This is a genomic window from Curtobacterium citreum (genome assembly GCF_006715175.1).
Lineage (GTDB): Bacteria > Actinomycetota > Actinomycetes > Actinomycetales > Microbacteriaceae > Curtobacterium > Curtobacterium citreum.
This window is the reverse complement of sequence record NZ_VFMQ01000001.1, coordinates 168679-224855: the sequence shown is the minus strand read 5'-3', so window position 1 is coordinate 224855 and position 56177 is coordinate 168679. Positions and strand designations below refer to the sequence as shown.

The following is a 56177-nucleotide window of genomic DNA, read 5'->3' as shown; positions in this document are numbered from 1 at the left end:
ACGCGGTCACGCGCAACACGGTGCGCCGACGGCTCAAGGCGATCGCGCACGACCTGCTCGCCGGGACCCCGACGGACTGCGACGTGGTGATCAGGGCCTTGCCAGCCGCAGCGCAGGCGGCATGGCCTACCCTGCTCGGAGACGTTTCGCGCTCGTTCGCGCGCGGACTCGAGAAGGCAGCATGAACCGCACCCTGTGGACCCGCTTGGCCTGGGCCGTCGCGTTGCTCCCGCGCAACGCGTGCGTCGTCGTGCTCCGTGTCTACCGCGCGGTGATCTCCCCGCTGTACGGGAACGTCTGCCGCTACCACCCGTCGTGCTCGCGCTACGCGCTCGAGGCCATCCAGCAGTACGGCGTCGTCCGCGGTTCTGCGATGGGCGCCTGGCGGATCGCCCGCTGCAACCCCTGGGCTGCCGGCGGCATCGACGACGTGCGCGAGCGCCGTCGTCCTTACCTCGTCAACCGGTTCGGGTTCGTGCTCGCGCCGACCCCGCAGCAGTCGCAGTCCCCCCGAGCCGGCGTGCTCCCGGACCTGCTCCCCCAGCGCACTCGAAAGGCGTGACCGTCCTCATGGACTTCATCGGAACGATCCTCTGGCCCCTCAAGTGGGTGGTGTCGGCGATCCTCGTGGCCTTCCACTGGATCTTCGAGAACCTCGGGATGGACCCGTCCGCGGGCCTCACGTGGGTGCTGTCGATCATCTTCCTGACCTTCGTGGTCCGTGCCGCGCTGATCCCGATCTTCGTGCGGCAGATCAAGTCGCAGCGCCGCATGCTCGAGGTCGCGCCGCAGCTCAAGAAGATCCAGGACAAGTACAAGGGCAAGAAGGACCAGTTCTCGCGCGAGGCCATGAGCCGCGAGACCATGGCGCTCTACAAGGAGACCGGGACGAACCCGCTGAGCTCCTGCCTGCCGCTGCTCATCCAGATGCCGATCTTCTTCTCGCTGTACTCGGTGCTGCACGAGGCGCAGATCAACAAGACGGGCATCGGCCTGCTCACGAACACCCTGGCGCAGGACTTCGGCAACGCCGCCCTGTTCGGCGCTCCTCTGCACGAGACCTTCACGAACGCCTCCGGGTGGGAGGTCCGGGTCATCGCGGGCTTCATGATCGTCGTGATGACGGTCTCGCAGTTCATCACGCAGCTGCAGCTCGTCGCCAAGAACATGTCGCCGGAGACCAAGGCGTCGCCGATGTACCGCCAGCAGAAGATGATGCTGTACATCCTCCCGCTCATCTTCGTGATCTCTGGTCTGAGCTTCCCCCTCGGCGTCATGTTCTACTGGCTCGCGTCGAACATCTGGACGATGGCGCAGCAGTACTTCGTCATCCGCAGCATGCCCACGCCGGGCTCCGAGGCCGCGCTCGCGCGTGAGGCCCGCCTGGCGAAGAAGGCCCAGCGCCGTGGCACCCCGGTCCTCGCCGAGGCTGGTGCGGGTGCGTCGGCCATCGAGGTCGAGCCGGTCCGTGTGACCACCCAGCGTCAGCAGCCGGTCGGCAAGAACCGCTCCAAGAAGAACGGGAAGAAGTAAGTGACCGAGCAGGACATCGCCCCCGTCGAGCAGGACACCGCCGACGCTCCCTCCGTCGAGCAGGACGGCGTCGACGACGACGCGCGTGACGAGGCGGACATCGCTGCGGACTACATCGAGGAACTCCTCGACATCTGTGACCTCGACGGCGACATCGAGATCGAGGAGCGCGCCGGGCGCGTGTATCTGTCAGTGAGCGACGAGGGCGGGGCGCTGCGCGTGCTCTCGAAGCCGGACACGGTGTCGGCGCTGCAGGAGCTCACGCGCATCGCCGTGCAGGCCGAGACGGGCGAGTTCAGCCGCCTGATCCTCGACGTCGGTGGCTCGCGCGATGCACGGGCGACCGAGCTCCAGCGCCTGGTCGACACCGCCGTCGAGCGGATCGAGGCCGGCGCCCCGACGGCGGCGCTCCCCCCGATGTCGTCGTACGAGCGCAAGCTGGTGCACGACCTGGTCGCCGAGAAGGGCTTCCACTCGGAGTCCGAGGGTGAGGGTCGGGACCGCCACACGGTCGTCACCCGATGACGGACGCCACCGAGGCGCCGGAGCTCGAGCAGGAGCCCGCCGCTGCGGCAACGCTGTTCGGCGAGCGGCTCGAGCTGGCCCGGTCGTTCACGGGAGAGCTCGCTCGTCGAGGCGAGGAGCTCGGGCTGATCGGTCCGCTCGAGCAGTCGCGGCTCTGGACGCGACACATCCTCAACTCTGCGCTGCTGGCACCCCTCCTGGAGGATCGTGGCCGGGTCGCCGACGTCGGTTCGGGTGCCGGGCTCCCCGGCCTGGTCCTCGCGATCGCGCGTCCCGACGTGACGCTCACGCTCATCGAACCCATGGAGCGCCGGTGTGAGTGGTTGACGAGTGAGGCCGCGCGACTCGGACTCGACAACGTCACGGTGGTCCGCGGACGAGCAGAGGACGTCGCGGACGATATCGTCGTCGATCAGGTCACCGCCCGTGCCGTGAGCGCACTGTCGAAGCTCATCCCGCTCACTGTCCCGCTCGTCCGCTCCGGCGGTCAGCTCATCCTGATGAAGGGGGCGCGGGTCGGCGAGGAGATCGAGAAGGCGCGGAAGGTGATCCTCCGAAAGCGTCTGGAGAACGTCGAGGTCCTCGAGCTCGGAGTCGGTGTGGTCGAGGAGACCACGCGCGTCTTCCGGGCTACAGTTGACTGACGCTGTCGCTCGGACCGGTGCTACCGGATCTTGCGGGCTCGACGTTCCACGTGAAACACTGCACCGGGGAAGAGGTCTTCGTTGAGTTCATCTACCGACTACGACGCGTCGACTCCCCTTGCGCGGGAAATCGCTGATCTCAACCGGCGCCGTCGTGCGATCGCGACGCAGCAGTTCCCGCTGCCGGCAAAGACCCGGATCTTCACGGTGTCGAACCAGAAGGGCGGCGTCGGCAAGACGACGACGACGGTCAACCTGGCGGCGGCTCTGGCGCACGGTGGAGCTCGCGTCCTGGTGATCGACCTGGACCCGCAGGGCAATGCCTCGACCGCGCTCGGCGTGGATCACCAGGCCGAGGTCGCGAGCATCTACGACGTCATCGTCGACGAGGCGCCGATCGCGGACACCGTGCAGCGCTCCCCCGAGTCGGAGACGCTGTGGTGTGTACCGGCGACGATCCACCTCGCCGGCGCCGAGATCGAGCTCGTCTCCCTCGTCGCGCGTGAGCAGCGGCTCCGCACCGCGCTGGACCAGTACTTGTCGTCGCTGGACGAGCCGTACCACTACGTCTTCATCGACTGCCCGCCGTCGCTGGGGCTCCTGACGATCAACGCCTTCGTGGCAGCGCAGGAAGTGCTCATCCCGATCCAGACCGAGTACTACGCCCTCGAGGGGTTGAGCCAGCTCCTGCGGAACATCGAGCTGATCGAGCGGCACCTCAACCCGAACCTGCGCGTCTCGACGATCCTGCTCACGATGTACGACGGCCGGACGAACCTGTCCAACCAGGTGGCCGCCGATGTTCGCGAGCACTTCGGGGACCAGGTCCTGCAGGCGATGATCCCCCGTTCTGTGCGGGTGAGCGAGGCGCCGAGCTACGGGCAGAGCGTCGTCTCGTACGACGTCAACTCATCCGGGTCGCTCTCCTACCTGGAGGCAGCCGCCGAGATCGCAGCACGAGGAGCGCAGGACTGATGGCACCCAAGCGAACCGGCCTCGGCCGCGGGATCGGCGCCCTGATCCCCACGGCCAATGAGCAGCAGGACCGTCCCGTCGACGTGTTCTTCCCGACCGGCGGATCGCCGGCGTCGGCTCCGTCGCCGTCCGGGCAGACCGCCGAGGATCTGGTGGCCGTGCCCGGCGCGCGGCTGGCGAACCTCAACCCGCTCGATGTCGTGCCGAACGCGCAGCAGCCGCGCAAGGAGTTCCGCGAAGAGGAGCTCCAGGAGCTCGTGCACTCGATCCGGGAGATCGGCGTCCTGCAGCCCATCGTGGTGCGTCCCATCCCCGGTGCAACGGGCACGGACCCGCAGTACGAGCTCATCATGGGCGAGCGCCGACTGCGTGCCACGAAGGAGCTCGGGCTCTCGACGATCCCCGCGATCGTCAAGGACACCCCCGATGACGCGATGCTCCGCGACGCGTTGCTCGAGAACCTGCACCGCGCTCAGCTCAACCCGCTCGAGGAGGCCTCGGCGTACCAGCAGCTGCTCGCAGACTTCGGGATCACGCAGGAGCAGCTCGCGCAGCGCATCGGGCGGTCGCGTCCGCAGATCACGAACACGATCCGGTTGCTGCGTCTGCCCTCTCCGGTGCAGCGCCGCGTTGCCGCAGGAGTGCTCTCGGCGGGACACGCGCGGGCGATCCTCGCAGCGCCGGACGCCGAGGCGATGGAGTACCTCGCCGAGAAGATCGTGAACGAGGACCTGTCCGTGCGTGCTGCCGAGGCGATCGCCCAGCAGCTTGCGACGAAGGCGCCGGCGAAGGTCAAGCCGGAGCCCTCGAAGCGACAGGCGCACTTCAACGATCTCGCGGAGCGGCTTGGCGATCGCTTGAACACGCGGGTCAAGATCGCCGTCGGTGCGCGGAAGAGCTCAGTGACCATCGACTTCGCCAACGGAGACGACCTGAACCGGATCCTGGGCGAGCTCGGGGTCCAGGACATCGCAGGCTGACCTTCTGGCTGTCCCCCGAGCCTCTGACGGGCCGCTGGCGACCGTTCTGGCCGTGCGGGTATCTCCAGAGCAGCGCGACGCTCGATGGCGCGCAGGAGGCCGGCAGGCTTGTATCCGCCATGAGGCGCGCTCGGCGGCGACGCGTGTTCCACGTGGAACATGGTCTTCGAGTGGAATCGCTGCTGCTGCACGTGCATCGGGGGTGCGAACCGGGAGCGAACCGGCTGCAGCGAGCGAAAGTTGGTACCGGTCAAGGCCCCGGTGCTGTAGGTCGACTGCCTCGCGGTGGGAGAACCTCGACCGTTGGCGAACGCAGGCGTCGGAGCCACGGTCCCCGGCCCGCCTTCGCCGAGGAGAGGCGCGCAGCCTCATTTGTGTGAGCCAACAGCCGCTGGCTCGGTGATGGACGTTCCACGTGGAACATCGCGAGTCCTGATCGCCGAGGATCTCATCAGTGACGGTGCGGCCGCAGCGCGCGAAGCTTGTGCAGGCCGACCGCGGCGAACAGCGGCTTGGCCAGCACCATCTCCCCCGCGCGGTAGTTCGCGGATCCGATCAGACGCTCGACGACATCGGGGTCCTGGCGCGCGAAGTACAGCCGCGCCTTCACGACGTGCAGATCGTTCGAACAGAGGGCGACGAGTTCATCCCAGCGGAGGAGCGGCCGGACATTGGCGATGTTCTCCCACGTCGAGCGGCTGTGTCCCTCGAGGACGGTCTGGCCGTGCCACCCAGCGTGCCGGAGCGCGGCGGCGAGGTGCTGCGCCTCCGGCACGGGGCCCATCACGGGGCCACCGCGCCAGATGATCCGAACCGACCGCGCACCGCGGCGGACGAGTAAGCGTGCGGTCCGGACGGCGATCCGGGCACGCCACCGGTTCACAAGGTTCGGCTGCGAGGCCCGGTTGCTGAACCCCAGGACCACTATGGCGACGTCGCGCCCCCTGCATGAAAGACCTGCGCGGTGCCGTCGGCTTGCGGCACTCGCACCGAAGTGGACCGCCTCACCCCAAGCCAGACATGCGACCAGCACCACGACCGCGGAACCGAGGACAGGCAACACCATCGATGTTCCACGTGGAACACGCACGAGGACTCAGGCGCGGTGGTCGCGGATGGCCTGCTCGGCCAGCTCGGCGTAGGTCCAACCGAGGTCGAACCCGGACGCGCTCAGCGCCTGCGGGACGAGGGAGGTCTCGGTGAGGCCGGGGAGGACGTTCGCCTCGAGGAACCATGGCGTCCCGGCGGCGTCGATGATGAGGTCGACGCGAGAGAGGTGCCGCAGGCCGAGTGCGACGTGTGCTGCGATGGCCGCCTCCGCGGCGGCCGCGGCGAAGGCGTCAGAGAGTCTGGCGGGGGTGTAGAACGTCGTCTCACCGGCGTTGTAACGGGCCTCGAAGCCGTACGGCCCGTTGCGCGGGACGATCTCGACCGCCGACAGCGCGACGGGCCCGTCCCCGGTGTCGATGATCCCGACGGCGACCTCGGTCCCCCGGATCAGCTGCTCGACCACGACGTCGTCGCAGTACGTGTAGGCCGTGACCATTGCGCGCGGCAGGTCGGCGACGTCCTCGACGAGGGTGACGCCCTGCACGCTGCCGCCGCGTGCCGGCTTCACGGCGAGCGGGACGGGGTGCTCCCCTGCGATGGCTTCGAGGAGCCCGACGGCGCCGAGCTCGCGGAAGACGTCGTGGGACAGGGTCACCGACCGCGGTGTGTGCACGCCAGCTCGGGCGACCAGCGCGGACGAGGTGGGCTTGTCCCACGCCAGGCGGGCCGAGGTAGCGCGTGAGCCCACGAACGGGATGTCCAGGGCCTCCAGCACGCCTCGGAGCGCGCCGTCCTCTCCGGACGCACCGTGCAGAGCCGGCCACACGACGTCCGGTCGCCCCTCTCGCAGGGCGGGCAGGAGCGAGCCGTCGGCGTCGCGGAGGTCGACCTGCCAGCCGTAGCCGGTCAGCGAGTCCGCGACCCGACGACCGGACCGCAGGGAGACGTCCCGCTCGTGCGAGATCCCTCCGGCGACGACGACGACGTGACGACGGGTGAGGTCGGCCATGCGAGGGATCCCTTTGCTGTGATTGTGCGGAAAGCGCTGGTCAGGACACGTTCGGCGGCGGCGCGACGACCGAGTTCGACTCGCGGACGGTCGTGATCGGACGGGTCGCGGAGCCGAACGTCTCGAGCAGCTCGAGCTCGTCGTTGATCACCGTGGCGAGACGCTTGACCCCGACGCGGATCTGCTCGGGCGTCGGGTAGCAGAACGACAACCGGATGTTGCCACCACCGCGGCCGTCGGCGTAGAACGCTGTTCCCGGGGTGTAGGCCACGAGCTCCTTCACGGCGCGCGGGAGCATCCCCTTCGAGTCGAGGTGCTCGGGCAGGGTCAGCCAGACGAAGAAGCCGCCGTTCGGGCGGGTCCAGGAGAGGTCGGGCAGGAACTCCCCCAGCGCGGACATCATCGCGTCGCGGCGCTCGGCGTAGAGGCCTCGGAAGGTGTCGACCTGGCCCTTCCAGTCCGCGGCGTCGAGGTAGGCGTTCACGACGTACTGGCCGAACGAGTTCGGCGCGAGCACGGCGGACTCGTTCGCGAGGACGAGCTTCTCGCGGATGGCATGCGGTGCGAGGGCCCAGCCGACGCGGAAGCCCGGCGCGAGGGTCTTCGAGAAGGAGCCGAGGTACACCACGCCCTCTTCATCGATCGAGCGGATGGCCTGCGGCGCGGGCTCGTCGAACCAGAGCAGCCCGTACGGGTTGTCCTCGAGCACCAGGATGCCGTTCGACCGGCAGATGTCGAGCACCTCGATCCGGCGCTCGCGGCTCATTGTGACACCGGCGGGGTTGTGGAAGTTCGGGATCGTGTAGAGGAACTTGATGCGCTTCCCCTGCGCCCGCAGGTTCGCGATGGCCTCGCGCAGGGCCCCGGGCACCAGGCCGTGTTCGTCGGTCGCCACGTGGACGGTCTGGGCCTGGTACGACCGGAAGACGCCGATCGCGCCGACGTAGGACGGGGACTCGGCCAGCACGACGTCGCCCGGATCGATGAACAGCCGCGTGACGAGGTCGAGCGCGTGCTGCGACCCCGTGGTGACGACGACGTCCTCGGCGCTCGCACGGATGCCCTCGAGGCTCATCACGTCGACGATGTGCTCGCGCAGGGAGCGGAGGCCCTGGCCGCCGCCGTACTGCAGCGCCATCGCGGCGTCCTCGGCCATCACGCGGTCCAGGGAGCCCGTGACGAGCTCGCGCGGGAGCGCCGAGACGTACGGCATGCCGCCGGCGAGCGAGACCACCTCGGGCCGCGACGCGACGGCGAACAGGGCTCGGACCTCGGAGGCGCTCAGCCCGGCGGTGCGCTGGGCGTAGGAGTCGTACCAGGGGTCGAGGCTGTTGCCGTTCGTCATCGTGTGCTCCGTTCAGTGGGACATTCCCGCCACACTACGACATCCGTTGCCGGATCCCCGGTGGGAGGTGGGGGCCGATCCTGAAGCTGTGGCCCGCGAACGCGCAGCGCGCACCCCGGAACGCCGCCGCGGCGCTCCTCGCGGAACGACGACGGCCCCGCCCTCCGCGTGGAGGACGGGGCCGTTCGACGGTGCGGTCGGACCTACGCCAGGAACTCGGCGAGGTCGGCCTCGAGCGCCGGCTTCGGCTTGGCGCCGATGACGGTCTTGACGACCTCGCCGCCCTTGAACACCTTCATCGCCGGGATCGACGTGATCTGGTAGTTCATGGCCGACTGCGGGTTGTCGTCGACGTTGAGCTTGACGATCTCGATCTTGTCGGCGTGCTCCGCGGCGATCTGGTCGAGGATCGGCGAGACCGCGCGACACGGGCCGCACCACTCCGCCCAGAAGTCGACCAGGATGGTCTTGTCGGACTTGAGGACCTCGTCCGAGAAGGTGGCGTCGGTGACGGCCTTGGCGTTCGACATGTGTGCTCCTTCGAGAGTTCTGTGGTTACAACGGGATGGCCGCTGCAGTATTCCGTGCGTCAGGCCCGCGCTGCCTCGACGTCGACCATCGCGGGCTCGGAGGGCGTGCGGCCCTCGGCCTGATCGGTCAGTGCGTCGTCGAGCTCCGCGAGGTACTTCTCGGCGTCGAGCGCCGCGACCGTGCCCGAACCTGCGGCCGTGATCGCCTGGCGGTACGTCGGGTCGATGACGTCACCCGCGGCGAAGACACCCGGCAGGTTCGTCTTGGACGAACGACCCTGGACGGCGATGGTGCCCTCCGGCGCGAGGTCGATCTGCCCGTGGATCAGGTGGGTGCGCGGGTCGTTGCCGATCGCGATGAAGAGCCCGTCGAGCGCGAGCTCGGACTCCTCGCCCGTCACGGTGTCCGTGAGCGTGACGCCGGTGACGGCCGTGTCGCCCTGGATGCCCGTGACCTCCTTGTTCCACGCGAACTCGATCTTCGGGTCGTTCATCGCGCGGTCCTGCATGATCTTGGACGCACGCAGCGAGTCCTTGCGGTGGATGACCGTCACCTTGTCGGCGAAGCGGGTGAGGAACGTGGCCTCTTCCATCGCGGAGTCACCGCCGCCGACGACGGCGATGTTCTTCTGGCGGAAGAAGAAGCCGTCGCACGTCGCGCACCAGCTGACGCCGTGACCGGACAGGCGCTCCTCGTCGGCGAGCCCGAGGTGGCGGTAGGCCGACCCCGTGGCGTAGATGACCGCGAGGGCCTCGAACGTCTCGCCGGAGCCGACGGTGACCTTCTTGACCTCGCCGGTCAGGTCGACGGACACCGCGTCGTCGTACAGGACCTCGGCACCGAACTTCTCGGCCTGCTCCTGCATCTTGATCATGAGGTCGGGGCCCTGGATGCCCTCCGGGAAACCAGGGAAGTTCTCGACCTCGGTGGTCTTGGTGAGCTCGCCACCGGTCTCGACGCTCGAGGCGACGATGAGCGGCTTGAGCTCGGCGCGCGCGGCGTAGATGCCGGCGGTGAACCCGGCAGGACCGGAACCGATGATGATGAGCTGGCGCATGCCTGGTGCCCTTCCGTTGCGTACTGACCGGGTCAACACATGCTACCGGCGTGGCATTCCACGGCAGCCGGGTGCGCCGACCGGACGGGCGTCAGCGACCGAGCTTGGATCGGAGGATGCCCACGGCGTTCTGGATCTCGCCGTTCTTCGCGACCACCAGGGCGCCGAAGTACACGACCGCCATGACGGCGCCGGTGAGGACGATCGTGACGAGGGCGCCGGTGGCGTCCGACATCGCGAAGCCGTCGGCGGAGAACGCCCCGAAGAAGTTCACGACCAGCAGTCCGGCCACGCCGGCGATGAGCGCCGCGATGACGAACTGCACGTGCGAACGGGTGACGACCGGTCCTTCGATGCCGCCGAGCCGCTTCCGGACGAGCACCAGGGCGACGATCGTCTGGGCCGTGCCGGCGAGGGTCGTGCAGGCCGCGATCGAGACGCCGATGACGTCGCCGGGCAGGGTGGCCACGGCGAGGGCACCGATGACGAACAGCACGGACTGGATGCACTGCATGAGGAACGGCGTGCGGTGGTCGTGCATCGCCCAAAAGACCCGCTGGATGATGAAGAGCATGCTGAACAGCACGAGACCCGGCATGTAGGCGAGCAGCACGGAGCCGATCACGAGCGCCCCGTCGTACGTGTTGTCGAACATGCGGCCGAACGGCACGGCGACGACGATGAGCGCGACCGAGGCGAACACCGTGAAGAGCCCGACGATCCGCAGCGACAGCGACAGGTTCCGGCGGACCGCGTCGAGGTCGCCCCGACCCGCGTCGTGGCTCATCCGCGTGAAGTACGCCGTCGCGATCGACACGGCGATGATCGAGTGCGGGAGCATGAAGAGCAGCCACGCGTTCTGCAGTACCGCGTTGCCCGCGGAGCCGGTGCCGAGCGAGGCAACGCGGGACTGCACGATGCCGGCGAGCTGGGTCACGAGGATCATGGCGAAGAGCCAGCCCGCGGCCGTCCCCGTCGACTTGAGCCCCACCCCGCGCCACCGGAAGTCCGGGCGGAAGGTCAGGCCGGCACGGCGCCAGAAGAAGGGCAGGAACGCCGCCTGCGCGAAGACTCCGAGGGACGCGCTGCCTGCGAGCACCGCGATCTTCGCCGGGGTCCACGCGTCGGTGGCGGCGTTGACGTCCTGGCCGCCGAACATCGCGATGAAGACGAACAGGCCGGCGATCGCGATGACGTTGTTGATCAGTGGTGCCCAGGTGAAGGGCCCGAACACCTGCTTGGCGTTGAGGACCTCGCCGAGGAGCGAGTACAGCGCATAGAAGAGGATCTGCGGCAGGCACCAGAAGGCGAAGGCCACCGCGAGGTCGGTCTGCGCGGCCGTGAAGCCCTTGCCCTCGTCCGAGGACTGCTGGCTGTAGACCCAGACGAGCAGCGGCGCGAGCAGGGTCGCGAGCACGGTGATCACGACGAAGACCGTGGTGCCGAGCGTCACGATCTTGTTCACGTAGGCGGTGCCGCCGTCCGAGCTCTGCTGCATCGAGCGGACGATCTGCGGGATGAGCACGGCGGACAGCAGACCACCCGCGATGAGCGCGTAGATGTTGTTCGGCAGCTGGTTCGCCAGGGCGAACGCGTCGGCTCCCGGCGAGTTGGCCTGGCCGATCGCGAACGCGAGCACGAAGGTCTTCGCGAAGCCGAGGACCCGGGACAGCATCGTGCCCGCCGCGAGCATCGCGCTCGCCCGGCCGAGACTGCGCTCGGCGCCGGGCTCCGCGTCGACGACGGGCTGCTGCTGGGTGCTGATGGTCGGCTCCTCGGGTTCGGTGGGCGCGGCGGATCGGTGCGACGCGTCGGCCTGGAGGCGCGGGTCGACCCCGGTGGGTGCCTCCGGCTCCGGCAGGGGGTCGCGCAGCGACGTGGTGGACCCGACCACGGCGGGGGCCGCGGCCGCCTGCGCGGCGGCTGACGTGCCTCCAGGCCGGCCCGGCGCACCGGGCGCTGCCGGCTGGACCGCGAGCGGGCGGTTCGGGTCGTCCTCCTCGTCGTCGACCTCGCCGTTCCGGCGACGGATCCGCTTGCGGATGCTGCGGAAGATGCCGAAGCCGAAGATGCCGACGAGACCGACGGCGGCGACGGCCGTGATGACCGTCTCCCACTGCGCCTGGACGTTGAGCTCGACCGTGGACGGCTCGGAGATCGTCACGCCCGTGGGGCTCTGCAGCGACATGGTCAGCGAGACCTTGCCGTTCGCCACGGACTGCACGGGGACGGTGGTCCGGGTCGAGGACTGCGCCTGGACCTTGACCTCGATGTCGTTCTTCACGACGCGGAGCGCCGAGCTCGACGGCTGGACGCTCAGCCGCACGGTCACCGGGTAGTCGGATCGGTTGCGCACCGAGATCGGGAGCGAGGAGCGGTCGCCGAGGAGCGTCAGCGAGCTGGAGTTCGGGATGCTGACGGCCGAGGTCTGCTTCGTCCAGCGGCTCAGCTGCCGGTCGATCGCGACGGTGAGGTCCCCGGTGTCACCGCGCCACGCGTTCGAGGACAGCGCGAGCAGCGACAGGCGCGCGGGGGCTGTGATGTCCGCGGGTGCGTCGAGTGCTGTGGAGAACGACGACACCTCGCGCTCACCGTCCACGAGTCGGCGCAGCTGGTCGACGCGGTCGTCGCCGGCGGACGAGGACGCCAGGGTCAGCGACCCGGCGGAGGCCGCGGCAGCGCTGGAGAGGTCGGACGGCGACACCCACGCGGTGCTCTCGAGGGCGTCGAGCGCGCGGGAGAGCCGGTCGGAGTCGGTCGGCCACTCGCGACCGAGCGTCAGGAGGACCGGACTCGTCGCGGTGCCGGACCGGGCGGCGGTCGCCAGGGTGGCGGTCAGCTCGGCCATGTCGGTCGACCAGGTCTGCTCGTCCTTCGCCGTCGCGGCGTCGCGCAGCAGGGCGGACGCGCCCTGGTCGGCGACGAGCACGTGCTGGTCGCCGATCCGCTCGGAGGCGGCGATGGTGGTGTCCGCGCCGGCTGAGGTGTTGCCGCTCGACACGATCGTCATCTCGGTGCCCGAGGCCGCGAGGGCCGCGAGATCGTCCTGGGCGACGGTGCCCTCGACCGGCCAGGACATGCCGGACATCGACCACGGGAAGTCGAGGAGCGACCGGGTCGTGGGGAGCGTCGGCGTACCGGCGGCGCCGTCGGTGGCCGTACCGGTCGGCTCGGTGCCCGGGGTCACGGTGTCCGTCGGTGTCGGGGTCGGGGTGTTCGGCGAGGTGGCACCGGGCGTGGTGTCGAGCGTGGCACCGTCGGTGGCCGTGGGGGTCGGGCTCGCGGTGACGGCGCCGGGGAAGTTCTCATCCTCGACCTCTTGGTCGAGGGAGACCACACCCGGGGTCCCGTCGGCGCCCGCCTGGCGCAGGCCGCTGACGTCGGCGTCCGCGTAGGCGAGGGCGAACTTCTCGTTGCGCAGGGACTCGAGGCGCTGGAGCCAGGTCGCGGCCGACGTCGGCGCGTTCTCGCCGAGGAGCCGGATCGACGCGATGATCCGCGGGTCGACCGCGAGGGTGACGTTGTGGTCCTGGGCGGCGTCGAGCTGCTGGGTGAGCGTGCCGTCGACGGCGGTCGCGGCGGCCAGTTCGCTCGCGGTGAGGACCCCGTCGGTCGTCCGCGGGACCGTGACGGGCAGCGCGACGGAGACACCGACCGGCGTCTGCTCGAAGTCCGGGTACCAGGTGATCGCGGAGCGGGCGACGGCCGAGGTGCTGCCCGCGGTGTAGTCCGCGGCGATGCGTCGGGCGCCGAACGAGGTGTACCCGCCGAGGCCGACGTTGCCGGGGACGATCGTCACCGTCTGCGTCACGGATCGGTGCGCCGGGACGGCCGGGACGTCCACCGAGTCCATCGGGGCGCCGAGGTAACCGGTCGTGGTGGTGTCGGCGAGCCAGTCGGACAGGACGTCCCGCGTGCTCACCGACCGGAAGATGTCGAGCTCGGCGGTGCCCGCGGGGACCTCGGTGTCGGTGTCGTTCGTGACGGTCACCGTGAGCTGCAGGTCCTGGTCGCGCTGGACGATCCCGCGGTTCGCGGGCGAGACGCTGACGGTGGTCTTCCCGGCGTCGGCGGCGGCCGGGTGGGCCGTCCGGGTCGTGACGGGCTGGGCGGTGGCCGCCCCTGCACCGTCGGTCGCGAGAGGCGTGACGACGAGGCCGACGGCGACGAGGGCCGTCGCGGCGGCGGCGAGCGTGGAGCGGAGGATGTGCATACAGGAGGACCAGGGGGTCGGTTCCGGCCGAGCACGAGTGTACGAGGGCTGAGCCATGACGATCCCGTGCGCACCGGGGTTGTGCAGAACTCGCGAGCACGCATCTGGGAGGATGAGGACCGTCATGCACTCCGTCGCCCAGGCCGTCGAACGTCTCGACGCACTCGCCGCCACCGAGCCCGTCGCCGTCCTCGCGCACGCCTTCGCCGAGGCCGGGCACGAACTCGCGCTGGTCGGGGGGCCCGTCCGGGACGCGTTCCTGGGGCGTCCGGTGACCGACCTCGACTTCACCACCGATGCCACCCCGGACGAGACGCTCCGCATCGTGGAGCCGATCGCGAGCGCCACGTGGGACGTCGGACGCCAGTTCGGCACGATCGCCGCCCGGATCCGGGGCGAACAGGTCGAGATCACGACCTACCGCAGCGACGTCTACGACGGCGAGACCCGCAAGCCCGAGGTGGCGTTCGGCGACACCATCGAGGACGACCTGCTCCGCCGCGACTTCACCGTCAACGCGATGGCGCTCCGACTCCCCCAGCGCGAGCTCGTCGACGTGCACGGCGGGGTCGAGGACCTGCTCGCCGAGCGGCTGCACACCCCGCAGACGGCGGAGGTGTCGTTCCGTGACGACCCGCTGCGGATGATGCGGGCGGCACGGTTCACGGCGCAGCTCGGCTTCACCGTGTCGGACGAGGTCCGGCAGGCGATGACCGACCTGGCCGACTCGATCGAGATCGTCTCCGCCGAACGCGTGCGGGACGAGCTCGTGAAGCTCCTGGACACCGCCGACCCGGTTCCGGGCATCCGGCTGCTCGTCGACACCGGGCTGGCCGAGCGGTTCCTGCCCGAGCTGCCGGCGATGCGCCTGGAGATCGACGAGCACCACCACCACAAGGACGTCTACGAGCACTCGTTGACGGTCCTGACCCAGGCGATCGGGTACGAGGCCGAGCGGCACGCCGGTGAGGCCCCGGACACCGTGCTCCGGCTCGCGGCGCTCCTGCACGACATCGGCAAGCCCGCGACCCGGAAGCTCGAACCCGGCGGCGCCGTGAGCTTCCACCACCACGACCTGGTCGGCTCGAAGCTCGTGAAGAAGCGGCTCCGGGCGCTGCGCTTCGACAACGACACCATCGCTGCCGTCGCGCGCCTGGTCGAGCTGCACCTGCGGTTCTTCGGCTACACCGAGGGTGCGTGGACCGACTCGGCCGTGCGGCGGTACGTCCGCGACGCCGGTCCGCTCCTGGAACGGCTGCACGAACTCACCCGCTCGGACGTCACCACCCGGAACCGGCGGAAGGCCGACCGGCTCGGGTTCGCGTACGACGACCTCGAGCAGCGCATCGCGGCGCTGGCCGAACAAGAGGAGCTCGACTCCATCCGTCCGGACCTGACGGGCGACGACATCATGCGGATCCTCGACATCCGACCCGGGCGTGCGGTGGGCGAGGCCTACCGGTACCTGCTCGAGCTCCGGATGGACGAGGGGCCCCTCGGCTCGGACGAGGCGGAGGCGCGCCTGCGCGCCTGGTGGGCCGACCGCGACGCGACCGCCTGACGGGGGCGAGCAGTTCTGCACAGCCGGTGGCGCGCCTCCAGGCCGTGGGCTAGGCTTGTGGGGTTGTCCGTGCGCTCCTGCGTGTCCGGACACATGCATCAACCCTCCTGCTCCGGGAACCGCCCGGAGCCGCCGAGACCAAAGGAGGTGGGTTCCGCATGCACCAGTACGAACTGATGGCGATCCTCGACCCCGAGATCGACGAGCGCACCGTCGCTCCCAGCCTGGACAAGTTCCTCGCGGTCATCCGCAACGACGGTGGCTCCGTCGACAACGTGGACGTCTGGGGCCGTCGTCGCCTGGCCTACGAGATCGCGAAGAAGTCCGAGGGCATCTACGCCGTCGTCGACTTCACCTCGACCCCCGAGGCCGCCAAGGAGCTCGACCGTCAGCTCGGCCTCTCCGAGGCCGTGCTCCGCACGAAGGTCCTCCGCGCCGAAGAGGCGATCGCCCAGGTCGCCGCGCAGAAGCAGCGCGACGAGGCCCGCGCGGCCCGCAAGGCCGCCAACGCGACCGCGAGCGCCGAGTAAGTCATGGCCGGCGAAACCGTCATCACGGTGGTGGGCAACCTCACCGCGGATCCCGAGCTGCGCTACACGCAGAACGGGCTCGCGGTGGCGAACTTCACCATCGCATCCACCCCTCGCACGTTCGACCGTCAGGCGAACGAGTGGAAGGACGGCGACGCGCTGTTCCTCCGTGCGAGCGTGTGGCGCGAGTTCGCCGAGCACGTGGCGGGCTCGCTGACGAAGGGCATGCGCGTCATGGCGCAGGGCCGTCTCCGTCAGCGCTCCTACCAGGACCGTGAGGGCCAGCAGCGCACGAGCATCGAGCTCGAGGTCGACGAGATCGGCCCGTCGCTCCGCTACGCGACCGCACAGGTCACCCGCGCTGCGGGTGGTTCCGGCGGCGGTCGTGGCCAGGTCGGGGGCGGAAACGCCGGCGGCCAGGGCGGCAACGGCGGCGGCTGGAACGGCAACAACAACGGCGGCGGTCAGTCGGACGCACCGTGGTCGCCCCAGGGCGGTCAGCAGGGTGGCAACGCACAGTCGAACGACGTGTGGAGCACCCCCGGTGGCTCGTACGACGACGAGACCCCGTTCTGATCCTCAGCGGTCTGACGGACACACAACTTCTTCTTCTCTAAGGAATCACAATGGCTGGAAAGAGCACCGGCGACCGCCGGAAGCCTCGCGGCAAGGGTGGCAAGAACGCCGCTCCCGCGAAGTCGATCAAGGTCGGCGTCATCGACTACAAGGACGTCGCGACCCTGCGCAAGTTCATCTCGGAGCGTGGCAAGATCCGCGCCCGTCGCATCACCGGCGTCTCCGTCCAGGAGCAGCGCCTCATCGCCCGTGCCGTGAAGAACGCCCGTGAGATGGCGCTCCTCCCCTACGCCGGCTCCGGCCGCTGATCGGAGGACTTCACATGTCGAAGCTCATCCTCACCCACGAGGTCTCCGGCCTCGGTTCCGCCGGTGACGTCGTCGACGTCAAGAACGGCTACGCCCGCAACTACCTCATCCCCCAGGGCTTCGCCGTCGCGTGGTCCAAGGGCGGCCAGAAGCAGGTCGAGTCGATCCGTGCCGCGCGTGCCGCTCGCGAGCTCGCCACCATCGAAGAGGCCCAGGACCTCAAGATGAAGCTCGAGAACGCGACCATCAAGCTGACCGTCAAGGCCGGAAAGGACGGTCGTCTGTTCGGCTCCGTGCGTCCCGCGGACGTCGCTGACGCCGTGCAGGCGCAGGGCGTCGGTTCGCTGGACAAGCGCAAGGTCGAGGTCCCCGCGACCATCAAGACCGTCGGTGACCACGAGGCCACCGTGCGTCTGCGCGAGGACATCACCGCGGTGATCTCCCTGCAGGTCGTCGCCGCCAAGTAAGGCACGCACCAACCGTCGAAGGGCGGGTCCCCGTGAGGGGGCCCGCCCTTCGTCGTGTCTGCTCCGGGTCGCGTCGGTCGTCGGTTCGGCTGGCTGGCTTCCGGGTTCCGGGGTCCCGCTTCCGGCGTTCCGGCCTGGAGGCGCGCGGTGCGTCCGTCCCGTGGCTCGCGCTGGGCTGACGGGTTACCGTTCAGGCGCTGCTGCGGATGCTGGGAGCAGCCCGAGAACGCTGCCCACAGGTGGCCCGTTGTCAAGTCGTTCTGCACACCCGAAGCGGGGTGCAGAGCAACCTTCAACGTGTACTTGAACCCCACTTGTCCACACACGGTGTGGAACAGGAAATCCCAGGTCAAGCCGTCGAACATGCGTTCGGGTGCGCACTTATCCCCACGTCTGTCCACAGTTGTCCACACGAACTTCCGGCGTGTTCGCCACCGTTTCCACAGAGTTGTCCACAGGGCTGTTTGCTGGGGATAACTCTGTCCCCGTAGCTTGGCCCAGCGACTCGGCGATCCCGGGGGATGTCGGTCGCTCGGGGTAGGAAACCAGTGGGGCGGGCACCGTCCCGAACCGTCGCAGACCAACAGGGAGTCCGTGTGTCGATCGCGCACCTCGATCCGTCCCCGCAGGACATGGCCGACCGTGGGATCGAGCGGACGCCGCCGCACGACCTGCTCGCCGAGCAGTCGACGATCGGCGGCATGCTGCTGTCGAAGGACGCCGTCGCCGACGTCATCGAGACCGCTCGCGGGGTCGACTTCTACATCCCGAAGCACGAGGTCATCTTCGACGCGATCCTGTCGCTGTACTCGCACGGCGAGCCGACCGACGTCATCGCCGTCACCGACGAGCTGACGAAGACCGGTCTGCTGTCCCGAGCCGGCGGCGCCGAGTACCTGCACAGCGTCACGAGCATGGTGCCGACCGCGGCGAACGCCGGGTACTACGCCGCGATCGTCGCCGAGAAGGCCGTCCTGCGCCGCCTGGTCGACGCCGGGACCCGGATCGTGCAGATGGGCTACGCGTCCGAGGGTGAGGTCACCGACCTCGTCAACAGCGCGCAGGCCGAGGTCTACAACGTCGCCGGCGGCGTGCAGACCGAGGACTACGTCCCGCTCACCGACGCCATCGGCGCGGCGATCGACGAGATCGAGGCCGCGAAGGGCCGCGACGGGCAGATGACCGGCGTCCCGACGGGGTTCAGCGGGCTCGACGCCCTGACGAACGGCTTCCACCCCGGGCAGCTCATCATCGTCGCCGCGCGACCCGCACTCGGCAAGTCGACGCTCGCGCTCGACCTGTGCCGTGCGGCCGCGCTCAAGCACGACCAGACGGCCGCGTTCTTCTCGCTCGAGATGGGTCGCGCCGAGATCGCGATGCGTCTGCTCTCCGCCGAGTCGAGCGTGCCGCTGCAGAACATGCGCAAGGGCACCGTGGACTCCCGCGACTGGACGACCATCGCGCAGACCCGCGGGCGGATCAACGACGCCCCGTTCTTCATCGACGACTCCCCCAACATGACCCTCGTCGAGATCCGGGCGAAGTGCCGCCGGCTCAAGCAGCAGCACAACCTGAAGCTCGTCGTCATCGACTACCTGCAGCTGATGACCTCGGGCAAGAAGGTCGAGAGCCGCCAGCAGGAGGTCTCGGAGTTCTCGCGTGCGCTGAAGCTCATGGCGAAGGAGCTCGGCGTGCCCGTGATCGCACTGTCGCAGCTGAACCGTGGTCCCGAGCAGCGTGCGGACAAGAAGCCGATGATCTCGGACCTGCGTGAGTCCGGGTCGATCGAGCAGGACGCCGACATGGTCATCCTGCTGCACCGCGAGTCGGCGTACGAGAAGGACAACCCGCGCCAGGGTGAGGCGGACCTCATCGTGGCGAAGCACCGCAACGGGCCGACGGACACGATCACGGTGGCGTTCCACGGGATGTTCTCTCGGTTCGTGGACATGCCGCAGTGAGTGTTGTTGTCGTTGCCGGCACTCACGGGCGGTGTCGGAATCTCAGCATGGATGTCGGTCGGTGACGAGATTTAGGTGGCGCTCGCTATGCCGCTGTAGGTTCAGCGGGGAAGCTGGCGTTTTCCGCGGCAAGATGTCACCAACAGGGCACTTGTGCCAAGTCCCACGGGAGCGGCTCGACGCGTCACAAGCTCGCGTTCCCGGATCTGCGAGCGGAGGCGAGGCATCAGGATGACGTCGCCAGCAGAGGGCCTAGGGTTCGGTTCGGACCTGCAACGGCTTGTCACCGAACCAGTCCCGATTCACGTCGCTCGTTGGTTTCTCGGTGGAGCACCCCAAGACATGGGTGCGTTCGTCGGCTGGGACCTCGTGTCAACGGGCGAGAGCTTCGTCGGCCGGAACCTGGAGAGTGTCGCTGGCGCTAAGCCGAACCTCGTTCGGTGGTCGCGTCTTGGGCTCGACACTGACCCATCCGATGAGCGTGGCTACCAGCGGGTTGTGGATCGGCTCTCGATGTACGACCCCATCGGACCGGCACCAGGCTCCTGGGAGCGCGCTGTCCGTATGCAGCAGACCCTGCTGCAGGAGCATCCGACGGAACTGGTGCAGGCCCTCGCTGGGTTCCGCGCGCTCGTCGTCGGGACGGAGGCGGCGAAGGACCTCCCCGCCGTGCTCGCCGGTGCAACAGCGGGTCTCCGCGAGAGCGTCTTTCCTGACGCGGCCATGTATCTCGTCGAGTCAACCGAGCGTCTCGGCCGTCGCTACGGCGTTGCCCGAGCGATGCTTCATGTCGGTGAACGCCCACCGGAGCCGACTGCCGAAGGAGACACGTTCTCGTCCTCGCTCAAGCTGATGGAGGACATCAACGTCGGACTCGGCGCGTACCTCGAGCCACTCGTGACCAGCCTCAGCCCCCACGTCTGGGCCACCACCGCGCCGAGGCTCGGCGGCGTGCTCGTCTTCACCTACGGCAAGGCGGTCGAACCGCGCCCACTACTCGACCTCGACCCCCTCGCCCTCTCGGAACGGTCCGCCCAAGTCGAGCCGCTCGCGGAAGCATGGGGCATCCAGGCGCCTGCGTTCCGAGCAGCGCTTCGTTGGTGGGTGGAGCGGTTGGACTTGGTCTTCTCTCACCTGACCCAGCCTGCGAATTACGTCGTCGACGGGCAGTACCACCCGCCCTCCGCCGTCGAGCGGCTACTCACCTTCGAACAACTCTGTCGCTCCGTCCAAGTGATCGGCTCTTCCCGAGACGGCCACGCACGCAGGCTCGCGCTGTTCCACGCTCTCGACTCACTCCCTGGCCTCAACCGGAAACTCACGCGGGAACGAGCCACGACGCTCTCTGCGATGGAAGATGTCGTCGCAGATCTCGAGGAGCACATCCCCGAGGAAGCGCAGCCCGTGCTCCTGCCGCGGGCAAGGGCTGCTGTCAGCGCCCTCCGCGGCGTCCAGGATGGCTTCTTCATCCCGTCACGCCTCCGCGACGGCGAGATCCTCCTGCCGGACAAGAACGGCATCGACGTCGCCGTACCACTCGCAACCGCAGCCCGCGAGTGGCTGACCGCCCTGCGCAACAGCCAACACGGCATGGACAAGACACCAACTCCGCGCACGAGGGCGCTCCTCGCCGCCCACACCGGCGCACTCGACCCACGGATCACCGACCTCGCATGGCTGGCGCTCCTCGAAGTGCTGACGCACCCCGAGCTTCTCGTCAGGCGTGCCCGGTGAACAGACAGTAGGAAAGCGCCGTCTTCCGCCGACAGCCGACAGGCGACAGCCCGCAGCGCAAATCGTGTCAAAACGCACGGAAAGCCCTGCAACAGCGACGGCGCCACGCGGAACCTACACCCGCATGGCGCGCTCGCCCCGTGAACGGACCAGGGGGCGAGATCAAGTGGACTTGCTCTGCATATTGCACGACTAGCCGATCCGACAGTCGCAGCAGCGCGACTACTAAATTGAGTGCGCCTGGGATCAGGGAGAAGTATGCCCATGTGGTGCGCTTCTATCGATAGGACGATGACGGCTTCGACGAGGAGGTCACCGCACGCGCGGTCGTTGCCACCCCCGGAACATCCATGGCACCGAGCGCGCTCAAGGCCGCCAACCTGGCACCCTCTGGTTGACCTCAGCAACCGCGTTGTCCTCCACGCGCTCTCCGCAGCGTGCGGGCGGGCCGCGTGCGGCTCGCCCGCGAAGCGAGTACTAGCCTTCTGTACCGGCCGTCGAACGGTGAACACGCTCATCAAGCTCGCGGCGCCGGCGAAGGAGGGGTGCGGGTCGATGTTGCTGGGTGACCGTTCTCCGCAATGTCGTGATGATGTCAGAGGCATCAATCTCCATCGAGCGTCACTCCGCAGGTGAGGCCGGCCCTAGGTCCGAGGAAGGGCGTCTGGCGCGGACCCCGTACCTAGGTCGCGCTACTCGTCGAGTGCGTAGGCCAGGTAGGTTTCCTGAGCCGTTCGGGCTGTGTTCCAGCGTCCGCTGTGTCCGTCCGGACGATCTCGGTGCTCTGCCCAGGTGAGTGTGAGTCGGTGTTTGGCGCGTGAGACGCCGACGAAGAACTCTGCCATGGCCCGATCGGGCTCGCCCCAGAACGTCTCGTTCTCGACGCCGAGAATGATGACGTGGTCGAACTCGAGTCCCTTGCATTTGTGGATCGTCAGTATGCGAATAGCGTCTACATCCGAGAGGTGCTGAATCGCTTGGGACGGATCTGGGTTGAGACTCAGCGCGGCCTCGAAAGCGTCGAACGCCTGTGCGACCAGGTCGTCGAATCGGGAACCTTGGGAGTAACCGGCTGACAGTGCCAGCAGGACCGGGCGGGTCACCTGGGACATGAGCTTGTCCGTCCACTCCCGCCAGAAATCTAGATCAGCGCCGAGTTCCGGCGCGGCCTGTAGCGCTGAACGAGCGTCCTGGAGGAGTCTCTTGAGTTGACGGTCGAAGCGGAGGGCCTCCTCCTCGGAGGCGTGGGAGCGGGAGGCGACGCGCATCAGCTCTCCGTAGGCGGCGGGCTGACGGTCCTCGGCAACCACGCGGATGAAGTTGAAGAGTAGCGCTGCAGCGGGTTCGGCAGCGAGGTCCTGTTCTTTCTGCTCATTGCGGAAGGGGATGCCACGTGCCGTGAGCGCATTGAAGAGGGTGGAGCCGAGCAGGTGAGGTTGTTGCCGGATCAGGATCGCCACTTCGGATCGCGGGGTGCCGGCATCGAGACGTTCCTGCACTAGGTCGGCGATGAAATCGGCTTCCTCAACATCGGACTGAAAGCCGCAGGTGTCGACGACGCCGTCGCCACCAGCGAGGCTCTCCAGGTCGCTGGTCGCCCCGGGGTCCATGTCGGCGATCATCCGGTTTTGCATGCGCCGCAGCCGAGGCGCGGACCGAAAGTTTTGGTACAGCGGCAGAGAGACCGCATTGAAGTCGTCGGCGAACGTTTGCAGAATGCCGTCTAGAGCGCCCGCGAACGCCATGATGCGTTGTTTAACATCCCCAACCGCGGTGAGAAGCGCAGTTGAGTCACCGAAAGTGGCCTTGATGAGTTCGTACTGGGCATCAGTGGCGTCCTGGAACTCGTCGAAGAAGACGTGACTGTATGTCTGACGTATCCCGCCTCGCGCATACGGGTTCTTCTCGACGATGTCGAGCGCGAGGGACACCATGTCCGCGAACGTGATCTGCTCACGTTCGATCCGCATGTTTGGGTCGACCCGATAATCGGGGTTCAGAGCGTCTCGGCCAGTCAAGGCGGGCCGATAGTTGTCGATGATTCGCTTCGCGAACGCGTGGAACGTGAAACTGTCGAACCTTGCTGCGTAGCGGGCGCCTGAACGCAGGCGCACTCGGTCACGCAGATTCCTCGCCGCATCGACCTTGAACGACACCGCGAGAATCCGGCGCGGGTAGGGGCAGGCGCCGGTGCGGAAAAGGAAGTCCGCTCGCTGTGCTAACAGCTCGGTTTTGCCCGCGCCCGGACCAGCTGCTACGACAACGCTCCCGGTCTCGATCTTTACTGCCGTTAGGGCGTTGCGTTCCAGCTGCTTCCCGTCGACGGGTGTCCAGTCATCTGGCTCGATCACTCGGGCAGCTCCGTCAGCCTGGCCTGCACATGCGCCACAAGCCTACTCAGCACGCCGGGCAGTTTCTCCTTGAGGACCTCATCATCTAGAGAGGCAAGCGCGGTTAAGTGAGTGGCCGGCTTGCTGCGCAGGTCAAACTTTGAATGGTAGTCATCGAACAGGGCAAGTACGTCGTCGCCGAGCTTCTCGTCGTTAACGTGCTTTTTCCCGAGTACCGCGACAATTGCTTTCTCGTCCGGCGTGCTGGGCTTCACGTCGTACTCGTCCGGGAATGCTCTCAACATCATCAGATCCAGGTCGACCGGCGCAGAAAAGAACACACCTTTTCCTTCCAAAGCAAAGACGGCGTTCTTCCCTTCGGCGAACTCGGGGAAATTCCCGTCGGCGTCCCACGTCGGTAGCTTGTCGATGCGTTCCGGCTTGAAGGTCGGATTTACCTTGTTCATCTGATTCGCTGCGTAGCGAACACGGCCCCAACCGCCCTGGTATCGACCGCTGTCCAGGTCCAGCAATGTGACGTGCGGGATGTGGAGTTCGTTCAGGAGACGCCAAAAATGATTCACATGTCGCCCGCCGAGCGGGACGACTGAGACGGACGCGTCATCTTCAGCGACGCCAGCGGCGGCCAGAACACGCGGAATGACGACCTGCTCGCTAGCGCCCTCGCCCAACACGACAAGACGGGAGAAGTACAGCTCGGGGTACGCCTTGACGGCTTCTTGCACGTACTTCGACGCCTCCTCACTGCTGTCGGGAAGTACGACACGATGCACCGTGCTTTGCCGATCGCTGTTGAGTCGCAGGAAGCGGATGGCCTCTGGGTCGACTCGTCGCAATAGTGCCGGCGCGTGCGTGGCGATCACGCTCTGCACGTCGCCTTCTTCACACGCACCGCGCAGTTGGCGGACGATGCGCCCCAAATACTGCGGGGCAAGGCTGTTCTCAGGCTCTTCCAGAGCGATCACAGTGTGCACTGGCGGTCGCAGCTTGTCCGGGTCCAGTGAGCGCTCCTCACCGGCGAGAACGCGGCGCGCGAGCACCTGCCAGGACAGCACCAGAGAGATGTACAGCAGCGACTTTTGCCCATCCGAGAGCCGTTCGAACGGCAACGCTGCTCCGTCGTGGGAAGGGCTGAACGTGACGGTGAGCTGACGCAATACTCCCTCGAGTTCGCCTCTGCCGAACGCGATCCCCGGGTCGGCGAAGAAGGAACCTGTGTGTAGCCCTTGCCACTCAGTGGAGAGATTGACGCCGATGCTCGCGACTGCCGCGTTCGATGTCAAGGTCTTGGTGATTTTGTCACTCAGCTTGTTGAGCTTGATGCGTTCCGCGGTCCAGTCGGCGGCGCGTAGCGTCCGTCCGATCAGTGATGATGTCGTGTAAGCGATATGGTCGCTCGGGTCGCGGCGTGCCGGAAGGTAGTGCACCTCGATGTGGCCCCGGTCGTAGCGAGACATCGACTCGGTCTTCACCGGGTTCCCCGACTCGTCGAACTCCAGGACGTATTCGATCCTCTCGTCCACTACTAGATCCGGGGCAAGGGTGGCGGTCAGGCGCACCCGCACCTGCGGAATGTCGTTCTCGGTTGCGATTCGCATGTGGGCGAAGTTCGGAGGCACTGATGCGTGCTGCCCATCGTCGCCGCTCTCCGGCAACGCGATATCGACCTCAAGCCACAACGTCGACGGTTCGTTGTTCGTGTTGGCCGCAGAACTGTAGGGTGCATGGAAGTCAGTGAGGCGAATCGCTCGCTGCGCCGCGACTGGGCTGAAGAGCCTGGATAACGCCTCAAGAACTGCGGTCTTGCCCGCCCCGTTTGGTCCTAGCACGTAGGTGAGATCGGACAGGTCGATCGCCGTCGGTTCCGGACCGAATGACTGGAAGTTGCTCAGCCTCAAAGTAACGATCTTCATAGTGTCCCAGCCTGTCCGCGCCCCCGGCGCCGAGAAGAGAAGACCGGCCGTTACAGACCCGTCTGTGTCCATGATCTCGCATCCGTCACGCCGGCCGCCGATTCAGCATTTCTCATGTCATGCTGAGAGCACCGAAGAGGGCCATGGAGATCGTCGCCATCCTAACCTGAGTAAGGATGTGGAAGCGCGTTGACGGAGCAGGCGGCGGTGTATCTGCGAATCTCGCAGGCCCGTGCCGGCCTGCGGGCCGGGAGGCCAGCGAAGAAGACAGCCTCGCCCGCACCGCAAACCTCGGCTTCGACGTTGCGCAGTGGTCCGACGACGACGATGTCTACGCGTTCGATGGGGCGGGTTCAAGACCGGGAACTGCAGTTCCCGGCACCATGCAGCGATCTGCCGCAGGAGGCCTCGTGGCGTCGTTCCGTCAGCGTCTTCCGTTGTCGTATTACGACGGTCGAGGATGCCCTTGTCGGTAACGGACTCAGCCAAGATCCGACTGTGCTCTAGCACCAGTGGCCCCAACGACTCCGGCCGTACAGATGGTGCCCTGCCGCGGCGCGCCCGGCCGATACCGCGCGGGGATGGCCTCTCTGTACTACCGATCATCTCGTGCAGGTCTCATCCCGCCAGCTACAGCCGCCGGCTTGCGGTACAGATGGGGGGGCTGGCCTGACGGCGAACAGTCACCGGTTAGAGGTCATCGGTTTCGCGACGGCGTCGCTGCAGCCCGAGGAACAGCAAATCGGCGGCGATTGAGACCTCGGCAATTCAGCTGCGTCGAGCGAGCCTTCTTCAGTGGCCGGGGAACAAGATCGACTCGGCTTCTGGGGCAGGTCCCAGCCTGCCCGGACCTGCAGATGCCGGCGCCGTGAGGGCCCTACGCGAGCACCGCCGAGGCTCCGTGTTCTGGGCCTCGTCGAGCGAACCTACGACCTCGGCGCCATCATCTTGAGACTCTCCGATGTCTCGGCCTACGCTGCATCGACAACTAGCGGACCGAGCACAAGCTCGTCCGCGGGATCAACATGGGCCCGAGTCGCGTTCGGGCGGCACTCTCTGGAGTTTCGGATGGCATCCGCCAGTCCGGATGTTGCCATGCCCTTCCAGGGCGTGGCAACCCCGGCGGATCACGAAGCGACCCAAGGAGCGAGTCATGCCGCAGTACCGCAAGCCCCTCGACGAACGCCAACGCCGCATCATTGCTGAGATCGAGGCGACCGCTGCCGAGCGCGACGCTGTCGCCGCCCGATACCGGAAGCTGCTCCTCGATCTGCACCTGACTGGTGTGTCAGTACGGCACGTCGCGGACGAGGTCCACGAGTCTCCGAACACCTTGTTCAAGTGGATTCGGCAGGAACGTGACCGGCGCCGGGGAACGAGTTCCTAGCCGGGCCGTACCCGCGATGGATTGAGACGGACGCCATTGGCGGAGGATCGGAGCGCGAGCTGAAGAAGGTGTCATTGCAATACGCAACGTTGTGGCGAGTACTGCGGAACACCGAGCCGTCCGCTATTCTTAATGTAGCTATTGCGACTATCTGAAATCTCTGCCGAAAGTAGTGAAAATGGCAAACCTGAAGCGATAGATTTGGGACTGAGTCCAATTTTCTCATGTGATTGGGGTGGCTGTGATAGGCGCGCCGTGCTAATGTCGAATCACGAAAGACGCACATAGCCGCGCGTCGCATTCGGACTGCAACGCGCGGCTTCCGACACGGAGGAGAACTTACATGCAGCGCCGCCCCTCGGCGGCAGGGAACAACAGTGCGCGAACGAAGAAACGCCCGGTGAGAATTCGGACTTCTCACTACCGGGCGTCCTCCAGATCCTTGGACCGGATCATCTGGAAGGATACCGTCGTGACGTCGGATGAGCAACCATTCATCCGAGATTTTCGCGCCCCTGCCAGTCAACACTCGTATGCCCATGGCGATGGGCGTAGCGCTCAGATCGCCACCTTTTTGAAGCCCTGGTTCGGTCCGCCGGACGCGCGGCTACTGAAGTCGCAGCTCCGCGCCGGGGTCAGGGTCACGGTCCTCATTGACGGCTCGCCACGGGTGCTTGATCTAGTCGAACTGACGGGGGATGTCATCGCCGCCAGCTCCCCGGTGCGGCGTCCAGGCCGACACTCGGACATGCCCAACAAGCCAGGCACGTTCTTCTCCAGTACGAACCGGGACCTCGTGCAGTACGAGTCACAGCTCGAAGAAGAGTTCCTCTACTTCGCGGACTTCGATCCGCTCGTCCTCGGCATTCGAGCACAGCCCTTCAGCCTCTGGGGGCTGGTCGACGGCAAAATGCGGAAGCACACACCCGATTTCGCACTCCTCTGCCGTGACGGGAGCGTGCGAATCGTGAACGTGAAGCCGGAAAGTCGGATCCATGACGTCGATGTCCGGGACCTCCACGACTGGGTCGAGCACACGATCGCCCCGAATGGCTTCGTGCATGAGGAGTATGTCGGCGCGCCGAGGCTGGTGGTCCGAAACCTCCGGTACATCGCGGGTGCTCGTGTCGAGCAGTGGATGTCGCACTATCCCCGGGCCCAGGTGTTCAACGCTTGGAGGCCCGGCGACACCATCGGGTCTCTTGAACGACGCCTGTCCTCCGACCTTCCGCAAGCTGTGATACGCGCGTCGATCCGCAATCTGCTGTGGAACTCGGCGTTCCGGACCGACCTACGCCGCTCCCTCGGCACACTCTCGCCTCTGGCTCGCTCGTAAGCGTCAGGAGAACGCTGCAACCGTCGGCGTTCTCCTACCCCTCACACCTCTCAACGGCGCCCTCTCCTGCCCAGCAGGGCGAGCTGCCGCATACCCAAAAGGAGTACCACCCTCATGTCCACCTTCAGCTTCCGCAACGGATCAAAGATCAACCGCCACGGCAAGCGATGGACGGTGACGTCCATCGGACCCCGAGTCCGCCTTCAGAACGCACGCGGCCGCGTCAAGGAGGACCGGCTCGTCGATATTCTCAACGACAGCGAGTTCGTCGGTGTCGAGACGGCCCCGCGCGAGGCGCCGTGGCGATCACCGCTCGAGTTTGACCTCCTGCCGCCCGAACAGGCTCGCAAGGCCGCTGAACAGGTCGATTTCTGGCGGCCACACATCAACGAAGTCCTCACGGGCTACCAGTCCGGCAGCGCCGACGCGCGGCTTCCAGGGGAGCCACGGGAGAAGTACGACCCCGTACGCCCGCTTGGCCAGCGCATCCATGCGAAAGCGAAGGAGGTGAAGAAGAGCACCCGCACGGTCGAGCGCCGTATCGAGGGCATCCAGAACGAGGGCGACTATGGACTCGTCGACGCCCGCCTACTGAAGCCGCAGCAGTGGTTCAAGAGCGTTGACGCACGAATCAAGGACGCCCTTCGGACGCAGATCGACCTGGCGAGCCAGCCCGGACAGTCACGGAAGACCGGCTCCTACCTGCTCAGCGAAGCCGTCGCCGCGCTCGAAACCGAGTTCCCAGAGATCGAGTGGCGCAAAAAGATGCCCTCCCGGGCAACGTGCTACCGACTGCTCGAAGCCCTCGGCGCAGGGCCCGCCATCGGGCTGAGCAACAAGACGAAGAGTTCACACGCGAACCGGCCCCGTGGCAGATACGACTACACCAGGCGCGCCTCCAGGCCTGGCGAGCGCGTGCAGATGGACGCGACGATCCTCGACGTGATGTGCATCGACCGGCTCACCGGCCGTCGCTTCCGCCCCGAGATGGTCGCCGCAATCGACGAGTACACCGGTTGCATCCTCGGATTCCTGCTCCGAGAGACAACCCGGCAGGAGGACGTTGCTGCCGTCATCGCGCAAACCCTGCGCCCGCAACCGATCAGGCCAGAGTGGGGCGAGCTGGCGGAATGGCCGTACCACGGCGTCCCCGGGACGCTGCAACTGCCGTTCAAAGCGACGAAGCCGAAGGCGCCGACGATCCTGCCGGAGAAGATCGTCATCGACAACGGCGCCCCGTTCGCCAGCCACCACATCACCTACATCTGCGCCAAGCTCGGCATCGGTCTTGAGCCAACCCGACCCTACCGAGGCGTCGAGAAGCCGAAGATGGAGCGTTTCTGGGGCACGTTGAACACGGGCCTGCTCCAGTTCCTCCCCGCGCACACGTCCGGATCAGTCGATGGACGAGGACTTGACGTCGATCAAGACGCAGTCCTCTTCACCGACGAGGCGGCCGACATCATCGGAGAGTGGATCGCACGGGTGTACCACCTACGACCCCACCGCGGACTCCGACTTCCGGGCTCCATGAAGTCCGGAGCAAGCCCCTACGAGATGTACTGCGCCGGCATCGAGCGCGCCGGGATGATCGTGGCGCACACCGACCCCAAGCTGTGGCTGCGCATCCTCCCCTCCGCCGGCCGCACCATCGGCGCGAAAGGCGTAAGCCTCCGCGGCCTCGTGTACGACGCCCCGATCCTCGCTGAATACGAAGGGGTGTCAGGACCAGAACACGGCGGCAAGTGGCGCTTCCACTACGAACCCGGCGACGCCCGGCAAATCTACTTCGAAGCACCGGACGGCGCATGGCACGAGATCCCCTGGGTGCTCCGAACGCAGGACGACCAACCATTCAGCTTCGAAGCCGCCGACTGGACACGCCGCAAGCTCAACGAGGACGGATGGGTCCGGGACTTCGACAAGGAGCTGCGTTCGATCCTGCACCGCTGGCGAACCCAACTTCCGGAAGACGGACGCGCCCGCACCCTCGCAACCCGCATGGACATGTTCATGCGCGCCCTCACTGAAGACCCGAACCGCCCCAGCCCCGGCGCAGTCATCAACTACCTCGCTGATCCGCAGACAGATACGGACGTCGTCGAGGTCCCTGAGAAGGAGGTGGACCTCAGCGACGACCCCATCGAACCGGACCTCGACGGCACCGACTTCGATCTCGAATCCGAGCCTGACCCCGACACCTACTACGCCGGGATCCTCGACGACCTCGACGACGGCGACTACGACGACATTCCAACCCGACACCTCATCCGCTCGAACGCGTGACCACGAAGGGAAAAGACCATGAGCGACCGTATGAACCACGTCAACTGGGCCCGAATCGTCCGCGGCAACCCATACGAGCGACCCGAGCCGCTCGACCACCGCGCGCTTGCCAAGCTCAGCGACGTGGCCAAAGCCAACTATGACGACCGACGGGCGCGCTGGCACGCCAACTTCGGCGTCATCAAGACACCCCAGCTCGTCACCGCGCACGAGCAACTCGACGAGATCCTCGCTGCGAACCGTCACGTCGGCGACCGGGTCCGCGGCGCAGCAGTCGTCGATGCGCCTCCCGGTCTCGGAAAGACCACAATCGCGAACACCTACGCCCTCCGGTACTGGGCCAAAGAGATGCGACGCGGACTGCCCGAAGACGACCGATACGACCGCATCCCGGTCATCAAAGTCGGCCTCAAGGCGAACGTGACCACAAAGTGGCTCACCGAGCGCATGTGCAGGTTCATGGGACTGCCCACCACAGGCACCGAGTCAGCTATGCACGACCGGCTCTTCGACGCAGTCGAAGCTTGCGAGACCGGACTCATCGTCATCGACGAAATCCAGTTCCTCAACTTCGCCGGCAAGAAGGGACGCGAGGTGCACAACCACATCAAGTTCCTCGCCAACGAGTTCCCAACCACCTTCCTCTTCGTGGGACACTCCATCCGGAAGGTGAACGCACGCTCCAGCGTCGCAATCCAAGATGCGGCCCGCCAGCAGACAGACAGCCGGTGGACGTACGTCGACGTTAACCCATTCGCGATCACGACCGACGAAGCCAAAGCGCAGTGGCGGTCCTTCCTGCTCACCATCGAGAGCAAGCTCGTCCTGTCCCGCCTCCAACCCGGAATCCTCGCCGATGACCTGTCGGACTACATCTGGTCCCGCACCTCTGGGCGGATGCAACACATCACGAGCCTGATCGTGCGTGGTTGTGCGCGCGCCATCCTGTCAGGAGACGAGCGGCTCACTCGGGAACTACTCGACCAGGTGAAGCTCGAACGATCCGCCGAGTTCTCTCGGGAGGAACGCGCATACGGTGCTGACCACGGCGTGTACGAGCGCGGACGACGTATCGCTCGCCAGATGACGGCGGCACCAACGAAGCCCGCGGGCGGAGGCGGCAAAGGTCCGGCGGGCCGGACCTCCCGCGCAGGCGAGACCGCGAATCCCCACCATGCCAGTAGCACCGCCGCGAAGCAGCACTGACGTGGCGGACTTCCCCGCCGGGGCAACCCGGTTCCCGGGCCGCCCCACCCCGGCCGCCGGTGAATCCCTGCAGAGCTGGTTGCGACGCTACGCATGGATGTTCGGCACGAGCTACGGACAATTCATCAGCGCACTCGACCTGACGCCGCAGCAACGCCGCAGCGTCTCGTCCTGGCGTTGCCGGCTCCCTGACGCTCCCGCTGCTCGACTAGAAGAACAGACGGGTGTCGAGCGCGCTCTGTTGCAGTCGATGACCCTCGAGCGCTACGACCGGCGCTTGATCGAGATCCGCGGCGACGGCACCATCGCAAGGAAGTACTGGGCACGTGGCAGCGGCAGCCGATACTGCCCCAAATGTGTGGCCGAGGACGGCGGTGCGTTTCAGAACGTGTGGCAACTCGCCACCACGTATCTCTGTCTCCGCCATCACGTTGTACTCATCGACGGATGCCAGGACTGCCACCTCATTCACTTCACGCAGAGACCGACGACGGACGTCTTCGACCCCCGCTTCTGCGCCAATCGCCGGACTGGAGAGGGAGCCTGCGGTGGGTACCTGCCGGGACACCATGCCGAGCCCGTTGCAGCCGACTCTCCCCTCGTCCGAGCGCAGCACTACATCGACGGCCTTGCCCGCCTCGCGGACGCGGCAACCGCGAAAGCGATGCTCCTGAACTTGGAAGGGGTCATGCACGGCGTCAGGAAGGGAGCCAGTGTCGAAGAGGTAGCGGACCACGCCGGCCTCGAAGCTGGCGATATTCGAGGGCTCCAGCCGTCCTCAGAGCGTGGTCAACCGCCTAATAGCGCGCTCGACTACGGGGCCCTCGCTGCCTGGGCCGCTGATCTTGTCACCGCTTCCGAAGAAGACGTCCGTCCTGACTTCCGCAAGCTCGTCCTGAACTACGACTGGGCCGACCTGCACGAACATTCTTCGACTGGACTCGGCTCACCAGACCATCTCGGGTCTCGTTGGTCGCCGAACCTCGCCCCGTCAACCCGCGGTCGCTTGCTCCGGGCCGTCGACGACCAACTCACGTTGAAGCAACGAATCCAACACGCCACCGCCGCAACTGCACCCACCAGAGCCGCGGCCGCTCCGTTCATCGCACCGGCGATCTGGCCCGAATGGGCCGTCGCGCTTGACGCTGGTGGCGCGTACAACGAATCCGCGTTCCGACTCGCCATGTCGGCGGCGCTGGCCCTAGTCAGCACCGGAGACGCCCACTCTGGCAGCAACGTCAAGTATCAGCCGTACAAGGAGGCCCTCCGTCCAGAGCTGTTTGCCACCGCTGAAGTACTCACCGACCAGCTGCGCCTCTTGACCGCGCTGGCGCCACGCATCACGCCAACTGCGAAGAACGCCATCAACTACACACAACGCGCGCACGCGATCTTCCGCCACCAGCTGCTGCCCGCTTCCGCGTGGAAACGGATCGCCGATCGCGTCGGCGTCCACGCCGGAGGCGCCACCCGAACGCTGATGGCCCGCAGATACGCGTACGCCCGGATGACCGGATCGCACGGCTCCGCTTACCCAGACTCGTGGTCCAGAGCCCGAGCCGACGACGCGAACCTGTACGGCGCGTTTTGCCTGTCAATGACGAGAGAGCTGCAAGAAGAGATAGACGTCTACCTACGGCACTATTTCAGCGTCGCAAAGCTCAAGGGTCCAGTGGTCAGCGCACCCGCGGTCGACCTGCTGAGCAGCCCCCGGCTCCCCGGGCGTGCACTCTCGGACATCGACGTCGCCAAGATGCACGACCTTCTCAACGGAGGCGAACGCCGCATCGGTTTCCTCGCGAACGCGCTCGATCGGTCGGAAATGCATGTCCGCGCGGCGGCAGACGCCTTCCCTCGTTCAGCAGCGGCTGCGTCTTCTTCGCCCAGCAACCTCCAACGGTCACGCGGTCAACGGCCTCGAAGCCGTACAGCCGCGTAACTGGAGGGCGAGTCGACCGAGGCGTCGTCAGGGACGTCGGAGCGCCTAGCCATAGCGAACGTCGGCGCGACTGCCGCCTCCCAACACATGCCGTTGAGCCAGCCGAAGGTGGTCGGGCCATGGCTGTCCGCTCATGGCGGAGCGGAATCGTACTCCCAGTGATGCGAAATTCACAACACGTGCTCTACTGTAGAAACATGACCGACATCGGCGTGCGCCTGCTGCAGCGACTGGAAGAGGTCTTGCCAGGCATCTCTCAGAGCGAACTCGCGCGACGCGTCGACATGGACCCGTCGGCGTTGTCTCGCGTGGTAAACGGCAAGCGCGCTCTCGCCAGCCGCGAACTGATCGCGCTCGCCCAACAGCTCCGCGTGAGCACTGACTGGATCCTGCTCGGTGAGGATCCGTTCCCTGTGCAGGTTGCTGCTCGTCACGACTATCTCGGGAACGGCTCGTACGTGCGTGACACGTCCGAAAGTGTCGCGGAGACGGTTCGCGGTATCGCGCGCGCCTACGAGCAGGCCCACTCGATCGCGCCATGGCCCAACCAGCAGCCTGTTCCGACCGAACCAGAGAAGACCCGCGCTGCACTCGAAGCGGGATACGGCCTCAACTGGCAACGACACTTCGCTGACGCTGTCGAGCAGACCTTCGGGATCGACGTCATCAAGGTTGACCTGCCCGGCTCCTCCGGGTTGAGCTTGAAGCTTCCGAACGCCATCGTCATCGTCGTGCCGACAGAAGCATTCTGGGCCCGGCAGAACTGGACAATCGCGCACGAGCTGGAACACATCGCCGCAGGCCAATTCACTCGAGATGGCGACCTCAGCCGAGCAGAGGAGAACGCGGCGAACAAGTACGCCGCGGACCTTCTCCTTCCCGTGCCCTCCATCCGGAAGATTGACTGGAAGTCGGCGAGCGAGGAGGACCTCGCACGATTCCTATGGGACGCCGGCGTTTCGATCGAAGCACTCAACGTGCGAATGACCTACCTGCGCACCGAGGCGCCTCGCACCTCGCTCTCGACCGCGCGCCTTGCCCGCAAGCACATCTCCGGCGGGTCAGCGCTACACGATCCGGTTGCCGAACGGATGCGAGAGGCGGCCGCGCGACGATTCCCGGTGCGGCTGCTCGCGGCTCACGAGACGAACCCGCGGACCACTCGTACGCTGGAGTGGATGCTCGGAGCACCCTTCGAGTCTGGCGTCGACGGTACAGAAGACGACGACCTCATGCAGGAAGCGCCGACGCTGGACGTCCTGGCGGACGCGTTCGGGCTGAAGGTGCAGTGACGTCGCGCCGTGTACTTCCCTGATAACACCGTTCTCATCAACTTCGCCATCATCGGCGAGATGGGCATCCTGAAGAAGCTCCTGAATGGCAAGGGCGCGTGGGTTGGCGCTGTTCATGCCGAATGTGAGGATTCCCACCGGAAGGGCTATTACCCGGGCATCGAGGAAGCCTTCGACTTCATGCCCGACCCAATCCTCGTGGACAAGTTCGAGGAGCACGATGCGCGGACAATTCGGCTGAGCATCACCGACGTTATCGAAGACCCCGCCCAGAGCCTCGGGGAGTCGCAGACCATCGCCGTCGTCACGCACCGGCACATCGAAGCCGTCTTCATCACCGACGACGGCGGCGCCATCAAGTACATCAAGGACGAGCACCTCCCCATCGCCGTGTGCATGACCACCGATCTGCTCGCCCTCGCGGTGAGGGCCGGCTTCATCACCGAGGCTGCAGCGGAGGCGCACATCAAGACACTTGTAGCGCGTGGCCGGAAGCGGATCAGCATCAATCGGTTCCGGAAGGTTCTGAAGAAGCGTGCGACCTAAGTGCGAGGGGGCACGCCACTCGGAGTCCTGCCCTGCCAGCTTGACATCACTTGGTGATCATGTTGGCGCGATACACAACTGCGGCGCGCAAGTTGGTCCTCTGGGGATTGGCGGAGCGTGGAAGCCCTTCAAGACGATCGCGACGTCGCTAGAGGTGAGGGTGGATCGATCTTGCGCAGCGTCATGCATCAAGTCGATTGATTTGGTGAGTTTCGGGAAGATCCTCAAGCCATTGCACCTCTAGGGTGTGCACGTTCAGCAACGCAACATGACGCGGCCTCCGGATCACGTTGAGGCAGTGAACGATACCGAACTCCGTCGCGGCAGAGCCAGACGAGTGCATATGACCGAAGAACGCCAGCTGCGGCCGAACGCGGTTGTAGAGTTGTGTGACACGATTGCGCGATTCCGCTGACGCGGCCATACGGGTGTCAGAGAAGCGTGGCCCTCTCCGCATTGCAGACGTCAACTGCGGCATGTCAACGTTGAGGGCTTCGTGCGTGAGGAGGACATCGACTTCTCCGCCCGCGGCGGCGTGCTCGATGTCAGCATCCGTAGGAGCTTCGAACGGGCCACCATCGTCGTGGAGCGAAGCAGCTCCGCCCATGCAAAGGTAAGTTCGCCCTCCCAGCTCGAAGCGAAGGCCTCGCGGTGCAATCCAAATACGGTGAGCGGCGCGAAAGAACCGGTCCGGATGATCCTCGAATTCTTCATGCAATCGATCCCACCACTCATGGTTGCCCGGCACGAGGATCAGTCGTTGAAACTGAAAGCGCTGCAGCTGCTCGTCGAGCCAGGGCGCGAACTCCTCGCTTGAAGCGTTGCGCCCACGAGCCGCACTCGTCCGCGGGGCGGACCAGCGGAGGTCGCCGACATGAAGCAGCGTACGAACATCCGGTGCTTCCCTCCGGATGCGCTGAAGCAGCGGGGCAACGAGGCGCGACTGTGACTCCCAATCGCCGACCACAGCAACTCGGCGCTCGTCGAGGAGCGTTATATCAACCGATGGATGCCCGTCTATCGTCGGCCAAATTTTTCGCTCGGCCGGGGTGAGTTTCGGAGAGATTCGAATAGATCGAGACGCGTTTGCTCGTCGCTCGAAGCGGTCCATCTTGCGCGGATGGTTCGTCACGGCTCACTTTCCTTTCGCTAGCCCGGGGCAGTTCGCTGCACCTCAGCCCCGCCGCTCAAGGCTAGACGCGGACCAGTCGTTGCGAAAGGGCGAACAAGCCGGGCGCGACTAAAGTACGCATTTGCTAGGAATGCACCTAGAGAGCCGCCCCTCCAACTCAAGCGTGTCATATGGTGACCGCATGACAGGGGACGTTCGGCACACGATTCTTGTGGCGGCTGCAAGTCAACGCGGCTTGATCTCGAAAGCGCAGGTCAAAGCGAAGCACGACGAAGCCGCCGTTGAGCGAACCCTCGAAGACCTGGAGCAGGTTGGCGACTTGGTGCCTGTCATCGGCGACATCTGGTTCCACCTCGCGGCGGAACCCGCACCAACGCCGACGCTCGAAGCGCGAGCCCTCTGGATGCTCACCGACCCAGCGGTGAGCGTGTTGGCACGCCGCGATGCGTTCCTGGCGGGAGGGGTGACAGCTGTAATCGGAGGACTGCCGGCGCTAGAACGATGGGGACTCGGACCCGAACTGCTCGACGCAGTGATCGACTCACCATCGGCTTCGACTGGGCTGCTACCGGCGTGCGACCTTGTGTCAGTGCGCTGGGAGAGGACGACGGCCAGAGAAGATGTCGACTGGGCCTACGGGCACTTTCCGCATCGCAGTGTCGAAGCGACACTCGTCGATGGGCTCCGCGGCGGGCTAGGAGTGGACCTCGTCGCCGAGTTCCTGCGCGATGCGCTGCGTGAACACCTTCCCCTAGACCCGACACGCTTGCTGCGCCACGTCATCGAATACGGTGCAGAAGAGGGATGGTCGAGGCCCACCGCAGCGGACTCGTTCGCCGAGCTGGTCGCCCTTGCTGGGGGATGGCCAGACCTCCGCCCAGTCGAGTCAACCATCATCTGGGCGGCCGCTCGTGAACACGTCAGGCAGTTGCGCACGTGAACCCACCGCGTGGAGCCGAGCAGAAGGGCAGGGAAGCAGACGGGCTGCACGTCCGGGTCGGCGCCACCTCGGGGCCCTCGTGATTATAGAAATTATAGATCTCGTTGTAGCCGAATCCGCCCTTTGGGACGGTTCGCGCTACTGCTTCAGTCGAGACGCACGGCGACCACCGCTGGCCTCTAGTTAGTGTGCGCTGGAGGGCTCGGCGTTCGCGAAATTGGACTTGGCTAGGCCCGCTGAGAAGGACAGCTGACCACGACAGCTGGTCCCGCCTGGAATCGCGATCTGACTTTGCACGAAGCGAACCCACCTGCCTCCGCGATGGCGTCTGGGTGCTTCCACGCGGCTGCCGGTTCCGTATCGACGGTACGACGATCCTCTCCTTCCGAGGCGCCGATCCGATGTCCCGTCCTCCGAATAGGAAGGAACTGACCTGGTGGCGAAGTGAGATGCCGACCGTCGCGGACGTGGACGCAAGCCTGCCGCTTGATGACGATTGACCTGGAGCCCGTGCGACCTCATCGGGGTCTTGGCGGACCGCGGGCGCCATCGTAGGTTGTTTTCCATGGGGGCTCTTCTTGTACTCACTCGCTTGTGCCTCATCAGCGTCATCGCGGGACGAGCGCTCTGGCGCGCCGCCGACCGGCTGAAACTTCCGCTCGATCCACTGCCTCCACCGGACCCAACGTCGCCCGGTCGACCAGCAACCGCAGGCGCACACCGTCCTCGACGGTCAAAGGTGACGCGACCTAGCCCGCCGCCGCCCGATTTCGTTGATGCTATCGACCTGCGGCAGCTGTCAGCTGGCCGACTTCGGACGAAAGGTACTTTCGCCTACGTCCCAGCCGGCCTCCGACGCGATGTTGGCGGAATTGAGTACTGGCTCGTCCGGGAGTCGAGCAACCCCCATTACTTGAACGCCGTTGCCGTTTGGGACACGACGCGCAAGGTCGGTTACATCTTTGCTGCGAAGGCGAGGCTTTTGGCCCCGGAACTTGATCGGGTCAACGCGCCTGCGTTCCGAGTGAACGACGAACCGCCAGCAGACAAGATCGCGCTGTACGTCCATTTGCCTCACATCGAGCGCGTCCGAGCGCTTCAGATCGATTCGTCGACGAAAGCAGACACCGAATGATTATGCGCTTCCCGCTTCGCTGCGTCGGCTGCGAGACAGCCTTCACGGCTCGCGTCGGGGTAGCTCCGACCGATTTGACGCGCTTTTACCTGCTCTGCCCGACCTGCGGGCTCCCCATCCACGGTCGGTCGACCGGGCAGGAACTTGAACAGTTGCGGGTCGAGTTTGATGACGCCGAGAAGATCGCCGGTGATGGAACCGATCAGCCCGTGGTGACGATCGACCCAAGCGTTCCAGCGCGCAGCGACGCCGATTGGAACAGTGGATTTGGCTCCTTCACAATGATGACCTTTCACTTTCTGCTGGGAGACGCGGTGAGTGAGTACTTCGACGACGTGGGCACGGCTCAGACTGCAGCGCTAGAGGGCTGGAAGAGCGTACGCCGTATTGGGAGGTACTACCTCGACGGCTCTTGGGTTTTCTTTGACAAGATCGGGCGTGAGACCTTTCCCGATTGGGAGCCAAAGACGACCGACTATGAACGAGCCGCCCAAATGTTCCGCGCCGTAGGAGCAGTCACCGAGCAGGTGGTTGGTTCCCGCGCAGACCGGACGGCGAAGTTCATGGAGCGGTACCTGCTCAAGCACCGAGCCGCACTGCGGACGCCCGCCTACGTGGAGCTTTTGCAAGCCGATCTCGCTGAGGGACGGATCGGTACCCTGCAACGCGATGTTTTCGCGCAGGTCGACACCTTCCTGAGGTCTTATGACGCCTGGTCGCTCGGCCGGCTCCCACGGTTCCTCAATGTAGCCAGCAAGGCAAGCCTTGAAGACCTAACGCTCTTTCGTGATGACTTCACTCAACTCAGAGACCTGTACCAGCAGGGCTTCGAACTGGTCTGCAAGACAACGCGGTACATGGTAGCCGCGCAGAACACCATCAAACGCGGAGACCCGAACGACTTCGGAACCGCCACCCCAGCCGGAGTAGGAGAGAAGCAGCGCCCCAAGACGCTCAAGGGTTTCGACAAACTCCCCAACGCATCTCGGCTCGCCTACGCCGCCATCGTCCCAGGCTGGGAGGGGATGACTGAGCTGCTGAACAACCGCACGCGCAATGCCATCGGCCACGCCACAGCACATCACGACCTCCGCACCGGCACGATCGTCAGCGACGTCGATCCGTCCGGCACCCAATACCTCGACTTCGTTGGTCACGTCTTCGACGTGTTCGACGCCCTCGCGACAGCGATGCAGGTAATCGGGCGCGTCCGCATCGCGGCATCTCCCAACCCGTACGTCTGATCGTCGGACGCCAGCCTTGCAGCGCACCACGACCGTCGTTGCTGCCCGCATCGGTCGTCGTGCTCTGAAAATCGCTCCCGAGCTCCAGGTCTCCGGATAGTTCGACGCGCGCAGCGCTGCGATTCAGGGGTGTGCTCGCCGTTGCGCCTCATGGACCCATCACCAAAGCCGCGGGCCGCATGAGAGTTTGTCGCTCCTGCGATTAGGGTCTAGACATGGCAGGAACCGAAAGTACCACCGACCCGCGCAAGGTGTTTGTGATCCACGGCCGCAACGACTCAGCGCGGCGTGGGCTGTTCGATTTCCTTCGAGCAGTTGGCCTAGACCCGATCGAATGGGCCGAGGCGCTCGCGTTGACGGGTAGCGCGTCTCCCTACATCGGCGACGTTCTCGACCATGCGTTCGGGGTCGCTCAAGCGGTCGTCGTGTTGCAAACACCCGACGATGTGGCACATCTCCACGAGTCGCTGGCGGAACGCGCTGATGATCCTGAGACCCAACCGCAGATGCAACCGCGGCCGAACGTACTGTTCGAAGCCGGCATGGCCATGGGGCGGAGCCCGGAACGAACGGTGCTTGTCGAACTCGGGCACATCAAGTCCTTCAGTGACGTGCACGGACGGCACTCAGTTCGTCTGAACAATACGGTGGGTAAACGTCAGGATCTCGCTAACCGTCTGCTCACCGCGGGCTGTGCGGTCAAACTGACCGGGACCGATTGGCACGAGGCCGGCGACCTCACTCCGCCGGCCTCGCCGGGAAATGGCCTTCCTCTGGGTAAGAAGCTTCCCTCCAGCGCGACCAATGGAGAACCGAGGCTGTCGGCGACCCTTCGCGTCCGCGGTGGCAACAAGCTAAGCGACATCATCGTCACCAACCACGGTCCGGGTGACGTCTACGACCTCAACGTACAGCCGGAAGACGAGGGTCAGCACTTTTACCGCGAAGACGGAGTTTTGCCCGTACCTCGGTTACCCGCTGGCAAGTCGGTGGTTGCGTTGCAGAGGATGCCGCCGGCCCTGACCGAATCGTACGCGCCGTACTTCACGCTCCGGATCAGCGGCAAGACTGCCGATGGCACCCCCATCGAGCAAGACGAGTTCGTGAGTGAGAGCTGACATGGAGATACCGTTCTCGTTGCCGCTAGACGGCGACGGTTTCCTTCGGCGGGCTTGCCCGAACTGCTCGGGTGAGTTCGCTTGGCATTCGGGGCCCGCCAACGCCGAAGCTGAAAACCAGCCTTCCGCATCGCAGTACTACTGCCCATACTGCGGCGCGCCGGCTGACGTGGACGACTGGATGACAGAGGAGCAGAAGGAGCACATCCAGGCCATCGGCATGAACGCTGTGATGAACGAGGTGAACGAGCAATTCGATGACCTGTTCCGGCCGATGAACAGCAAGTTCCTCAAAGTCACCAGAACCGGATCATTCAACGTGCCAGACGCACCGCTACCACTGACGGAGCGCGATGATTCGGAGGCTTCGACCGTCGTGTTGTCCCCCTGCCACTCCTGGGAACCGGTCAAGGTGCACAACACCGCTGCACCGCTGCACTGTCTCATTTGCGGCGCCGCGTACAGCCTCTAAGGATGCCGACTCTCGCGTAGCGGGCTCAGGACTGAGCCGGGTATTTGTTGCCAGCACCACCGCGGCACCGGCTAGGGCCTGGGCGCTTCACGCGTCGCTACGGAAGGACAGCAGTGAACATCGCATTCGCCGCACTGATCGTCTCTGCGTTGAGCTTCCTCACCGGAGCTGCCGCCCTCGGCTGGCAGATCTCAAGCTGGCACTACGACGGTCGTCGTGTGAAGGTCCGACTCCTCCATGGTGGAATTGGCACTGCCACAGCCGTGGTTGGCAAAGTTGGCCGCGACAGCCGCCCGAAGGACCTTTCAAGTGCCATTGACCAAGGACTCGTGGCGCGGGAAGTGATTGGCATAGCTGTCACCAACGTGGGTCGTGCACCTGTCCGGATCGATCGCTACAGCCTCCACCCAGTGGGAGGGCCGGCGTCCCTCACGCCACACGGAGACGCGGTCGGGCCAGAGCTGCCCTTCCGGTTGCCGCCTGGAGAGACAGAGACCTGGTATGCCTACGCCGACGACGCCCGCCGGCTGACACACTCAGCTCGCAGCATCGGGCACATCACATCACGACGCTTCTACATGTCAGTCGAACTCGGCACAGGGGACACGAAGAGAACGAAACGCGAAGTTCGCATCTGATCAGGGCGAAGAAGATTCGACACGTACCTTGAGAAACGCAGCGGCCAACTCACATGAGAAAGGCCGCTCAGCCGTGACCGCTTTCGACAGCCTCCATGAGAAGGAGCAGTCGTCCGCCAACTAAGTTGTCCAACTGCCACACAACCTGTCGTGAAATACGGAGGTGGACACCTTATTTGGCAGTCCTGTCGGTCTCCCTCAGACCTGAGTGACGACGCGGTGGCGTCGTGACCGCTCCCAACCTCGGTGCCCGCGAGGAGTCGTGCACCCCTACTCTGAATTAAGCGAGCCCGGAGCTCAGGTCGTCCCGCCGAACTGCCCGCCGTCGATGCTCGATGCTGACTCGGTCGGGGAACAGGTTGATGAGTACCAGTAGGTACGCCTCGTACCATTCATCTGCGATCTGTTCAGCGCGGTGGATGCGCTGAAGATCCTGCTCGGCGAAGCTGATCAGCTCGGGATATTCGTCTCCGTCGACCGGTTCGTAGGTGCGAGCATCCAACCAGCGACGTTCGTCTGCTTGCCAGATCAGGCCAACCCACTCGTCCTCTTCGCCGGACAGGAACTCGAAGTCGAACTGCCAGTTGTCAGCCCACGCCTTTCCGGTCGAGCATGCGGCGTAGCCGTCGGGTTGCGGCGTCTCGTCGGGGATCGGTTCATGGGGGTACCGCATGATCGTGTTTCCGTGCGCCGCGTAAAACAGGACCTCACCGGTGAGCAGGGCGTCAACGACCGAGTGACGTTTACGTCGGCTCCCCAGGTCGCCGCGGAACATCCACAGCGCCCTGTCCGCCTGCTTCTGCCAGTGGTCCCATGCCTCCTCGGGCCCGGCAGCGTGTCACCGGCTGGCTCGATCGTCCACGTGCCTCGATCCCCAAGGACCCATGTGAGAGTGGCCGGTCCGGACGAATCGGGCTGGAACCGCAATGTTTCTGGCCCCTTCTCTTCACCGGTGACGGTCAAGCGCGGAGCGTTGAAGTGACGGCGGACCGCAGAGTGGTCGACCTGGTGCACTGGCCACTGATAGCGGATCTCGAGCACTCCCGTTGTCACGCGAACCTCCCGCGACTCCGAGCTGATCTCTGACTCATCGGGCCGTATCTGTAGACGGGCACGTCACTAATGATCGCCACTGCGGACCCATCCTGCAGAACCGCTGCACCGGATCGTGCGATCAGAATTGGACGTAGCCGTTCCAGGCCGCCTCTGCTTTTACTTCGTCATCGCCGAAGATGTCGGGGTCGACCGGGAAGTGCTCGTTCCGGAAGTGGTCCAGCTCCAGCTGCGCACGATCTCGAAGCGTCGCTCGGTCCTGGTCAGGGTGCCCCAAAGCAAGCATGGCAGTGCGCCGCTCGACAACGGCGGCCCACAGTTGTCGTCGGCTGACCTCCGCGATCAGCTGCGAAGCAACGAGCATCGAGTTGAACTCGAGCGATCCAGCGAACCGGTCCATCAAGGTGACGAGGTCCCTGTCCTTCACCTCGGTGAACACCGTCGGCTGCTTGCGTTGCTGCTCCATCATCCAGCGGATCTGTGCACGGGCGTCCGCAATCGGATTCGGTTCCTGCTCGTCGGTCATGTCTTCATCCTCACCGTGCGGAGGCTTCGCCGCGAGGGAAGTTCCGTCGTCTCAGCGTGTGGGCGAGGTCAGCAGAGCGGCGACGGACTCGAGCGCGCCGGGGATGAGGGAGAAGTAGGCCCAGGTGCCGCGCTTTTCGCGGTGCAGGATGCCGGCGTCGACGAGCACCTTGAGGTGGTGCGACACGGTCGGCTGGGACAGGCCGAGCGGTTCCTGCAGGTCACAGACGCACGCTTCCGCGCCCTCGTGCGCGGCGACCATCGAGATCAACCGCAAACGCGCGGGATCTGCGATCGCCTTCAACGACTTCGCCAGGACCTCCGCGGACTCCTGCGTCATCGCTTCGGTCGTGACGGGCGAGCAGCACGCGGTGACGTCCTGGATGGGGAGCAGCTCGATCGTCGTCATCACACCATCATCCCACGGACTTCGACACACGTCTATATTTGCCTTCATCGATATCGACATGCTTCGATGTCGTTGCTTGTCTCCCGCTGATCTGTGAAGGACCGACCACGATGACTCACCTTGTTGCCGTTGGCGGCAGCGACGCTGGCATCGCCGCGGCGCTGCGCGCCCGTGAGCTGGACCCGTCGACCGATGTGACCGTGGTCCTTGCGGACGAGTTTCCGAACTTCTCGATCTGCGGCATCCCCTACTGGGTCTCGGGCGACGTCGTCACGGAAGCGTCCCTCGCGCACCGCACCCGCGCCGATCTCGAAGCCGCCGGCATGACCGTCCGCTCCTCCACATGGGCCTCTGCGGTCGACGTGGACCGTCGCCGCCTCACGGTCACCGGACATGGCGGTGAGGAAGAGCTGCCGTACGACGAGCTGCTGATCGGGACTGGCGCTGAGCCGGTCCGCCCGGCCGGGATCCCGTTCGGTGAGCCCGGGATTCACCTGCTGCACTCGATGACCGACGCCGAGCAGGTCGTCGCTGCCCTGGAGCTGCTGCCTACCGGCAGCCGCGTCGCGGTCGTTGGCGCCGGCTACATCGGCCTCGAAATGACCGAGGGACTCGTCGCCCGCGGGTTCGACACGACGTTGATCCAGCGCGGCCCGGAAGTGCTCTCCACCCTCGATCCGGAACTCGGGTCCCTGGCCACCGCGGAGGTCCGCCGACACGGCGCAACCGTGCTGACCGGGGGGACCGTCACCGGCATCACCCCAACCAGAGGCGGGCAGTGGCGGGTGACGACGGCGACAGCCGCTCGGGATGAAGAGGGCACGTTCGCGCTCGTGGTGGTCTGCGTCGGCGTGCGGCCGGTGACGGACCTCGCGACCGCAGCGGGTGCGCAGCTCGGGCAGGCCGGCGCGATCGTCGTCGACGAGCAGATGCGCACCGGGGTGCCGCACGTGTGGGCTGCGGGCGACTGCGTCGTGACGCATCACCGGCTGCTCGGGACGACGTGGCTGCCGCTCGGGACGACGGCGCACAAGCAGGGCCGTGTCGCCGGGGAGAACATGCTCGGCGGGTCCCGGACCTTCGCCGGTTCGGTGGGGACGCAGGTGGTGAAGGTGTTCGACCTCGTCGCCGCCCGCACCGGTCTCCGCCACCACGAGACCGCTGCGCTCGACGTGTCCCCACTGACCCGTGTCACGGTCGCGGATGACCACAAGCGGTACTACCCAGGCGCGGTGCCACTGACGATCAGCGTCACCGGCGACCACACGTCCGGCCGGCTCCTCGGCGCGCAGATCGTCGGGGAACGGTCTGCGGAGATCAGTAAGCGCATCGACACGTACGCCACCGCCCTCCACGCCGGCCTCTCGGTGGACGACGTGATCGACTTGGACCTCAGCTACACGCCACCGCTCGGGTCCCCGTGGGATGCCGTGCAGGTCGCCGCGCAGGGCTGGGAGCGCGCCGCCGCGGCAGCGAACCAGGCCGGGGTGGGCGTCTGATGGTGCTGGCGGTCGTCGCCGCGGCGATCTTCGTCGCGACGCTCGTGGTGGTGATCTGGCAGCCCAAGGGCTTCCCGATCGGCTACACCGCCCTCATCGGCGCGGTCGTCGCCCTCGCGACCACGGTCGTCGGGCTCGGGGACGTGCCGACGGTGGTCGGGATCGTGTGGAACGCGACGCTGACGTTCGTCGCGGTGGTGCTGATCTCGTTGATCCTCGACGAGGCCGGCTTCTTCGAGTGGGCAGCGCTCCACGTGGCCCGGTGGGGTCGCGGGAACGGTCGGCTGCTGTTCGTGCTGATCGTCGGCCTCGGCGCGGTCATCGCGGCCGTGTTCGCCAACGACGGGGCCGCGCTGATCCTCACTCCGATCGTCGTCGGGATGCTCCGCGCGTTGAACATGCCGGCGAAGGCGGCGCTGGGGTTCATCCTCGCCACCGGGTTCATCGCCGACACCGGCAGCCTGCCGCTGGTGGTGTCGAACCTGGTCAACATCGTCTCCGCCGACTACTTCGGCCTCGGGTTCACCGAGTACGCCGCCGTCATGGTGCCCGTCGGCATCGTGTCCGTGCTGGCGTCCCTCGGGATGCTGCTGGCGTACTTCGGCCGGTCGATCCCGAAGCGGTACGACGTTCTCGCTCTCACCCGTCCGGCCGCCGCGGTGAAGGACCGGGCGACGTTCCGCGCCGGATGGGTGGTCCTCGCCGTGCTGCTGGTCGGCTACTTCGCCGCCGACCCGCTCGGGGTGCCCCTCGCCGCGGTCGCGGGTGTCGGCGCGGTCGTGATCGTTCTCGTTGCTGCCCGGCAACCCGCGTTCCTCTTCGCCCGTCAGGCTGCGTCCCCGGTCCTCGTCACGACCGGCGGCACCGCCGCCGTCACCGGCGGCAGTGGTGGCACCGGTGGCGGGTCGGGGCGGGTGATTCCGGTGTGGAAGACGATCCGGGAGGCGCCGTGGCAGATCGTGCTGTTCTCGATCGGCATGTACCTCGTCGTGTACGGGCTGCAGAACCAGGGCCTCACCGACTACCTCGCGAAGCTGTTCGATGTGTTCGGGGACCACGGGGTCCTCGTCACCGCGCTCGGGGTCGGGTTCGTGATCGCGATCCTCGCGTCGCTGATGAACAACATGCCGACCGTCCTCATCGCCGCCCTCGCGAGCGGCGGAGCCGGAGCGACCGGCCTGACCCACGAAGTGATGATCTACGCCAACGTCATCGGCTCCGACCTCGGCCCGAAGATCACACCGATCGGGTCGTTGGCAACGCTGCTGTGGTTGCACGTGCTCGATCGGAAGGGCATCCACATCGGCTGGGGGCAGTACTTCCGCACCGGCATCGTGCTGACCGTCCCCGTCCTCGCCGTCACCCTGACAGCCCTCGCCGGCTGGCTCACCCTCATCCGATGACCGCCCGAACCGAAAGCACCGCCATGACCGCGACCCCCACGATCCTGTTCGTCTGCGTCCACAACGCCGGCCGCTCCCAGATGGCCGCCGGCTACGCCCAGGCCCTCGGCGGCGACCGCGTGCAGGTCCTCTCCGCGGGCAGTGAGCCGAAGGACCAGATCAACCCCGTCGCGATCGAAGCAATGGCGGAGGACGGCATCGACATCGCCGCGAATCGGCCGAAGATCCTCACCACCGACGCCGTCCGCGACTCCGACGCCGTCATCACCATGGGCTGCGGCGACGCGTGCCCGATCTTCCCCGGCAAGCGGTACGAGGACTGGGACCTCACCGACCCCGCCGGGAAGGGCATCGACGACGTCCGCCCGATCCGCGACGAGATCAAGACCCGCGTGCAAGCGCTCCTGGCCGAGCTGCTGCCCACCGAAGCATCCGCCTGACCACCGGAAGGACCACCCCCATGACGCTCACCCTCACCGTCCCACCCCGGGCCGACGCGGACCGCTTGACCGGGCTGCCCGTCGCCGTCATCGGCGCCGGCCCCGTCGGGCTCGCAGCCGCCGCGCACCTGCTCGAGCAGGGCCTGCCCGCCGTCGTCTACGAAGCCGGCGACCAGGTCGGCACGTCCGTCCGGGCGTGGGGGCACACCAGGCTGTTCTCCCCGTGGCGGTACGTCATCAATGACGCCGCCCGCCGCCTCCTCGAACCCACCGGCTGGACCGTGCCCCGCCGGTCGTCGCTGCCGACTGGGCACGACCTCGTCGCCCAGTACCTCGAACCCCTCGCCCAGACGCCGGAGCTGGCACCGGCGATCCGGTACGGGGTCCACGTGGAGGCGGTGTCCCGGCAGGGCATGGACCGCACCCGTTCCGCCGGCCGCGCCGACACCCCGTTCCTCCTTCGCCTCCACACGAGCGACGGCGTCGAGGACGTCACCGCCCGCGCGGTCGTCGACACGTCCGGCACGTACACGTCCCCGAATCCGCTCACCGCCGCCGGCCTCGCACCCGCCGCGAACCTCGGCGACCGCATCGTGCACGCCCTCCCCGACGTGCTCGGCGCGGACCGGGCACGATTCGCCGGGAAGCGGGTCCTCGTCGTCGGCGCCGGCCACTCGGCCGCGAATACGCTCATCAAGCTCGCCGCCCTCGCCAAGGACGAACCCGGCACGACGCTGCTGTGGGCGATCCGAAACGCCGGCACCGCCCGCCTCGGCGCGGACGCTGCCGACGGGCTCGCCGCACGCGGGCAGCTCGGCTCGAACGTGCACGGCCTCGTCGAGTCCGGGCACATCGAGCAGCTTGCCTCATTCGAGATCGACGACGTCCGCCCGAACGGCGACCAGGTCACCGTCACCGGCCGCCGTGCCGGGGATCCGTTCACCGTCACGGTCGACGTTGTGGTGAACGCCACCGGGTTCCGGCCCGACCTCGACATGCTCCGCGAGATCCGCTTGGGCCTCGACGACATTGTCGAAGCACCCCGCGCGCTCGCGCCACTGATCGACCCGAACCTGCACTCCTGCGGGTCCGTCCCCCCGCACGGTGTCGCGGAGCTGGCGCACCCGGAACCGAACTTCTTCATCGCCGGGATGAAGTCCTACGGCCGCGCCCCCACGTTCCTGCTCCTCACCGGCTACGAGCAGGTCCGCTCCATCGCCGCGGAACTCGCCGGCGACCACCAGGCCGCCCGCGACGTGCAGCTCGTCCTCCCCGAGACCGGCGTCTGCACAACCGACATCGGCGGCTCATCCTCCTGCGACGTCCCCACGACGACCGCAGTGTCCGAGGGGTCGTCGTGCTGCGCCGCACCCGCCCCGGCCGCTCCGCCCGCCAGCAGCTCCTGCTGCACGAACTGAACCGGACCCCACATGACCGACAAGCCCACCGTGCTGTTCATCTGCAAGCACAACGCCGGCCGCTCCCAACTCGGCGCAGCCCTCCTCGAACTCGCAACCCCAGACCGCTACATCGCCACCTCCGCCGGCATCGCTCCCGCTGACGAGGTGAACCCGTCGATCGCCGCGACCGTCGCGGAACTCGGCCTCGACATCAGCAACCGAACCCCGCGGAAGGTCACCCCAGAACTGCTGGATCAGGCCGACGTCGTCGTGCTGATGAAGCCCGGCCTCGACCTGCCCGCGACACCTCGCGGGAAGGTGTTGCAGTGGTCGTTCCCGGACCCGGACTCCTGGTCCCCCGACGACGTCCGCCCCATGCGCAACGCCGTCGCCGCCCGCATCCAGGACGAGCTCCTGCACCCATGACCGACAACACCCCGGTCACCGTTCGGCCGATGACCGCCGCCGACTGGCCCAGTGTCGAGACGATCTACCGAGAGGGCATCGCAACCGGAAACGCAACGTTCGAGGCGGAACCGCCAAGCTGGGAAGCATTCGACGCCGGCAAGCTGCCCGAGCACCGGTTCGTCGCCGTCGACGGCGACGAGGTCCTCGGCTGGGTGGCGGTCTCCCCGACCTCCACCCGGCCGGTGTATCGGGGCGTCGTCGAGCACTCGGTGTACGTCGCCGCCACAGCGCGCGGCCGCGGCGTCGGACACCTGCTCCTCGACGCGCTCATTGCGTCGACGGAGGCCGCTGGGATCTGGACCATCCAGTCCGGGATCTTCCCCGAGAACACCGCCTCCCGAGCCCTCCACGGCCGCCACGGGTTCCGCGAACTCGGCACCCGAGAACGCATCGGCCTCATGACGTTCGGGCCGTGGACCGGGCAGTGGCGCGACAACGTCCTCGTCGAACGCCGAAGCCCGCGCGCCGGTTCCTGAGCAGGAGCGGCACGCCCCGATCCGCACGCTTGCAGGTACGTTCCAAAACCCGCTATGCTGTGGCATGCGTCATTAGTGCGCGCAAAAAGCCAGTCCATCGGACTGGCTTTCGTCATGTCCGGCCCGAACCGTAGGCTGGAACCGCTCGGAACGACTCTGCCCTCAGCGCAGCACCCGAGCAACACGAACAGGCCGGACCCGTCAGGGCCGGCCTTTTCCATGCCCTCAACGCGCGAGCACCCAGCAAGCCGACCGCTCGGCGCATAGGGGTACTAAGCGCCTACCGGGCGCTCGCGTCGGCTTCCGACGCTCTAGACCCCCGCTCACGACGAGCGGGCTGGCCACACGGCCAAACCCGAAGGAGGCAACATGCCCATCACCGACACCACGGTGGACATGCTGACGGCCTTCGGCGGCACCACCCTGACCGGCATCATCGCGGTCGTCCTCCCCGTGCTCGGCTTCCTCCTGCGCAAGCAGGTCACGGAGCTGGTTAAGCACGTCGTGGACGTCATCGACGACCGCACGCTGGCCAAGGACCCCGAGCGGGCACGCATCGTCGCAGAACTGCGGCGAGCCCGTCTCGGGAACAAGTAGCCGCCGAAAAACGAGAGCCCTCATTCGGGAAGGAGAGCTCTGCCCTCCCCCGTATCGATAGAGGTGCCTTCTACGAGACTCAACACGACACCCTGTCGTCTCAATAGCCGATTGTCAACCGGACGGCACCTCTGTCGCCAACTGCTCGCCATGCCCCACCCACGTCTGAAACGGCACGACCGATCGATAGGGGCAGCGATGCTGAATCTGCAGTTCCTTGCGCCGGTGGTACTGGTTATCGTCGCCGTGCTCGTCTTCCTCGCGGCCCGCGGGAGCATGGGCTGAAACCCGCTGCCGGATCAGCAGGACGCGCGACGTCGAGTTCGAGCCGAGCGCCGCTCCCGCGACCGATAGCCGGTCGTCAACCGGACCCAGCGAGCCAAGTTCGTCTTCCGCCTTTGGTGATGGGAAGCTGGTGAATGTCGCCCGGCCCGAGCTGCTGTGGGCCGAACCCCTCCGAAAGCGATCACTGATGACCATCCCCGCAACGACCCTCACACAGCTCGTCGATGCATACCTCGCAGCTCTCGGATCAGCCGACGTAGACGCGGTGCTCGCCCTGTTCACGCCGGACGCGATTGTGAGCTCACCGCTTTACGGGGAGCAGCCCGCCCGCGACTTCTACCCGACATTGTTCGCCGACACGGCCGCATCCGTCCTCACGCTCCGCCGAACCTTGGTCAGCACAGACGACTCGGCTCCGACTGTTGCGTTCTGGTTCGACTTCGATTGGACGCTCTCGGACGGCACCCCTGCACCGTTCTCCGTGGTTGACGTCGCCGAGCTAGACCTGGAAGCCCGGATTCAACACCTGCACATCGTGTACGACACCGATCCCATTCGAACTGCTTGGGAAGCCCAACAGGCCGGCGGTAACCCCCGTTCATGAAGCAGCGAGCGACTACCCGATCATCACGAGCACTGCGTACGGGTTCGTCAGGAAAGTGTCGTCCCGCGTCGGGACTACATCCACGACGCCAGCTCGCTGGGTGACCCACCAGGCGGCCAACAACACGAGCGCGCCGGCAGGGGGGCTGAACACGAGCAACCGTTTCCTCATGGGATCACGGTACGGCGGCACGAAGCGTCGCAACGGCCGATGGCACGCCGTTCCGCCTAAAGGAGGACTCGTTCTTTGGGCGGATCGCGCCGAACTTCCGCCCTCCGTCCGATGAACGATCGGTTGACGAGACAGCCCCTCTGCGCCATGTTCGTGGGATGCCTGAGTGGAACGGTCTTCAGATCCCGGTGACTGATCTCCGTCTCGTGTTCGATCGGATCCTTCAGCACGTCGAACATGCGAACGGGGAGTCGGTCGTGCTGCGTGAGGACTACTTCTACTCGTTGCCCGCTCCGGGCCTGTACGACGTGTCGAGCAATCCACCCGAGGCCACGATCGGGCAGCTGACCGAGTCGTGGGACAACCTGACGTCAGCGCCGGCCGCCGACCGGACGTTGAACTGGGAACTCGTTTGGCTGGGCGACGTCCTACGAGCCATCGGGCATCTTCTGCCCGAGGGCGAGCAGCGTTCGGCAGACCGGTAGCCGATCCGCCATCGGGACATGTTGCAGGCGCCCGTGCGATCCTGTGAAGGTGCGCTATCGACTCATGAACGACTACAGCGCCGACTGGCCGCTCTGGCGGGACGACGGCGGAGCGCCGGATGGGGAGCCGCAGCTACCGGCGTGGCTCGAGGCAGACATTCGCCAATGGGCTGCCACATTCAATTCGCTGTACTCCTACGAGACTGGCTGGCCCGATACACGGACTTGCGATGAGCAGCGACTCAAGGGTGAGCGTCTGGCCGGGGCGATTGCTCGGGAACTGGGTCTGGGCGACTCAATCGTGTTCGCACACTGGGAAACGAACGTCGCCGGGCGGGAGTCCTAGGACGTGCCAGTGTGCCCGCCGGTTCTCATCTTGAGCTCGGTCAGCGAAGGCGGACCGTTGTCTCGGTAGCCGATCGGCTATCGAGACGGTGCTTGGCCGGACTCGGTTAGGTCCGGCCAAGCGCCTCTCACGCGTCGACGTCAGTCAGCTCGGCAACTCGCACTCGTTGCGGCAGGCCTCGTACTGCTTCGCGCCAGGCCCACGCGGCAGCGACGAACACGCATGTAGCGATGAGCCACAGCAGCCACGGCGTTCGTGAGTCCAACAGGCCCAGGGTGAGCGGGAACAACGCCATGCCGATTGAGCTCGCGGTCTGGAACACCCCGATTGCTCGACCGCGAATTCGCGGGTGCGGAGCTTCGGCCATGACCGCGTTCGCCGCGGGCAGGTAGATCATGTCCGAGCCGCTCCTGGCCGCCGGCTACGAGCTGCGCGTCCGCGAGCCCGGGCACCGGCTCGTCCGGACCCCGGAGCGGGACGTGCACGTCCACGTGTACGAGCACGGCGCGCCCGCGCTCGACGCGTACCTGCTGCTCCGGGACCACCTCCGCCGGGACGCCGCGGACCGCCAGCGGTACGAGGACGTCAAGCGGACGCTGATGACCCGCAGCTGGGACGACATGAACGCGTACGCCGATGCCAAGACCGAGGTGATCGAGGCGATCAAGGACCGCGCCCGGGCGGCACGGACCCGGTGATCGTCAGCGGCGGGTGTCCGCCGACTCCGGTTGCGCGAGGTCCAGCCGTCGCTCGGTCACGGCACGGGCGACGTCCTGCAGCAGCAGCCCGTGCGACCGGGCGTGCGCACGCAGCATCGCGAACGCGGTGTCGAGGTCGACGCGGTGCGTGTGCGCCAGGAAGCCCTTGGCCTGCTCGATCGCGACCCGGCTGTCCAACGCCTGCTGCAGCTGCTGCTGCGTCCGGGCGGCCTGGTCCGCGTCGCGCTGCTGCAGGATGCTGATCGTCGCGACGTCCGTCAGCGCCCGCGCCGCCACCGCGTCCTGCTCGTTGAGGCGCCCCGGCTCGATGCGGAACAGGTTCATCGAGCCGAGCACGGCCTCCCGACTGCGCAGCGGGACCGAGTGCACCGAGGCGAACCCGGCGCGTTCCGACTCCTCGGCGAACCGTGCCCACCGGCGGCGCATGTCCTCGAGGTCCGCGACCCAGACGGTCCGACCGGTCTCGTAGGACTCGACGCACGGTCCCTCGCCGGCCTCGAGCTGCAGGACGCCGAGCAGGGCGCTCGCCTCGCTCGTCGAGACCACGACCTCGAGCTCCTGCTGCTGGTTCGCGAGCATGATGCCGACCGCGTCGACGTCGAACAGCTCCTGGATGTCGTCGATCAGCGTCTGCAGCATCTCGACCACGTCGTAGTCGCCGACGAGCGTGCCCGTGGCCGTGAGGAAGGCGTCGATGAGCCGACGCTCTCGGTCCTCGGTCATGGCGTGTTCCTTCCCGGTGCGTCCGTTCCCGACGGATCACCGAAGTCGATCTCGCGTTCGAGGACCCGCGCGGACACCTGCAGGACACTCTGCCCGCTCGCGAAGGCGGACGCCCGGAGGAGCAGCAGCGCGTCGTCCGGGGTGGTCCCCGTCTGCGCGGCGACCATGCCGGCCGCCTGGTGGACCTCGCGGCGGGACCACGGTCCCGAGGACCACTCCCCCGGTCGTTCGTCGACCGCCCGCTGCAGGCCGCGCGCGAGGACGAGTCGGGCGGTGCGCCCGGCGAGTCCTTCGATGCCCGGCGCGTCCGCCGTGGAGAGCGTCGAACCGAGGGTGGCGTAGAGGCCGACGGTCCCGACGGTGAGGGTACCGACGTGCATCGGGAAGGCGTACACCGCGCCGGTCCCGGCCGCACGGAGCGCCGCAAGCGCGGTGGGCCACTCGTCCGGACCGGTGGCACCGAGCTCGGGACGGAGCACCGGGTGCCGGTCCCGGACCGCCTGCCAGATCGGCCCCTCGCCCAGGTCGAGCTGGATCTCGTCGAGCCGCGCGGCGAACGCGTTGCTCGCTGCCACGGTCTCGGCACCGAGCGGGGACGCCAGCGTGGAGATCGCCACACCGTCGACCGGGAGCACCGTGTACGGAGCGGCGAGGTCGTCAGCGGTGTGCGTCACCCCGTCGGTCCTCTCGTCGCACGTCGGTCGGTCGCCCCACGGTAGCGACCGACCCCCGGACCTCGCCACGCGCCGCCCGGAGGACGACGTCGGCCGCGCAACCTGGATCGTCCGCCCGGTCACGGAGCCCGAACTGTCGACACGTCGAGCGCCCGTGTCCTACGGTGGCGACGAGCAGCCCCAGACCCCGGCAGCCGGAACGTCCACACGTCCTCCGAGCCATGCAGGGGTGGTCCAGATGATGCACACCGCGACCGACGTCCTCGGCCGCGGGCCGAAGACCCGCACGACCTACGCACCGCCGATCCGGCCCGATGCGCTACCGGTGACGGCGGCCGAGTGGCGACGGCGGGCCGGTCTCGCCGATCCGTCCGCACTCGCCGCCGTGGTGCGGCTCCGGGCCGCCGGCTCCGGCTCCGAGCCCTCGTACGCCGACTTCTTCGAGGCGACACGATGACCGCCGTCGACGCCGGAGCACGTCCCGTCCCGGCGGACGGGACGCCCACACCCCACGCTGTCCGGCTCGAGGCCGCCGGGACGCAGCCGGAGGGCGTCGTCCACGAGGTCGGGGGCCTGTACGGCGGCCGGGGCTGGTCCGCCCACGCCACCGAGCAGCCGTTCACCTACCGCTACACCGCGGTCGGCGACGCCGCCGTCACCCTCCGACGGTCCCGGATCACCGGGGCCATCCGCGGCGCGATCCCGCACACCGACGACTACGTCGTGCAGTGGCTCACCGAGGGGACGGGGGTGCCGGACGTCCGCCAGGACGGCGTCCCGATGCGCATCGGCACGCCGATGCTGTTCCCGAGCGACCGCGAGTTCGTGTTCGCGTACGAGGACTACGACCAGCGGCTCGTGCACCTGTCCCGCGACCTCGTGCACGAGGTGTCCGCGGAGCGGTTCCACACCGGGCAGGTGACGGACCTCGCGCTCGACCACCTCCGCGAGCTCGACGCCGAGGCCGTCGCGCGCTGGCGCCGGCAGATGACGCTCCTCGCGCAGGAGCTCCGGCACGGCGTCGGAACGCTCCTCTGGCACACGCTCACGCGCGAGGCCGCCTCGGCCTTCCTCGACCTGTACCCCCCGGCGGCGCCCGAGCTGCCGGCGGTCGTGCTCCTGCCCCGGAAGGCCCGTCTGCGGGCAGCGGTGGAGTTCGTGCACGAGCACCTCAACCGTCCGCTCTCCGTCGCCGACATCGCGGACGCCGCCGGCCTCAGCATCCGCGCGGTGCAGGAGGCGTTCCAGCGGGACCTCGACACGACCCCGATGAACTACGTGCGCCGCGTCCGTCTCGAGCGGGTGCGCATCGAACTCCGACGGTCGGACCCGGCGACGACGAGCGTGCAGGAGGTCGCCCGGCGGTGGGGCTTCGCACACCTCGGCCGGTTCGCGGGCGAGTACCTCCGCGCGGTCGGCGAGTACCCGCGACAGACGCTGCGGCGGTGACGGCGGTGACCGCGACCCGGTCGGTCGCGGTCACCGGGGCGACCTGACCCGAACAGGCACCGACCCCGCGTCACGGGGACCTGATCCACCACCGCAACGCTGCCGTGCTCCGAGGATGACCGGACCGACGGCAGACGTCAACCGCCGGTCACCGGATCTTTCGTCCTGCGGACGAACCGGGCTCGGGACCGGCGTCCCCCGACGGTGTCCAGGCTGCCATCGACGCGACGAAGTCGTCCTGGAACGGCCCGAGCTGTCCCGCTCCGTCCGGCTCCTCCGTCCCCGTCATGCCCCGCACTGCAGGCACGTCCGCCGCGTGCGCGGGGCCCGGTGCGGGGACCGGGCCCCGCCACGGGAGGATCGTGGCGGCCCCGCCACGATCCTCCCGTCCGTCCTGTGCCGGGTCGCGAGCGGTCCGACGGACAGCGGGAGGGCGCCGACCCGCTCACGCGGACCGACGCCCTCCCGTGCTCACTCGACGCTCACCGTGGCGCTCGCCGAGGCGCTCGACCGCCGG

General features: G+C 66.8%; 57 protein-coding genes (1 of these 57 running past the window's edge). 40 read left to right on the top strand and 17 right to left on the bottom strand.

Annotated features, from left to right (window positions below; translation table 11 throughout):
• The 7 genes from rnpA to FB462_RS01095 all read left to right on the top strand — a co-directional run.
• A protein-coding gene (gene rnpA / locus FB462_RS01125) for a ribonuclease P protein component (protein WP_114851296.1) crosses the window boundary here: on the top strand, nt 1-185 show its 3' portion. 160 nt of this gene lie to the left of the window's left edge; the window shows 185 of its 345 coding nt (coding positions 161-345); the start codon falls outside the window, past its left edge; its stop codon occupies nt 183-185.
• On the top strand, nt 182-562 hold the full coding sequence (yidD, locus tag FB462_RS01120; protein WP_180225907.1) for a membrane protein insertion efficiency factor YidD: 381 nt from the start codon (nt 182-184) through the stop codon (nt 560-562). Before rnpA ends, yidD begins: the two co-directional genes overlap by 4 nt.
• Before the next feature lie 8 nt (nt 563-570).
• Nucleotides 571-1533, top strand: coding sequence for a membrane protein insertase YidC (yidC, locus tag FB462_RS01115; protein ID WP_114851326.1), 963 nt, complete (start codon nt 571-573; stop codon nt 1531-1533).
• Nucleotides 1534-2058: a Jag family protein gene (locus FB462_RS01110; RefSeq protein WP_229666924.1), complete on the top strand. Its 525-nt coding sequence runs from the start codon at nt 1534-1536 to the stop codon at nt 2056-2058. It abuts the gene before it with no gap.
• Complete coding sequence (gene rsmG, locus FB462_RS01105; RefSeq protein WP_141859629.1) at nt 2055-2702, top strand: 16S rRNA (guanine(527)-N(7))-methyltransferase RsmG; 648 nt, start codon at nt 2055-2057, stop codon at nt 2700-2702. Before FB462_RS01110 ends, rsmG begins: the two co-directional genes overlap by 4 nt.
• An 81-nt stretch (nt 2703-2783) precedes the next feature.
• Nucleotides 2784-3677 (top strand): ParA family protein, encoded by an 894-nt coding sequence (locus FB462_RS01100; RefSeq protein WP_114851298.1) that lies wholly within the window; start codon nt 2784-2786, stop codon nt 3675-3677.
• Complete coding sequence (locus FB462_RS01095; RefSeq protein ID WP_114851299.1) at nt 3677-4657, top strand: ParB/RepB/Spo0J family partition protein; 981 nt, start codon at nt 3677-3679, stop codon at nt 4655-4657. The genes FB462_RS01100 and FB462_RS01095 overlap by 1 nt, the downstream gene beginning before the upstream one ends.
• Before the next feature lie 451 nt (nt 4658-5108).
• On the opposite strand, the gene FB462_RS01090 is transcribed toward FB462_RS01095, so the two are convergent.
• The 6 genes from FB462_RS01090 to FB462_RS17590 form a co-directional block, all read right to left on the bottom strand.
• Nucleotides 5109-5723: a YdcF family protein gene (locus tag FB462_RS01090; RefSeq protein ID WP_141859628.1), complete on the bottom strand. Its 615-nt coding sequence runs from the start codon at nt 5721-5723 to the stop codon at nt 5109-5111.
• Between the two features lie 30 nt (nt 5724-5753).
• A complete protein-coding gene (locus FB462_RS01085) occupies nt 5754-6716 on the bottom strand; it encodes a D-alanine--D-alanine ligase family protein (RefSeq protein WP_141859625.1) in 963 nt (320 codons plus the stop codon).
• Between the two features lie 40 nt (nt 6717-6756).
• Entirely contained in the window at nt 6757-8061 is a 1305-nt protein-coding gene (locus FB462_RS01080; protein ID WP_141859623.1) for an aminotransferase-like domain-containing protein, read from the bottom strand.
• 203 nt (nt 8062-8264) lie between these two features.
• Nucleotides 8265-8591 carry a thioredoxin gene (gene trxA, locus FB462_RS01075; RefSeq protein ID WP_022832611.1) on the bottom strand — a complete coding sequence of 109 codons (327 nt, stop codon included), beginning with the start codon at nt 8589-8591 and terminating at the stop codon, nt 8265-8267.
• 59 nt (nt 8592-8650) lie between these two features.
• Nucleotides 8651-9649, bottom strand: a complete 999-nt coding sequence (trxB, locus tag FB462_RS01070; RefSeq protein ID WP_114851303.1) for a thioredoxin-disulfide reductase — start codon at nt 9647-9649, stop codon at nt 8651-8653.
• A 91-nt stretch (nt 9650-9740) separates the two neighbouring features.
• Complete coding sequence (locus FB462_RS17590; protein WP_229666923.1) at nt 9741-13862, bottom strand: DUF6049 family protein; 4122 nt, start codon at nt 13860-13862, stop codon at nt 9741-9743.
• 124 nt (nt 13863-13986) lie between these two features.
• Here FB462_RS17590 and FB462_RS01060 point away from each other — a divergent pair, with 124 nt between their 5' ends.
• From FB462_RS01060 to FB462_RS01030, 7 genes are all read left to right on the top strand, one after another.
• Nucleotides 13987-15423, top strand: a complete 1437-nt coding sequence (locus tag FB462_RS01060; RefSeq protein WP_141859621.1) for a CCA tRNA nucleotidyltransferase — start codon at nt 13987-13989, stop codon at nt 15421-15423.
• Between the two features lie 158 nt (nt 15424-15581).
• Entirely contained in the window at nt 15582-15953 is a 372-nt protein-coding gene (gene rpsF, locus FB462_RS01055; RefSeq protein ID WP_114851305.1) for a 30S ribosomal protein S6, read from the top strand.
• Nucleotides 15954-15956: 3 nt separating this feature from the next.
• Nucleotides 15957-16529: a single-stranded DNA-binding protein gene (locus FB462_RS01050; RefSeq protein ID WP_058741023.1), complete on the top strand. Its 573-nt coding sequence runs from the start codon at nt 15957-15959 to the stop codon at nt 16527-16529.
• 50 nt (nt 16530-16579) lie between these two features.
• A complete protein-coding gene (gene rpsR / locus FB462_RS01045; protein ID WP_017887834.1) occupies nt 16580-16837 on the top strand; it encodes a 30S ribosomal protein S18 in 258 nt (85 codons plus the stop codon).
• A gap of 14 nt (nt 16838-16851) precedes the next feature.
• Complete coding sequence (rplI, locus tag FB462_RS01040) at nt 16852-17304, top strand: 50S ribosomal protein L9 (protein WP_141859619.1); 453 nt, start codon at nt 16852-16854, stop codon at nt 17302-17304.
• Nucleotides 17305-17900: 596 nt separating this feature from the next.
• Nucleotides 17901-19265: a replicative DNA helicase gene (dnaB, locus tag FB462_RS01035; RefSeq protein ID WP_058741022.1), complete on the top strand. Its 1365-nt coding sequence runs from the start codon at nt 17901-17903 to the stop codon at nt 19263-19265.
• A gap of 342 nt (nt 19266-19607) precedes the next feature.
• A complete protein-coding gene (locus tag FB462_RS01030; RefSeq protein WP_141859617.1) occupies nt 19608-20999 on the top strand; it encodes a hypothetical protein in 1392 nt (463 codons plus the stop codon).
• A 692-nt stretch (nt 21000-21691) separates the two neighbouring features.
• Here the strand turns inward: FB462_RS01030 and FB462_RS01025 are convergent.
• Both FB462_RS01025 and FB462_RS01020 read right to left on the bottom strand, forming a co-directional pair.
• Nucleotides 21692-23350, bottom strand: coding sequence for a UvrD-helicase domain-containing protein (locus FB462_RS01025; protein WP_141859615.1), 1659 nt, complete (start codon nt 23348-23350; stop codon nt 21692-21694).
• Complete coding sequence (locus tag FB462_RS01020) at nt 23347-25263, bottom strand: ATP-dependent nuclease (RefSeq protein WP_141859613.1); 1917 nt, start codon at nt 25261-25263, stop codon at nt 23347-23349. The genes FB462_RS01025 and FB462_RS01020 overlap by 4 nt, the downstream gene beginning before the upstream one ends.
• 1153 nt (nt 25264-26416) lie before the next feature.
• Between FB462_RS01020 and FB462_RS01015 the strand changes: the two genes are divergently transcribed.
• The 7 genes from FB462_RS01015 to FB462_RS00985 all read left to right on the top strand — a co-directional run bounded on the left by FB462_RS01015 (nt 26417) and on the right by FB462_RS00985 (nt 35255).
• Complete coding sequence (locus FB462_RS01015; RefSeq protein WP_141859611.1) at nt 26417-26650, top strand: hypothetical protein; 234 nt, start codon at nt 26417-26419, stop codon at nt 26648-26650.
• 343 nt (nt 26651-26993) lie between these two features.
• A complete protein-coding gene (locus FB462_RS17765; RefSeq protein ID WP_141859609.1) occupies nt 26994-27986 on the top strand; it encodes a TnsA-like heteromeric transposase endonuclease subunit in 993 nt (330 codons plus the stop codon).
• Nucleotides 27987-28100: 114 nt separating this feature from the next.
• Nucleotides 28101-30272, top strand: coding sequence for a DDE-type integrase/transposase/recombinase (locus FB462_RS01005; RefSeq protein ID WP_141859607.1), 2172 nt, complete (start codon nt 28101-28103; stop codon nt 30270-30272).
• 18 nt (nt 30273-30290) lie between these two features.
• Nucleotides 30291-31478, top strand: coding sequence for an AAA family ATPase (locus FB462_RS01000; protein ID WP_141859604.1), 1188 nt, complete (start codon nt 30291-30293; stop codon nt 31476-31478).
• A gap of 1 nt (nt 31479) precedes the next feature.
• A complete protein-coding gene (locus FB462_RS00995; protein ID WP_167509955.1) occupies nt 31480-33417 on the top strand; it encodes a TniQ family protein in 1938 nt (645 codons plus the stop codon).
• A gap of 197 nt (nt 33418-33614) precedes the next feature.
• Nucleotides 33615-34709: a helix-turn-helix domain-containing protein gene (locus tag FB462_RS00990; RefSeq protein WP_167509954.1), complete on the top strand. Its 1095-nt coding sequence runs from the start codon at nt 33615-33617 to the stop codon at nt 34707-34709.
• 9 nt (nt 34710-34718) lie between these two features.
• Nucleotides 34719-35255 carry a PIN domain-containing protein gene (locus tag FB462_RS00985; protein WP_141859598.1) on the top strand — a complete coding sequence of 179 codons (537 nt, stop codon included), beginning with the start codon at nt 34719-34721 and terminating at the stop codon, nt 35253-35255.
• Between the two features lie 181 nt (nt 35256-35436).
• Here the strand turns inward: FB462_RS00985 and FB462_RS00980 are convergent, their stop codons facing one another.
• On the bottom strand, nt 35437-36387 hold the full coding sequence (locus FB462_RS00980) for a metallophosphoesterase family protein (protein WP_141859596.1): 951 nt from the start codon (nt 36385-36387) through the stop codon (nt 35437-35439).
• A gap of 181 nt (nt 36388-36568) precedes the next feature.
• Here FB462_RS00980 and FB462_RS00975 point away from each other — a divergent pair, with 181 nt between their 5' ends.
• The 6 genes from FB462_RS00975 to FB462_RS00950 all read left to right on the top strand — a co-directional run bounded on the left by FB462_RS00975 (nt 36569) and on the right by FB462_RS00950 (nt 41934).
• Complete coding sequence (locus tag FB462_RS00975) at nt 36569-37327, top strand: hypothetical protein (protein ID WP_141859594.1); 759 nt, start codon at nt 36569-36571, stop codon at nt 37325-37327.
• A gap of 565 nt (nt 37328-37892) precedes the next feature.
• Nucleotides 37893-38462 (top strand): HIRAN domain-containing protein, encoded by a 570-nt coding sequence (locus FB462_RS17855; protein ID WP_341872452.1) that lies wholly within the window; start codon nt 37893-37895, stop codon nt 38460-38462.
• On the top strand, nt 38459-39706 hold the full coding sequence (locus FB462_RS00965; RefSeq protein WP_141859590.1) for a hypothetical protein: 1248 nt from the start codon (nt 38459-38461) through the stop codon (nt 39704-39706). Before FB462_RS17855 ends, FB462_RS00965 begins: the two co-directional genes overlap by 4 nt.
• A 215-nt stretch (nt 39707-39921) precedes the next feature.
• A complete protein-coding gene (locus tag FB462_RS00960) occupies nt 39922-40824 on the top strand; it encodes a TIR domain-containing protein (protein ID WP_141859588.1) in 903 nt (300 codons plus the stop codon).
• A 1-nt stretch (nt 40825) separates the two neighbouring features.
• On the top strand, nt 40826-41296 hold the full coding sequence (locus FB462_RS00955) for a hypothetical protein (protein WP_141859586.1): 471 nt from the start codon (nt 40826-40828) through the stop codon (nt 41294-41296).
• 113 nt (nt 41297-41409) lie between these two features.
• Nucleotides 41410-41934, top strand: a complete 525-nt coding sequence (locus tag FB462_RS00950) for a hypothetical protein (RefSeq protein ID WP_141859584.1) — start codon at nt 41410-41412, stop codon at nt 41932-41934.
• Between the two features lie 280 nt (nt 41935-42214).
• Here the strand turns inward: FB462_RS00950 and FB462_RS00945 are convergent, their stop codons facing one another.
• The 3 genes from FB462_RS00945 to FB462_RS00935 form a co-directional block, all read right to left on the bottom strand.
• Nucleotides 42215-42709: a hypothetical protein gene (locus tag FB462_RS00945; protein ID WP_141859582.1), complete on the bottom strand. Its 495-nt coding sequence runs from the start codon at nt 42707-42709 to the stop codon at nt 42215-42217.
• 399 nt (nt 42710-43108) lie between these two features.
• Nucleotides 43109-43513, bottom strand: coding sequence for a hypothetical protein (locus FB462_RS00940; protein WP_141859580.1), 405 nt, complete (start codon nt 43511-43513; stop codon nt 43109-43111).
• Between the two features lie 51 nt (nt 43514-43564).
• Nucleotides 43565-43921 (bottom strand): ArsR/SmtB family transcription factor, encoded by a 357-nt coding sequence (locus FB462_RS00935; RefSeq protein ID WP_022906751.1) that lies wholly within the window; start codon nt 43919-43921, stop codon nt 43565-43567.
• Nucleotides 43922-44031: 110 nt separating this feature from the next.
• Here FB462_RS00935 and FB462_RS00930 point away from each other — a divergent pair, with 110 nt between their 5' ends.
• From FB462_RS00930 to FB462_RS00900, 7 genes are all read left to right on the top strand, one after another.
• Nucleotides 44032-45420 (top strand): FAD-dependent oxidoreductase, encoded by a 1389-nt coding sequence (locus FB462_RS00930; RefSeq protein WP_141859577.1) that lies wholly within the window; start codon nt 44032-44034, stop codon nt 45418-45420.
• Complete coding sequence (locus FB462_RS00925; RefSeq protein ID WP_141859575.1) at nt 45420-46823, top strand: arsenic transporter; 1404 nt, start codon at nt 45420-45422, stop codon at nt 46821-46823. Before FB462_RS00930 ends, FB462_RS00925 begins: the two co-directional genes overlap by 1 nt.
• A 23-nt stretch (nt 46824-46846) precedes the next feature.
• Entirely contained in the window at nt 46847-47263 is a 417-nt protein-coding gene (locus tag FB462_RS00920; RefSeq protein ID WP_141863187.1) for an arsenate reductase ArsC, read from the top strand.
• 20 nt (nt 47264-47283) lie between these two features.
• Nucleotides 47284-48681 (top strand): FAD-dependent oxidoreductase, encoded by a 1398-nt coding sequence (locus FB462_RS00915; RefSeq protein WP_022906755.1) that lies wholly within the window; start codon nt 47284-47286, stop codon nt 48679-48681.
• 12 nt (nt 48682-48693) lie between these two features.
• Nucleotides 48694-49089, top strand: a complete 396-nt coding sequence (locus FB462_RS00910) for an arsenate-mycothiol transferase ArsC (protein WP_141859573.1) — start codon at nt 48694-48696, stop codon at nt 49087-49089.
• Nucleotides 49086-49607 carry a GNAT family N-acetyltransferase gene (locus FB462_RS00905; RefSeq protein ID WP_141859571.1) on the top strand — a complete coding sequence of 174 codons (522 nt, stop codon included), beginning with the start codon at nt 49086-49088 and terminating at the stop codon, nt 49605-49607. The genes FB462_RS00910 and FB462_RS00905 overlap by 4 nt, the downstream gene beginning before the upstream one ends.
• A 369-nt stretch (nt 49608-49976) precedes the next feature.
• Entirely contained in the window at nt 49977-50204 is a 228-nt protein-coding gene (locus tag FB462_RS00900; RefSeq protein ID WP_022906758.1) for a hypothetical protein, read from the top strand.
• Between the two features lie 114 nt (nt 50205-50318).
• Here the strand turns inward: FB462_RS00900 and FB462_RS00895 are convergent, their stop codons facing one another.
• Complete coding sequence (locus FB462_RS00895) at nt 50319-50684, bottom strand: hypothetical protein (protein ID WP_141859569.1); 366 nt, start codon at nt 50682-50684, stop codon at nt 50319-50321.
• Between FB462_RS00895 and FB462_RS00890 the strand changes: the two genes are divergently transcribed.
• Nucleotides 50677-51093 carry a nuclear transport factor 2 family protein gene (locus tag FB462_RS00890; protein WP_022904490.1) on the top strand — a complete coding sequence of 139 codons (417 nt, stop codon included), beginning with the start codon at nt 50677-50679 and terminating at the stop codon, nt 51091-51093. The two genes, FB462_RS00895 and FB462_RS00890, sit on opposite strands and share 8 nt — an antisense overlap.
• Before the next feature lie 12 nt (nt 51094-51105).
• Here the strand turns inward: FB462_RS00890 and FB462_RS17150 are convergent, their stop codons facing one another.
• Nucleotides 51106-51264 carry a hypothetical protein gene (locus FB462_RS17150; RefSeq protein ID WP_022904489.1) on the bottom strand — a complete coding sequence of 53 codons (159 nt, stop codon included), beginning with the start codon at nt 51262-51264 and terminating at the stop codon, nt 51106-51108.
• A gap of 158 nt (nt 51265-51422) precedes the next feature.
• Between FB462_RS17150 and FB462_RS00885 the strand changes: the two genes are divergently transcribed.
• Both FB462_RS00885 and FB462_RS17145 read left to right on the top strand, forming a co-directional pair.
• Nucleotides 51423-51749: a hypothetical protein gene (locus tag FB462_RS00885; RefSeq protein WP_114849216.1), complete on the top strand. Its 327-nt coding sequence runs from the start codon at nt 51423-51425 to the stop codon at nt 51747-51749.
• A 64-nt stretch (nt 51750-51813) separates the two neighbouring features.
• Complete coding sequence (locus tag FB462_RS17145; RefSeq protein WP_114849217.1) at nt 51814-52095, top strand: hypothetical protein; 282 nt, start codon at nt 51814-51816, stop codon at nt 52093-52095.
• A gap of 127 nt (nt 52096-52222) precedes the next feature.
• Here the strand turns inward: FB462_RS17145 and FB462_RS00880 are convergent, their stop codons facing one another.
• Nucleotides 52223-52492, bottom strand: coding sequence for an MFS transporter (locus FB462_RS00880; RefSeq protein WP_141859567.1), 270 nt, complete (start codon nt 52490-52492; stop codon nt 52223-52225).
• Between FB462_RS00880 and FB462_RS00875 the strand changes: the two genes are divergently transcribed.
• A complete protein-coding gene (locus FB462_RS00875; protein ID WP_141859565.1) occupies nt 52491-52793 on the top strand; it encodes a GrpB family protein in 303 nt (100 codons plus the stop codon). The genes FB462_RS00880 and FB462_RS00875 overlap by 2 nt on opposite strands.
• Nucleotides 52794-52796: 3 nt before the next feature.
• On the opposite strand, the gene FB462_RS00870 is transcribed toward FB462_RS00875, so the two are convergent.
• Nucleotides 52797-53537, bottom strand: coding sequence for a GAF and ANTAR domain-containing protein (locus FB462_RS00870; RefSeq protein WP_141859563.1), 741 nt, complete (start codon nt 53535-53537; stop codon nt 52797-52799).
• Nucleotides 53534-54211, bottom strand: a complete 678-nt coding sequence (locus tag FB462_RS00865; RefSeq protein WP_141859561.1) for a GAF and ANTAR domain-containing protein — start codon at nt 54209-54211, stop codon at nt 53534-53536. Before FB462_RS00865 ends, FB462_RS00870 begins: the two co-directional genes overlap by 4 nt.
• A gap of 238 nt (nt 54212-54449) precedes the next feature.
• Here FB462_RS00865 and FB462_RS00860 point away from each other — a divergent pair, with 238 nt between their 5' ends.
• Nucleotides 54450-54668: a hypothetical protein gene (locus tag FB462_RS00860; RefSeq protein WP_141859559.1), complete on the top strand. Its 219-nt coding sequence runs from the start codon at nt 54450-54452 to the stop codon at nt 54666-54668.
• Nucleotides 54665-55660 (top strand): helix-turn-helix transcriptional regulator, encoded by a 996-nt coding sequence (locus tag FB462_RS00855; RefSeq protein WP_141859557.1) that lies wholly within the window; start codon nt 54665-54667, stop codon nt 55658-55660. Before FB462_RS00860 ends, FB462_RS00855 begins: the two co-directional genes overlap by 4 nt.
• Nucleotides 55661-56177 lie beyond the last annotated feature (517 nt).

Bases quoted from the DNA above. Each gene is read 5' to 3' on its own strand.
- FB462_RS00930 (WP_141859577.1), top strand. From the start codon at position 44,032: ATGACTCACCTTGTTGCCGTTGGCGGCAGCGACGCTGGCATCGCCGCG.
- FB462_RS01020 (WP_141859613.1), bottom strand. From the start codon at position 25,263: ATGAAGATCGTTACTTTGAGGCTGAGCAACTTCCAGTCATTCGGTCCG.
- FB462_RS00870 (WP_141859563.1), bottom strand. From the start codon at position 53,537: ATGACCGAGGACCGAGAGCGTCGGCTCATCGACGCCTTCCTCACGGCC.
- FB462_RS01085 (WP_141859625.1), bottom strand. From the start codon at position 6,716: ATGGCCGACCTCACCCGTCGTCACGTCGTCGTCGTCGCCGGAGGGATC.
- trxA (WP_022832611.1), bottom strand. From the start codon at position 8,591: ATGTCGAACGCCAAGGCCGTCACCGACGCCACCTTCTCGGACGAGGTC.
- FB462_RS01000 (WP_141859604.1), top strand. From the start codon at position 30,291: ATGAGCGACCGTATGAACCACGTCAACTGGGCCCGAATCGTCCGCGGC.
- FB462_RS01060 (WP_141859621.1), top strand. From the start codon at position 13,987: ATGCACTCCGTCGCCCAGGCCGTCGAACGTCTCGACGCACTCGCCGCC.
- FB462_RS01030 (WP_141859617.1), top strand. From the start codon at position 19,608: ATGGGTGCGTTCGTCGGCTGGGACCTCGTGTCAACGGGCGAGAGCTTC.
- FB462_RS00960 (WP_141859588.1), top strand. From the start codon at position 39,922: ATGGCAGGAACCGAAAGTACCACCGACCCGCGCAAGGTGTTTGTGATC.
- FB462_RS00975 (WP_141859594.1), top strand. From the start codon at position 36,569: ATGACAGGGGACGTTCGGCACACGATTCTTGTGGCGGCTGCAAGTCAA.
- FB462_RS17145 (WP_114849217.1), top strand. From the start codon at position 51,814: ATGAACGACTACAGCGCCGACTGGCCGCTCTGGCGGGACGACGGCGGA.
- FB462_RS01090 (WP_141859628.1), bottom strand. From the start codon at position 5,723: ATGGTGTTGCCTGTCCTCGGTTCCGCGGTCGTGGTGCTGGTCGCATGT.
- trxB (WP_114851303.1), bottom strand. From the start codon at position 9,649: ATGCGCCAGCTCATCATCATCGGTTCCGGTCCTGCCGGGTTCACCGCC.
- FB462_RS00880 (WP_141859567.1), bottom strand. From the start codon at position 52,492: ATGATCTACCTGCCCGCGGCGAACGCGGTCATGGCCGAAGCTCCGCAC.
- FB462_RS00885 (WP_114849216.1), top strand. From the start codon at position 51,423: ATGCCTGAGTGGAACGGTCTTCAGATCCCGGTGACTGATCTCCGTCTC.
- FB462_RS17590 (WP_229666923.1), bottom strand. From the start codon at position 13,862: ATGCACATCCTCCGCTCCACGCTCGCCGCCGCCGCGACGGCCCTCGTC.
- rpsF (WP_114851305.1), top strand. From the start codon at position 15,582: ATGCACCAGTACGAACTGATGGCGATCCTCGACCCCGAGATCGACGAG.
- FB462_RS00935 (WP_022906751.1), bottom strand. From the start codon at position 43,921: ATGACGACGATCGAGCTGCTCCCCATCCAGGACGTCACCGCGTGCTGC.
- FB462_RS00855 (WP_141859557.1), top strand. From the start codon at position 54,665: ATGACCGCCGTCGACGCCGGAGCACGTCCCGTCCCGGCGGACGGGACG.
- rplI (WP_141859619.1), top strand. From the start codon at position 16,852: ATGTCGAAGCTCATCCTCACCCACGAGGTCTCCGGCCTCGGTTCCGCC.
- rsmG (WP_141859629.1), top strand. From the start codon at position 2,055: ATGACGGACGCCACCGAGGCGCCGGAGCTCGAGCAGGAGCCCGCCGCT.
- FB462_RS00945 (WP_141859582.1), bottom strand. From the start codon at position 42,709: ATGTTCCGCGGCGACCTGGGGAGCCGACGTAAACGTCACTCGGTCGTT.
- FB462_RS00925 (WP_141859575.1), top strand. From the start codon at position 45,420: ATGGTGCTGGCGGTCGTCGCCGCGGCGATCTTCGTCGCGACGCTCGTG.
- FB462_RS00860 (WP_141859559.1), top strand. From the start codon at position 54,450: ATGATGCACACCGCGACCGACGTCCTCGGCCGCGGGCCGAAGACCCGC.
- FB462_RS00920 (WP_141863187.1), top strand. From the start codon at position 46,847: ATGACCGCGACCCCCACGATCCTGTTCGTCTGCGTCCACAACGCCGGC.
- FB462_RS00940 (WP_141859580.1), bottom strand. From the start codon at position 43,513: ATGACCGACGAGCAGGAACCGAATCCGATTGCGGACGCCCGTGCACAG.
- FB462_RS01080 (WP_141859623.1), bottom strand. From the start codon at position 8,061: ATGACGAACGGCAACAGCCTCGACCCCTGGTACGACTCCTACGCCCAG.
- FB462_RS00990 (WP_167509954.1), top strand. From the start codon at position 33,615: ATGACCGACATCGGCGTGCGCCTGCTGCAGCGACTGGAAGAGGTCTTG.
- FB462_RS00875 (WP_141859565.1), top strand. From the start codon at position 52,491: ATGTCCGAGCCGCTCCTGGCCGCCGGCTACGAGCTGCGCGTCCGCGAG.
- FB462_RS17150 (WP_022904489.1), bottom strand. From the start codon at position 51,264: ATGAGGAAACGGTTGCTCGTGTTCAGCCCCCCTGCCGGCGCGCTCGTG.
- FB462_RS01015 (WP_141859611.1), top strand. From the start codon at position 26,417: ATGCCGCAGTACCGCAAGCCCCTCGACGAACGCCAACGCCGCATCATT.
- rpsR (WP_017887834.1), top strand. From the start codon at position 16,580: ATGGCTGGAAAGAGCACCGGCGACCGCCGGAAGCCTCGCGGCAAGGGT.
- yidC (WP_114851326.1), top strand. From the start codon at position 571: ATGGACTTCATCGGAACGATCCTCTGGCCCCTCAAGTGGGTGGTGTCG.
- FB462_RS17765 (WP_141859609.1), top strand. From the start codon at position 26,994: ATGCAGCGCCGCCCCTCGGCGGCAGGGAACAACAGTGCGCGAACGAAG.
- FB462_RS01095 (WP_114851299.1), top strand. From the start codon at position 3,677: ATGGCACCCAAGCGAACCGGCCTCGGCCGCGGGATCGGCGCCCTGATC.
- FB462_RS00895 (WP_141859569.1), bottom strand. From the start codon at position 50,684: ATGGTCATCAGTGATCGCTTTCGGAGGGGTTCGGCCCACAGCAGCTCG.
- FB462_RS00910 (WP_141859573.1), top strand. From the start codon at position 48,694: ATGACCGACAAGCCCACCGTGCTGTTCATCTGCAAGCACAACGCCGGC.
- yidD (WP_180225907.1), top strand. From the start codon at position 182: ATGAACCGCACCCTGTGGACCCGCTTGGCCTGGGCCGTCGCGTTGCTC.
- FB462_RS00915 (WP_022906755.1), top strand. From the start codon at position 47,284: ATGACGCTCACCCTCACCGTCCCACCCCGGGCCGACGCGGACCGCTTG.
- FB462_RS00955 (WP_141859586.1), top strand. From the start codon at position 40,826: ATGGAGATACCGTTCTCGTTGCCGCTAGACGGCGACGGTTTCCTTCGG.
- FB462_RS00900 (WP_022906758.1), top strand. From the start codon at position 49,977: ATGCCCATCACCGACACCACGGTGGACATGCTGACGGCCTTCGGCGGC.
- FB462_RS00890 (WP_022904490.1), top strand. From the start codon at position 50,677: ATGACCATCCCCGCAACGACCCTCACACAGCTCGTCGATGCATACCTC.
- FB462_RS00965 (WP_141859590.1), top strand. From the start codon at position 38,459: ATGATTATGCGCTTCCCGCTTCGCTGCGTCGGCTGCGAGACAGCCTTC.
- FB462_RS00905 (WP_141859571.1), top strand. From the start codon at position 49,086: ATGACCGACAACACCCCGGTCACCGTTCGGCCGATGACCGCCGCCGAC.
- FB462_RS01005 (WP_141859607.1), top strand. From the start codon at position 28,101: ATGTCCACCTTCAGCTTCCGCAACGGATCAAAGATCAACCGCCACGGC.
- FB462_RS01050 (WP_058741023.1), top strand. From the start codon at position 15,957: ATGGCCGGCGAAACCGTCATCACGGTGGTGGGCAACCTCACCGCGGAT.
- FB462_RS17855 (WP_341872452.1), top strand. From the start codon at position 37,893: ATGGGGGCTCTTCTTGTACTCACTCGCTTGTGCCTCATCAGCGTCATC.